47 protein-coding genes and 1 pseudogene (2 of these 48 running past the window's edge) are annotated in these 57,671 nt (G+C 33.9%); all 48 read right to left on the bottom strand.

Annotated elements, in window-relative coordinates:
• A protein-coding gene (locus BW929_RS03495) for a Coenzyme F420 hydrogenase/dehydrogenase, beta subunit C-terminal domain (RefSeq protein WP_076543994.1) crosses the window boundary here: on the bottom strand, positions 1-773 show its 5' portion. Its footprint begins 550 nt before the window's first position; only the first 773 of its 1,323 coding nucleotides appear in the window; its start codon is at positions 771-773; its stop codon lies beyond the left edge, outside the window.
• An 83-nt stretch (positions 774-856) separates the two neighbouring features.
• Positions 857-1,669, bottom strand: coding sequence for a 5'/3'-nucleotidase SurE (gene surE, locus BW929_RS03490; RefSeq protein WP_076543993.1), 813 nt, complete (start codon positions 1,667-1,669; stop codon positions 857-859).
• Between the two features lie 3 nt (positions 1,670-1,672).
• Positions 1,673-3,271: a BCCT family transporter gene (locus tag BW929_RS03485; RefSeq protein ID WP_084566071.1), complete on the bottom strand. Its 1,599-nt coding sequence runs from the start codon at positions 3,269-3,271 to the stop codon at positions 1,673-1,675.
• Between the two features lie 138 nt (positions 3,272-3,409).
• Positions 3,410-4,837, bottom strand: a complete 1,428-nt coding sequence (locus BW929_RS03480) for an FGGY-family carbohydrate kinase (protein WP_076543992.1) — start codon at positions 4,835-4,837, stop codon at positions 3,410-3,412.
• Positions 4,838-4,864: 27 nt separating this feature from the next.
• On the bottom strand, positions 4,865-5,644 hold the full coding sequence (locus BW929_RS03475) for an SDR family oxidoreductase (RefSeq protein ID WP_076543991.1): 780 nt from the start codon (positions 5,642-5,644) through the stop codon (positions 4,865-4,867).
• Between the two features lie 11 nt (positions 5,645-5,655).
• Positions 5,656-6,612 carry an electron transfer flavoprotein subunit alpha/FixB family protein gene (locus tag BW929_RS03470; protein ID WP_076544029.1) on the bottom strand — a complete coding sequence of 319 codons (957 nt, stop codon included), beginning with the start codon at positions 6,610-6,612 and terminating at the stop codon, positions 5,656-5,658.
• 1 nt (position 6,613) lies between these two features.
• A complete protein-coding gene (locus tag BW929_RS03465) occupies positions 6,614-7,408 on the bottom strand; it encodes an electron transfer flavoprotein subunit beta/FixA family protein (RefSeq protein ID WP_076543990.1) in 795 nt (264 codons plus the stop codon).
• Between the two features lie 7 nt (positions 7,409-7,415).
• Positions 7,416-8,714, bottom strand: a complete 1,299-nt coding sequence (locus tag BW929_RS03460) for an MFS transporter (protein WP_076543989.1) — start codon at positions 8,712-8,714, stop codon at positions 7,416-7,418.
• Between the two features lie 255 nt (positions 8,715-8,969).
• The gene (locus BW929_RS03455) at positions 8,970-10,466 is read right to left on the bottom strand and encodes an FAD-binding oxidoreductase (RefSeq protein WP_076543988.1); all 1,497 of its coding nucleotides are present in this window, start codon (positions 10,464-10,466) and stop codon (positions 8,970-8,972) included.
• A gap of 394 nt (positions 10,467-10,860) precedes the next feature.
• Entirely contained in the window at positions 10,861-12,117 is a 1,257-nt protein-coding gene (locus BW929_RS03450) for a Gfo/Idh/MocA family protein (RefSeq protein WP_076543987.1), read from the bottom strand.
• A gap of 302 nt (positions 12,118-12,419) precedes the next feature.
• A complete protein-coding gene (locus BW929_RS03445) occupies positions 12,420-13,409 on the bottom strand; it encodes a type II TA system antitoxin MqsA family protein (protein ID WP_076543986.1) in 990 nt (329 codons plus the stop codon).
• 466 nt (positions 13,410-13,875) lie between these two features.
• Complete coding sequence (gene ebgR, locus BW929_RS03440) at positions 13,876-14,883, bottom strand: transcriptional regulator EbgR (protein ID WP_076543985.1); 1,008 nt, start codon at positions 14,881-14,883, stop codon at positions 13,876-13,878.
• Between the two features lie 84 nt (positions 14,884-14,967).
• Positions 14,968-18,012 (bottom strand): beta-galactosidase, LacZ type, encoded by a 3,045-nt coding sequence (locus tag BW929_RS03435; protein ID WP_159437150.1) that lies wholly within the window; start codon positions 18,010-18,012, stop codon positions 14,968-14,970.
• A 75-nt stretch (positions 18,013-18,087) separates the two neighbouring features.
• Complete coding sequence (locus tag BW929_RS03430) at positions 18,088-19,368, bottom strand: ABC transporter substrate-binding protein (RefSeq protein ID WP_076543983.1); 1,281 nt, start codon at positions 19,366-19,368, stop codon at positions 18,088-18,090.
• Between the two features lie 81 nt (positions 19,369-19,449).
• Positions 19,450-20,268, bottom strand: coding sequence for a carbohydrate ABC transporter permease (locus BW929_RS03425; RefSeq protein WP_076543982.1), 819 nt, complete (start codon positions 20,266-20,268; stop codon positions 19,450-19,452).
• Complete coding sequence (locus BW929_RS03420; RefSeq protein WP_076544028.1) at positions 20,261-21,133, bottom strand: carbohydrate ABC transporter permease; 873 nt, start codon at positions 21,131-21,133, stop codon at positions 20,261-20,263. The genes BW929_RS03425 and BW929_RS03420 overlap by 8 nt, the downstream gene beginning before the upstream one ends.
• Before the next feature lie 70 nt (positions 21,134-21,203).
• The gene (locus tag BW929_RS03415; protein ID WP_076543981.1) at positions 21,204-22,130 is read right to left on the bottom strand and encodes a LysO family transporter; all 927 of its coding nucleotides are present in this window, start codon (positions 22,128-22,130) and stop codon (positions 21,204-21,206) included.
• A gap of 524 nt (positions 22,131-22,654) precedes the next feature.
• Positions 22,655-24,058 carry a glycoside hydrolase family 30 protein gene (locus BW929_RS03410; RefSeq protein WP_076543980.1) on the bottom strand — a complete coding sequence of 468 codons (1,404 nt, stop codon included), beginning with the start codon at positions 24,056-24,058 and terminating at the stop codon, positions 22,655-22,657.
• A gap of 48 nt (positions 24,059-24,106) precedes the next feature.
• Positions 24,107-25,729 (bottom strand): glycoside hydrolase family 5 protein, encoded by a 1,623-nt coding sequence (locus BW929_RS03405; RefSeq protein WP_076543979.1) that lies wholly within the window; start codon positions 25,727-25,729, stop codon positions 24,107-24,109.
• A gap of 20 nt (positions 25,730-25,749) precedes the next feature.
• Positions 25,750-26,592, bottom strand: coding sequence for a carbohydrate ABC transporter permease (locus BW929_RS03400; protein ID WP_076543978.1), 843 nt, complete (start codon positions 26,590-26,592; stop codon positions 25,750-25,752).
• Complete coding sequence (locus BW929_RS03395; RefSeq protein WP_076543977.1) at positions 26,592-27,479, bottom strand: carbohydrate ABC transporter permease; 888 nt, start codon at positions 27,477-27,479, stop codon at positions 26,592-26,594. The genes BW929_RS03400 and BW929_RS03395 overlap by 1 nt, the downstream gene beginning before the upstream one ends.
• 38 nt (positions 27,480-27,517) lie before the next feature.
• Complete coding sequence (locus BW929_RS03390) at positions 27,518-28,774, bottom strand: ABC transporter substrate-binding protein (protein ID WP_076543976.1); 1,257 nt, start codon at positions 28,772-28,774, stop codon at positions 27,518-27,520.
• A 118-nt stretch (positions 28,775-28,892) separates the two neighbouring features.
• On the bottom strand, positions 28,893-29,939 hold the full coding sequence (locus tag BW929_RS03385; protein ID WP_076543975.1) for a response regulator transcription factor: 1,047 nt from the start codon (positions 29,937-29,939) through the stop codon (positions 28,893-28,895).
• Positions 29,940-29,942: 3 nt separating this feature from the next.
• Entirely contained in the window at positions 29,943-31,709 is a 1,767-nt protein-coding gene (locus BW929_RS03380) for a sensor histidine kinase (RefSeq protein WP_076543974.1), read from the bottom strand.
• A gap of 207 nt (positions 31,710-31,916) precedes the next feature.
• The gene (locus BW929_RS03375; RefSeq protein WP_076543973.1) at positions 31,917-32,111 is read right to left on the bottom strand and encodes a hypothetical protein; all 195 of its coding nucleotides are present in this window, start codon (positions 32,109-32,111) and stop codon (positions 31,917-31,919) included.
• A 241-nt stretch (positions 32,112-32,352) separates the two neighbouring features.
• The gene (locus BW929_RS03370; protein WP_076543972.1) at positions 32,353-32,832 is read right to left on the bottom strand and encodes a hypothetical protein; all 480 of its coding nucleotides are present in this window, start codon (positions 32,830-32,832) and stop codon (positions 32,353-32,355) included.
• 106 nt (positions 32,833-32,938) lie between these two features.
• Complete coding sequence (locus BW929_RS03365) at positions 32,939-34,330, bottom strand: SLC13 family permease (RefSeq protein ID WP_076543971.1); 1,392 nt, start codon at positions 34,328-34,330, stop codon at positions 32,939-32,941.
• A gap of 106 nt (positions 34,331-34,436) precedes the next feature.
• A complete protein-coding gene (locus tag BW929_RS03360) occupies positions 34,437-34,856 on the bottom strand; it encodes a hypothetical protein (protein WP_076543970.1) in 420 nt (139 codons plus the stop codon).
• 205 nt (positions 34,857-35,061) lie between these two features.
• Positions 35,062-36,159 carry a DUF6765 family protein gene (locus BW929_RS03355; RefSeq protein WP_076543969.1) on the bottom strand — a complete coding sequence of 366 codons (1,098 nt, stop codon included), beginning with the start codon at positions 36,157-36,159 and terminating at the stop codon, positions 35,062-35,064.
• A gap of 147 nt (positions 36,160-36,306) precedes the next feature.
• The gene (locus tag BW929_RS03350; RefSeq protein WP_076543968.1) at positions 36,307-36,810 is read right to left on the bottom strand and encodes a hypothetical protein; all 504 of its coding nucleotides are present in this window, start codon (positions 36,808-36,810) and stop codon (positions 36,307-36,309) included.
• 117 nt (positions 36,811-36,927) lie between these two features.
• Positions 36,928-37,086: a hypothetical protein gene (locus BW929_RS15215; RefSeq protein ID WP_159437149.1), complete on the bottom strand. Its 159-nt coding sequence runs from the start codon at positions 37,084-37,086 to the stop codon at positions 36,928-36,930.
• An 86-nt stretch (positions 37,087-37,172) separates the two neighbouring features.
• Entirely contained in the window at positions 37,173-37,742 is a 570-nt protein-coding gene (locus BW929_RS03345) for a hypothetical protein (protein ID WP_234978056.1), read from the bottom strand.
• A gap of 63 nt (positions 37,743-37,805) precedes the next feature.
• Positions 37,806-38,582 (bottom strand): hypothetical protein, encoded by a 777-nt coding sequence (locus BW929_RS03340; RefSeq protein WP_076543966.1) that lies wholly within the window; start codon positions 38,580-38,582, stop codon positions 37,806-37,808.
• Positions 38,583-39,124: 542 nt separating this feature from the next.
• The gene (locus tag BW929_RS03335; protein WP_234978055.1) at positions 39,125-39,925 is read right to left on the bottom strand and encodes an aldo/keto reductase; all 801 of its coding nucleotides are present in this window, start codon (positions 39,923-39,925) and stop codon (positions 39,125-39,127) included.
• Positions 39,926-40,148: 223 nt separating this feature from the next.
• Positions 40,149-41,018: a carbon-nitrogen hydrolase family protein gene (locus BW929_RS03330; RefSeq protein ID WP_076543965.1), complete on the bottom strand. Its 870-nt coding sequence runs from the start codon at positions 41,016-41,018 to the stop codon at positions 40,149-40,151.
• A 44-nt stretch (positions 41,019-41,062) separates the two neighbouring features.
• The gene (locus BW929_RS03325; protein ID WP_076543964.1) at positions 41,063-44,164 is read right to left on the bottom strand and encodes an alpha-mannosidase; all 3,102 of its coding nucleotides are present in this window, start codon (positions 44,162-44,164) and stop codon (positions 41,063-41,065) included.
• Between the two features lie 25 nt (positions 44,165-44,189).
• Entirely contained in the window at positions 44,190-45,011 is an 822-nt protein-coding gene (locus BW929_RS15110; protein WP_076543963.1) for a carbohydrate ABC transporter permease, read from the bottom strand.
• The gene (locus tag BW929_RS15105; RefSeq protein ID WP_159437148.1) at positions 45,012-45,875 is read right to left on the bottom strand and encodes a carbohydrate ABC transporter permease; all 864 of its coding nucleotides are present in this window, start codon (positions 45,873-45,875) and stop codon (positions 45,012-45,014) included.
• A gap of 73 nt (positions 45,876-45,948) precedes the next feature.
• Positions 45,949-47,280, bottom strand: a complete 1,332-nt coding sequence (locus BW929_RS03310) for an extracellular solute-binding protein (protein ID WP_076543962.1) — start codon at positions 47,278-47,280, stop codon at positions 45,949-45,951.
• A gap of 169 nt (positions 47,281-47,449) precedes the next feature.
• Entirely contained in the window at positions 47,450-48,556 is a 1,107-nt protein-coding gene (locus BW929_RS03305; RefSeq protein WP_076543961.1) for a GntR family transcriptional regulator, read from the bottom strand.
• Between the two features lie 231 nt (positions 48,557-48,787).
• Positions 48,788-48,886, bottom strand: a pseudogene (locus BW929_RS15600) (SEC-C metal-binding domain-containing protein); the annotation flags it as partial.
• A gap of 229 nt (positions 48,887-49,115) precedes the next feature.
• Entirely contained in the window at positions 49,116-49,595 is a 480-nt protein-coding gene (locus BW929_RS03295) for a hypothetical protein (protein WP_076543960.1), read from the bottom strand.
• 113 nt (positions 49,596-49,708) lie between these two features.
• On the bottom strand, positions 49,709-51,100 hold the full coding sequence (locus BW929_RS03290; protein ID WP_076543959.1) for an SLC13 family permease: 1,392 nt from the start codon (positions 51,098-51,100) through the stop codon (positions 49,709-49,711).
• 114 nt (positions 51,101-51,214) lie between these two features.
• On the bottom strand, positions 51,215-51,796 hold the full coding sequence (gene cysC, locus BW929_RS03285) for an adenylyl-sulfate kinase (RefSeq protein ID WP_076543958.1): 582 nt from the start codon (positions 51,794-51,796) through the stop codon (positions 51,215-51,217).
• Entirely contained in the window at positions 51,790-53,598 is a 1,809-nt protein-coding gene (locus tag BW929_RS03280; protein ID WP_076543957.1) for a GTP-binding protein, read from the bottom strand. Before BW929_RS03280 ends, cysC begins: the two co-directional genes overlap by 7 nt.
• A gap of 9 nt (positions 53,599-53,607) precedes the next feature.
• A complete protein-coding gene (gene cysD, locus BW929_RS03275; protein WP_076543956.1) occupies positions 53,608-54,489 on the bottom strand; it encodes a sulfate adenylyltransferase subunit CysD in 882 nt (293 codons plus the stop codon).
• Positions 54,490-55,143: 654 nt separating this feature from the next.
• Positions 55,144-57,018, bottom strand: a complete 1,875-nt coding sequence (locus tag BW929_RS03265) for a polysaccharide biosynthesis protein (protein ID WP_076543954.1) — start codon at positions 57,016-57,018, stop codon at positions 55,144-55,146.
• Between the two features lie 215 nt (positions 57,019-57,233).
• Positions 57,234-57,671, bottom strand: partial view of a LegC family aminotransferase gene (locus tag BW929_RS03260; protein WP_076543953.1) — the final stretch only. 738 nt of this gene lie beyond the right edge of the window; the window shows 438 of its 1,176 coding nt (coding positions 739-1,176); its start codon lies beyond the right edge, outside the window — the gene reads right to left on this strand; it ends in the stop codon at positions 57,234-57,236.

Genomic DNA, 57,671 nt, shown 5'->3' with positions numbered 1-57,671 from the left:
GAACTATGATCTTCATATTCTATACTTGCCTTGCCGGGCCAACCACTGCCCCTGTATTCAAGCTTTTTTATATTTTTACTCCCTGAGGCAAGCTTATCTAAAATAACTTCTGTCCCGGAATAATCGACTGAATGAGTACACAAAAGTCCAATTGAAAATATTATTTTTTTCCGCAGCCACTTCTCCTGCTGCTGAAGTTTCCTCAGGCCCTGAATATGGCAGGGTAGTCCTACAAATGCAAATTTAGCATCACTTTCAAAATTTCTTAACTCCTTTAAGGCTGATAAGGGATGGGTTGAGCAGTACTTTGAATTTTTTGCAGCTTTGATTTCTTCTGCACTTTGAGCAATAAAAGTTTTACTTTTTCTTTTATCCTCTTCACTCATTTTTGTCACTACTGCTCCCTCAATAATTCCCTCTTCAAGTAAATAAATTAAAATGCTGGTAGCCAGACCGCCTGAAGCAGCTTCATATCTTAATTTTTGATCAGCTGCATAAGCGAGATAATTTGATAAATATCTACCGAGAACCTCATCTTTATTGCCCGAATTATCGGCTGCAAAAAGAGTATCTGCATATCCCTCTAAACTAATTGAAGTTCCAGGACACACATTCAGACATTTATCACATTCTATACATTTAATATTATCAACTTCAGGAAGATAAACATTATTTTTTAATTTAATCTCTACAGCAGCAACAGGACAGGCCACCTCACAGCTGCCACAGCCCAAGCACAAATAATCGAGATTCAGTTCACCAACATTTTTCATCTGTTTCACCTAACTTTTTAGAGTAGCTTAAAAGCCACTAAAATTATTTTATAATTTAAAGTTGAAAGCATGCTCTAAATAATTTAGCGCCCATAATAGTTATCAACCTCTACAGACATCCTTGAGCTCAGTGGAGTTAATGATATAACATTATCAAAATGAACTGCATAGATATCAGTATCTTTTTCTGCATTTTTTATACTGGGATTCAGCTCCCACTTTAAACTCTGGGCATCAGAAAAATTTCGATCTGCTGGTTTAATATAACGAGCATAATTCATATATGCCTGTCTGGTGATCCTTAGCTCAGTTTCTCTTTTTAGATTTTTTGGAAAATTAACATTTAAAATTCTTGTCTTTCCAGGAAAACCTGACTCAATTATATTTTTTACAATCTTAGAGATGTGATATTTTTCTACTTTCCAGTCTAAATCACTAAAATCACTTGATTTCTGTTTATTGAAGGGAAAAGCTCTTGAAAATGCTATTGAAGGTATCCCAAGACTATCAGCTTCAAAAGCGGCTCCAAGAGTCCCACTGCAGGTATAGGAAAGACCCAAATTTTCCCCATAATTAACTCCACTTATACAGTAATCTGGTTTTTCAGCTGCAATTTCTAAAACTGCATGGGCCACAGATTGTGCAGGTGATGCATTAACCGCATAAGCTTTAACTGTTCTGCCGTTAATATTGATATTTTTTGATTCGATCATTCCAACCTTATCTCCTTTAAGAAAAGCTCTCCCCATTCCTGTCTGCTGCTTTTTAGGGGCAGCAATCAAGAGCCTGGCGAATGGGGATACTGCTTCTGCAAGGGCGTTAAGGCCGGGAGAATTTATTCCATCATCATTTGTTATTAGAATTAAGGGTTTATATTTATGATTATTTTTTAACAATAACTAATCATCCTTTTTATTAATTTTGATATCAAATTTTTCGGGCCTTCTCATCATCAATACAAGTGATGCCAGACTAAATAAACCTAAGAAAAGGGCAGGAAATCCTCCCAGATAGGACATCATTTTTATTCCATCTAAACCTAGGGTTGTTATAAATACAAGTGCAATACCACCAATGATAATTCCCCAGATTAATTTAATCGGTAGTGGTGCTTCTTCATCTCCTATCTTAATTCCAGAAGTACTGATACTTGACATCGCATTTGTAGTAGAGTCAGTTGCTGTAATAAATGAAATCATAACAGCCAGGAGATAAATAGCTATTATAACTCCAGAGAGGGGTAACTCTCCTAAAACGGCATAAGCTGCCGCACCTGAACCCTGTTCACTCATTATTCCTAATACATCTACCTTACCTGTCATCTGATAATTAATTGTAGTTCCAGAAAGTATTGTCATCCAGACAGTACTGAATATACTTGGGAAAACAAAATTCATTAATACAACTTCTTTAATTTTATATCCGTAAGCAACTCTGGCTAGAAAAACTGCAGAAACCGGTGCCCAGGCCATCCAGTTAGACCAGTAAAACATCGTCCAGTCTGAGGCCCACTGATCACCAGCTGCTCCTCCTGTAAAAAGTGCTCTACTAAAAATATTGTCTAAGAATATACCGAAAGTTTCTGTTCCAACTCTCAAAAAATAAACAGATGGACCCAATATTAGTAATACAGCAATTATTATATAATAAATATACATATTAACATTTGAAAGAACTCTGATACCCTTCATCAAACCAGTTCCTGAAGAAATAATAAAGGCTATTGTTCCGGCTACTGTGATCACTACCCAGAGTGATTTACTGTTATTGATGTTAAATAAAGCATTCATTCCTCCACCCATATTCATAACAGCTGTTCCAAAAGATGAAGAAATACCTGTTGCAACTGTAAATAAAACAACTGCATCAATTATGTTATTGAACTTTTTCTGTTTTTTCTGCTTAACTAAAGGAGCAATTTGAGAACCCACACTAAATGAACGCTTCATATTATAATAGGCAAAGCCAAAAACTATAGTAGGAACTGTATAAATAGCATAGGGTATAAATGTCCAGTGAAGATACATTGTTTCCATCGCAAATTTTGCTGCATCTACAGACCTTGGTTCAATTCCTAAAGATTCAGGTGGATAGGCAAAATGCCACATCGGCTCTGCTGTACCCCAGAATAAAATTCCAGCAGCTATAGTTGTACAGAGTGTTATTGCAAACCAGGATGGCCGATTAAGTATTGGTTCAGCATCTTCTCCACCCAGTCTTACTTCCCCGAGAGGTGAAAAATAAACAAAAACAATTATAACAACACTTAAACCACCTGTAATACTAAAGAGCCAGCCCATATCAACTACCATAAAATTTTTAGCAACAGATGTAACTTTTAAGAATAGTTTTTCATTTGTAAAGTTTAAAATAATTGTTGATATCAGCAGAATAAATGTGGGATAAAAAACATATGGCCGTATTTTTTGAACTGTCTTTTCCTCTTCTGAGTTTTCTTCAAATTTTTCTTCCTCATTTTTAAATTTAGTATTTTCCAAAATAACCCCCCTTAAAATATGTAAAGAATATAGCAGCAAATAAAAATTTTAAATAATTTAAGCAAAAAAACATCATATAAACTGGCAGAAAAACTTTTTCTGCCAGTTTATATCTATTTCTTAAAACTATTTATATTCTTACTCTTCATTTAATATATTATGTGATTTTTTTAATAGTTGTTCATTATGCTGTGGAATATGCTTGTATACTTTTTCGTTTATTTCCTGATAAAATTCATGAGTTTCCAGATCTGGAGTAAATGTATCCTCATGTCTTACCATCTTTTCTATAGCTTCTTCTCTGCTGTCATAAACATCAAGAGCTAAGGCAGCACAGATAGCAGAACCAAGTCCAGCAGCTCCATTCACTTCATTTCTGTGGGCAGGTACCCCATAGATATCAGAGAAGATCTGCATAAATAAATCTCCTTTTGAGCCACCACCACTTACTACAATTTCATTTAAATCAATATCCAGCTCATCACACATTGCCTGAGAATTATTATACATTGTTAAGGCTATACCCTCAAGTATTGAGCGGAACATATGAGGTCCTTTGTGGGTTCCATTAAATCCGATCATAATTCCACGCTCATGCTGTTTATTTGGTCTAGGCAGCCAGTGGAGTACTGTATATAAGCCATTACTTCCAGCAGGAATATCTTCAGCAAGCATATTTAAATAATTTTCCGGTGAAATATCTCTCTTTTCTGCCTCTTCTATCACATCACTGCCTAATAAATCTTTGATCCAGGTTACAGTTGACATACCTCTTCTAATTCCACTACTTTCATAGAGAAACTCTCCTGGAGTAGCACCTGGATTTGTAAAGTAGTTTTCTGGTTCAGAGTCGTACTCATCTCCCATCATCATTGATGTTATATATGTACCTAAGGATACAAGAACAGTTCCATCATCTGTTATTCCTGCTCCCAATCCTTCAACAGCTTTGTCATTTGAAGTAGAAACAACTGGTATCCCAGCAGGAATCCCGGTCAACTTACTTGCTTCAGCAGTAACTTCTCCTAAGACAGTTGCTGGATCTACCAATTCAAATAACATATCTCTTGGGGTTGTGTATTTTTCTTCATCTTCAAACCATTCTAAATTTTCAGGATCAATAGGCCAGGGCCCCACATAATTTGACCTTGTATCCTTAGTTTCACCAGTTAATCTGTGAGTTAAATAGCCAGTTGTTGTTGTACAGTATCTTACCTCATCATCTTCTGGCTCATATGGTCTGGAAAGTCTGATATCCATCCAGCTTTGAACCGGTGATGCAAGCTCTCCGTTCTCTTTAAGTAGAGCCCGGCAGCATCTAATGGATAATAAGCCAACTCCTATTATATCATCTTTATTTCCTTCAAATTTTTCAAATACTTTATTACAGGTCTCTTTAAGACTGGTCCATAAGTCATCATCTGGATGAAGGGCTTCACCATTATCACCCAGTTGAATTTCTCTTAACTGTTCAGTATGGGACACAATTTTATGACCTAAAGTATCAAAAATAGTTACTTTGGTGCTTTGAGTTCCTTGATCTATCCCCAATATATATTTTGACATTTTAAAATTCCCCTTTTCAATGATATTTTATCGTACTAAATAACCTCCATCAACAGTAAGTACAGTTCCATTTACATAATCTGAAGCAGAACTGGCTAAGAATACGCAGGCTCCCATTAAATCAGCTTTATCTCCCCATCTATTTGCAGGGATATGAGATAAAATAGTTTCATTCTTCTCTTCATCATTTCTGGTTTCTTCTGTCAATTTAGTCTTAAAATAACCAGGAGCAATTGTATTAACCTGAACATTAAACTGAGCTAATTCATCACACATAGCCTTTGTCAGACCAACAATACCATGTTTTGTAGAAGCATATGCTGGTGACCACTGTCCACCCAGGAATGAGAATAGTGAACCGATATTAATAATTTTTCCACTTTCCTGCTCAATCATATATTTAGAAGCTTCATGGATCATTTCAAAAGCGGCTGTTAGATTTACAGAAACCATCTTATCCCATTCTTTTCTGGTATATTTGGTTACATCTCTAACATTAATGGAAATGCCAGCACAGTTTACTACAATATCAATGCTTCCCCACTCATCTACAACAGCATCAACAGCTTTTTTACACTTACCATCTTCTGTAATATCTGCTTTCATAAACTTATACTCACTGCCACAGGATTCGATCATTTCTTTTGTCTCTCCACCATCACCCTGCAGACTAACTGCCATTACATTTGCTCCACCTTTAGCAAGAGCAGTAGCAAAAGCCTGACCAAGTCCGGTGTTTCCACCTGTAACTAAAGCATTCTTACCTTCTAAATTAAACATATCCATATTAAAGTCCATAACATCCATTATTATTCCTCCTAATTTTTTTGCTTTTTATTTTTTTTAATCTTTGCTGATAATTTTTTAACAAACTCCATCGCATCACCTTCAACAACAATATCTGAAAGGCTGCAGATCGGTGCATTTTTATTAACATTTACAGAAATAATATTCTCTATATTTTTTAACCCTGCAACATGTTCTATAGCTCCACTGATTCCCAGAGCTATATATAAATCAGGGCTTACTGTTTTACCTGACTGACCTACCTGAATATTGCGGGATGCTTTACCATTATCTATAATCTTTCGACTGGCAGAAACTTCAGCATTTAAATTATCAGCCAGCAGTTTTATCTCTTCAAAATTTTTGAGAGTTCCTCCTCCACCTGAAACAAGAATCTCACTCTCTCTAATATCATAAGATATTTCATTTTTTCTGCTCTCTAATAATTTAATATTTCCCTTTTGATAATCTACTGGTTTAAAATCAATTATCTTAACATTTTTTTCAAGCGGAGAATCATAGGAAAAAACATTTTGCCTTACACTTAACATAATTGGTTTTCTGGCCTCAGTTACAATCCCGGCCATTATTCTCCCGCTGAAGGCAGGTCTAACTAGCTCTAATTCATCTCCATCTTTTTTAATTTCAGTTACATCTGCAACTAATCCCACATGAAGCCTCATTGCCAGACGAGGTGCCAGCATTCTACCAAAGTGGGTTGCCGGGATAATAATGCTGTCAAAGTTATATTTATTTTCTATCTCTTCCATAATATCAGTGACAGCAAGAGGATCATAATTTTTAAGTTCCTCATTCTGAACCTTAATTATATAATCAAAATGATTTAGCTCCTGCCTGGCAGCTGAATCATTAATTATAACTCCATAACTCTCAAAATCACTTTCAGCATGGATTTGCTCTGCAACCTCTAAAAGCTCTATTGAATTTTTAATATTTTCAGGATCTAGATAAATTAAAGTTTTTTCCATATTAAACAAAGCCTTTCCTTTCTAAAAATGAATATACGAAATCTATGCCCTGATCATCATTTTTGACTACTGTTTTATCTTTTTCTTTAAAGTTTTTATTATAAGTATTGGCAACTCTCGTTAGAGAGCCCTTAAGTCCTATACTATCTTCAGCAAGCCCAAGTTCTTTATTTGAAATAATGTCCAGCTTATCACTAACATCCAGTGACATATTCTCATACTTTATATAGGGAAGCTCATAACCGCTCTCTTTTCTGAGGCTTAAAACTGCCGGAAATAAAATCTCATATTTTAATCTTTTATCTCCACTTTCAACCTCAAAAACTGCTCTGTCTTTAGTAAATGAATCTTGCTCAATACTCATCAGATTAGACATCTGATTTAAATTGAGTATTTCCCCAACCTGGGCAGGAATATGGGAAGTATCTCCATCAAGGCTTTTACTTCCTGTTAAGATACAGTCATATTCCTTATCCTTTAAATAGGCTGCCAGTATTTTTGCAGTGGCATAGGTATCACTGCCGGCAAAAGCAGTATCTGAGATAATAGTCGCCTGATCGACATCTCTTCTTAAGAGATCTTCTACAAAAGGCCTAACAGATTTCGGCCCCATCGTTAAAACTTCTAATTCAAGATCGGGCCTACTATCTTTAAGCTTTAAGGCAAAAGCAACTGCAGCAGCATCATCCGGATTAAGAATTAATTTAACATTATCTCTGATTAGAACATTTTCTTCATAATCATATTTTATATCTTCTACATTGGGAACATATTTAACAAGGCATATTATTTTCATAGTTTAATTAGGCAACCTCTTCCTCAGAATTTTCCATTATTTCGTTCTTATTAACTCTATAATAGATAGTAGCAATTACTACACCAAGAACTCCTAAACCAGCACTTACAATAAAGTAGGCATTATACCCACCATTACTGCCAAAAGTGTTAAAGAGGAAGGAGTTCATCTGTGGTAAAATAATATCCGGGAAATAACCGATTAAGGATATTAAACCAATTGCTGAACCCATAATCACTGGATCTATTTTTGCTTTTCCAAGTAAAGACCAGTATGTTCCACGGATTGCATAGTAGAATACACCAAAGATTATAGCTAAACCATAGAATACATAATTATTTAAGGAAACCGGTAGAGTTGCTAGCAGAATTAAGCAGATTGCTCCCCCTGTAAGTGCTCCACCAATAGTCTTTTCTTTTCCAATCTTATCTGCTAAATAGCCTCCTAAAAATCCACCAACAGGTCTCATCCAGAGTACTATACCCATAACAGTACCTACTGTTACAGCTGTAGCTCCAACATTTGTTTGCAAAAATCCACCAACATAATATGAAGTCCAGAATACGGAATAACCCATAAATACAATTCCACCCTGAAGGTAGATATATTTATTTTTCAGCAGTTCCTTAAGGTCAGATAGTTTTAATTTAGGTGCTTCATATCCTTCATCCTCATTAGCTTCTGAACTTCTTTGTTCTTTAACAAAGAAAAATACTAAAATAGATGAAATAAGTAAAACAAATGAATACATATAAATAACAGATATTAAAGCATCTGCTTTTGCAGCTACATTGGTGGCTTCACCAAGCACCTGGGCAAAAATAAATACTGCCAGACTTCCTAAGGCAGCTTCTACAACCCCTCTACCACCATCAAGTATACCAAAAAATTTACCTTCATCTTTATCTGTGGAAAGCATTTTCACAAGCTTCATATGGGCACTCCAGAAAGTAAATACTGTAAAAAAGCCCCAGATAGCAAAGATTATTTGGACCTGAGGATGATCAGGAACCTGAGCAAACCAGAATCCTCCTAATGATGTACCAAGTAGTGATAAAGCAAGAAGCTTTTTCGCTGAAAATTTATCACTTAATAATCCACTTGGTAAATATCCAAAGATAAAAACCAGACCTAAAAGTGAATAAATATTATTTAACTGTCCATTTGTCATATTAAATACTGTAAGAATTGTCTCCTGGAACTGAGTTCTTAAATATACCAGAGGATAAATAACTCCTGCTGCTATAACAACTAAAGTAAACTGAAAATATCTATTTAAATCTTCTTTTTTTATATTATCAAACATAATTTCCTCCTTATTTAGAAAAAAGATTATTATTTGATTTCCAGAATTATTTTGATTTGATTTTTAATTTATAAGATTCAAAATTTTTAAAAGAAAATTTTATAAATTAAAAACTTAAGACTGGAAAACTATTTAAATCTATTTATTTTTCTGATAGAATAATTTAGGAGGATTCCTTCTTTGAATGCTTAAACTATTGCTGTAGTAAATGCTAAATTCAAAGAAGGAGGCCTCTTTTTTTATTCCTTTAGCTTTTTACTCTTCTTTATTTATATATTTTTTTATTCCATCTTCTTTAGGGAATATTGAGCCATAATTCATAATACCCTTAGGATCAAATACTTCTTTTAGCTTCTCTAACATGTAATAAGCAGAGCCATGTTCTTCTTTTGTCCATTCACTACGATATTTCCCTATTCCATGGTGATGACACATTGAGCCACCATGTTTTAATGTTTCTTCAACAATTATTTTGTGAATTGGGTGATGGTAAACTCTTAATTCATCTTCTGGAGCACAGTTGATCTCATAATTGTAAACAAAGTATAAGTTTGTTCCATTTATATAACTGTGTGAAGAATGTCCACCCAGTAGAGTCAGTTCATGAGCACGTGGGAACTCTTCTTTAACTCTTTCCATAACATTGTTATAGATTACTGGTATTGTTCCCCAGTCAGCAGAAATTTCTGTAGTAAATCCAGCATGTGAATCATTTTCAATCATACCTTCATACTCATCTTCTATATCCTGCTGTGACCAGTTTAAATTATTAAACCAGTCTTCAATTAATTCACTATCAACCTCTTCGATTATACCCTCGTCAAATTTCTCTACCGCTTCTTCTACTGCTTCTCCGGTAGCCTCAACAATATTTTTTGGTCCTTCTGCCATCAATATCAGAACACATTTATCCTTGCTGAAGTGATAGAAATGCTGTTTTGCATCTTCTTCTGAATAAGCTCTGGCAACTGAAGGACGATAACCATTAACCATTACTTCTCTTAAAACTTTGATTCCGGTTTCAATATCTTCAGTTAAATAACCGTAAAATTTATTGTTTTCAGGATAGTGTTTAAATATTTTTACTGTAACCTCAGTTATGTAACAAAGTGTTCCTTCATTACCAATTGCGATATGTCTAATATCAGGTCCACCGGCTCTTCTTGGTACGTTTTTAATTTTAGAAACGTGACCATCAGGGAATACACATTCTAAACCGATAACCATATCTTCAATTCCACCATATAAAGTTGAAAGCTGACCAATACTTCTGGTTGCAACAAGTCCTCCCATTTTAGCTACTGGTTTTGACTGTGGGGAATGACCTGTAGTAAAACCTTTTTCTCTTAGCTCATCTTCCAATTCTTCCAGCGGCACACCTGCCTGTACAGTTGCCTGCATATTATAAGTGTCGATATCAACAATCTTATTAAGATTTTCTGCATCAATTATTACAGTTAAATCTTTCCAGTTTTCTAACCCCCCTTCTGTTGAAGTATCACCACTTCTTGGAATAACATTGATTTCATTCTCATTACAGAATTGTAAAAGACTGCTTACTTCCTCTGATGAATCTGGATAAACAATTGCTACTGGCTGTGGAACATCGAGGACATTACGAGCAAAAGCATATTTTTTGTATCTGTCTACTGATGCTTCATATAAATCCTCATCATTGGTATTCACCTGCTCTTCTGACAACAAATCAACTAAACTCTCAACAACTTCCTGTTCTTTTTGGACTACACTCACTTTTTTTCCACCTCAATTTGATGATTTTTAATTTTTGAATTTGTTTGACTATTTCAATTTAAATTTATTATAATACTCATTTTTTGCAATGTCAAGAGAAAAAGTGGAAAATTTTCTGTTTTTTATGTTTTTTTAATTTATAAATGGAAAGTTTTCCACTTTTAATTGTAATAATATTCCATTGAAGTTTTTTTATTCTATTAATAAAATCTATTTTTATCCATCAAATTATAATTTTACATCTAAATCGATTACTTTATAAGTAATTAAAAAATAAAAAGCCCCTAAGACTTGTAGAAAACCTCAAGCTCTTAGATGCTGATTAAATAGTTACTAATATTTAACTATATCAAACTATATTATTTAGGCGTAAGTTTTCTCAACCAGATTAAACTTATTTTAATTTATCCTGACGCCATTGCTTTAAATTAATAACTTCGTCTTTTTTCCTTGCTTCTTCAGCAGCAAAGGCCATCAAATGACTCTCCAGCGATTCCTCTAAAGAACTGCTCCAGGCATCAATTTCTTTACCTTTAAGCAAAGAAACAAATTGATTCATTAAACCGCTGTCTCCTCCTCCATGGTGACCGGAAGCAGCTTCAATTTCAATCACTGAATTACTTTTGCCAAAAACAGAAAGTTCAATAATTCCTTTTTCAAAATCACCTTTAATTTCTCCTAAAGAACCATAAATTTTAATATCTCGGGTAATATCTTTTGAAAAAGCAGTCAGGGTAAAATTAACTTCTGTGTTATCACTTTGTGTCATATTTACCCGCTGCACATCTGGTACATTATTATCGGATTTCCAGACACATCTTCCATAAGGACCCTCTTTTAAGGCTTTAAATCTACCTTCATATGATAAGTCAGTAGTAATTACTGAAGTTGGCCAGTCAGTATTATCACCTAGGTATATCTTTCGTGCCGAATAAGGACAGTCTGCCTCTATTTCACAGTAAATACATCTATCAGCAGCATTTTCTGGCTGTAACTCTTCTTTAAAAATTTCTAGAGAAGCTGAGGAACTGAGCTTTTTAGTTTTAGTTCCTAAAAGCCAGTGTAAAATATCGAGATCATGACAGCTTTTTGCTAAAATAATTGGAGCAGCTGAATCAGTATTTCTCCAGTTTCCCCGGACATAACTGTGGGCAAAATGATAATAGCCAATATTCTCATTTAAATCAACATATCTTAGCTTTCCAATCATATTTTGTGAAAGAAGTTCTTTTATTTTAGCAAAGAAATTTGTGTACCTTAAAACATGGGCTACTAAAATATCACTATCTGTAGCTTTATACTTATTATAAATTTCAATTAAATCTTCAAGATTGGGAGCAATCGGTTTTTCCAAGAGAATCTTATATCCTCTTTCCATAGCCTTTAAAACTGGTTCTAAATGCATCTTATCTAAAGTTGCAATTATGATGCCATCTGCCAGCTTTTCTTTCTCCAACAAATCTTTCCAGCTTTCAAACTGCAGCTCTTTAGAAATTTTATGTTCTTTTGCAAAAAAAGCCCGCTTATCAGCATTCGGTTCAGCTACTGCAACTGCTTTAATATCTCCTGGATGTTCTAATATGTATTTACCATAAGCTTCTCGACCTCTATTACCAGCTCCAAGAACTGCAACTGTTGAAATTTTGTTCATAATTATACACCTCGTATATTGTATTTTATCATTTTTATTTATTAATAAACTCTAAGCTTTACTGCTCCATAAGTTAAGACCTGAATCAGATATTTTTGAACATAAGAAAATATAATAGCTGTTATTGAATAGGATATAGAACCGCAAGCAGAAACTCCTGGTTACTAAAATACCAAGAGTTATAAATCACCAATCATATTAAATTTATAAATCTTCTATCTCGATAAGTCATATAATAATGAAATTCATGAACCACAATTATCTCCCCCAAATATATTATTTTTAAAAATTGATAATCCTGACTATTTTATTTTAATGAATAATTGTTCACTATAATCATTAATATCTTCAACATTTAACATTTTATATTTATCATTAACATCTCTAAAATAATCTGCTATAAGTTCTTTACTTATAATCTCATCACTTTTTTCCTCTGCTTTTAAATTTTTTCTAGTCAAACGCCATGGTCTTTCAGAATGAGTCATTTTTTCAAGTGTTTTAGCACTATAACAGCCAAAGTTATCAATAATACTATCTAAAAGTTCTTCTTCTGCTTCGGTAAGTTCAATGTTTTTAAATTCCAAGCTTTCATCTTCAATCGGATTATAACCAAAATTTCTATATTTAAAATATATATCTTTATAAACAGGACCGTGAACCCAAGCTTCACAATTATCATTAAATAAAAACTCATCATAGAATGTTTTATAAAATCCCTGGCTATAATAAAGCAACTTCTGCAGTGCTAAAGGAGTTACTTCACCCAGTTCTTTAAGCAGATACTTAATTACACTATCAATTTTCTTTTCTGTTTTTAGCTCATTATGCTGTAGTTTTTTTATAGCTTCCATAAAATCATTATATGCTTTATCTGTAACTTTATCTCTATTTTCTTCTGCAAGCTGTCTCATATAATTATAATCATCTTTAATCTTTTTTAAAGTTTCAGAATAACTTTTTGAAGGAATATCGCCATCCAGATAACGGGTTAAAGTAGTCTCACCCCAACCTAAAAGTAATGATAAAGGTCTTTTACCAGTATTATATTGATCAACTATCTCTTTAATTTCAGAAACTTTAATAATCCCTGCTTCTTTTCTATATGCATCATCTATTTTTTGAAGATTATGATCATGAAGTTTAGAAATAAAAATTTCTTCACCACAATCATTACAATAAGCCCTCTCTGCTGTATATTTAAATTTTAATCCACGAACTTCCTTCTCCTCAAACTGCTCCTCAATTTTATACTCAACGTCCTTTCTGCACTCAGGACAAAAAGTTTTCATTTTCCTCCCCCTTCTTAATTTTACTTAAATAAAAATTCAATTATTTTTCTATACATAGCCAACTTATATCTTTCTTGATCCATAGCAACTTTAATTTTTTTAAAATATTTCAGAATATCTTTACGTTCAAAATCAGTATATCTCTGCGGTTGAAAATCTGAGATAAGATTATGCTTTCTTAAGAATATTTGTTCTATATTAATTATACATCTATAATACACAAAAATAAATATAAATGTATTAATTAATACATTTTATTTTTGAAATTTATCACTTTAAGAATTAATGTTTTTGATGAGCAGGTGATTAGTCGCTGAACTTTTTTAGAAATCTAAAAAGTCAAAAACCTCTCCCATTATCTCTGCTGGAAGAGGTTTTAAAACAAGTACTGTATTCATATTTTTTATAAACTATCTTCACATTCTCAATTAGCTTCAAATATAAAAAAGCTTAATTAAAACACAGATTAATCTAATTTAACACTGCCCCTGATAATCATTTCCGTTGGAATATTAACAGTTATTGGTAGTTGTCTCTTGTTTTCTATCCGCTCAATTAAGGTCCTTACTGCCATCATCCCCATAAATTCAGTGTGGATTTTTACAGTGGTTAAAGGAGGGATACTAAATTTAGAGGTTGGAATATCATTAATACTGATAATCGAAAGATCTTCCGGAACTTTTATCCCCTTTTCATGCAGGGCTCTTAAAACTCCAATTGCCATTGAGTCATTTGCAACTACATATGCCTCTGGCAGATTATCACTGTCGATTGATTCTCTGGCAATATTATAGCCGGAATCAATAGAAAATTCTCCTAAGATCATATATTCTTCCTCATACAAACCCTTTTGAGTCATGTATTCAATAAAAGCCCTTTCGCGCTGATCCTGAAGACCATTTACATTCTCATCCCGACCACCTATAAAGCCGATTTTATTAAAGCCCTGTTCAAGTAAATATTCTAAAATATCATCAATTACCTTTTTTAAATTAACCACAATCGAATCAAATTTATCACTGTTAACCTCGCGATCAACAAAAACAATATGATCAGTTAATTTATTGAACTTATCTATCTCCTCATCTGAAAAACTGCCGATAGCAATTATTCCATCAATATCTATTTCAGAATCATATTCAAAATCCTCATCATTTCTATATATCTTTTCAATATTAATATCTCTATCCTTAGCTTCAAGTTCAATTCCATAAAAGATAGATAAATAATAAGGATCCTCTATTTCAACTGACTGGGTGAATGATGTTATAATAAGCAGGTTCAGTTCTTTATCCTCTTTTTGTCTTTTTGAATATTTTTCTATTAAAGGAACATATTCTAATTCTTCTACAGCCTCGTATATTTTCTTTCTTGTTTCATCTTTAACAGAAATACTCTGATCACCATTTAAAACTCTAGAAACTGTTGAGATTGAAACATTCGCTTTTTTAGCTATATCTTTAATTGTTGCCATCTAATCACTCCCACTACTCAATTTGCTATATATCTATTATAAACTTTATTCTATAGAAATTAAAATATTTTTAAAATATTTTTATTAATATAGTTTATTAAAGGCAATTATGTTGCTTGAATTAACTTTAAAAGAAAAGCTAAAATCAAAATCATCTGCCTTTAATTCTTCAGCTGCACTGGGACCGCAACTTGCACTGCCCAGAGGCTGTTGTTTATAATCTAACTGCAGATATGTCTTATCTCCTCTAATTATTTGGTCCTGATGCTTTGCTCTTTCTAATGATTTAATGGAATAATCGTGAATGCTGAAGTTAAATCTCTTCTCTGAAGTAATAAAAAGTCCCAAACCATTATTATTATAAACGGATAACCACCTGGTATCTGTTCGATTACCATTTTCCTGCGGGAAAATATAAGGAGTATGCATTTTCGCAACTTCACTTTTATAGATACCTATTCTAGCAGCATTCTTGCTGTCATAATAACTCTCACCGGGACCAAGACCATACCACTTAAGATTCTTAAAAGAAGAATCTAATTCTATTTTAAGACCAATTCTTGGTAAGACAGGCCAATCACCTTCAGGTTTACCAGAAAGATTTACCTCTATCTCACCATCAGCATAAATTAAATAATCAAAGTTAACTAAGATGGTTAAAGAATAAACTGGAACTCCGACTTTGATAATTTTTTCTACCACAACTTTATCTTCACTCTTCTCTTTGACCTTAATTGATTTTAATTTTTGAATGCTTTTATCCAAATTTAATTTTTTCCATTTTTCTTCATATGGTTCATCATTGTCAATCGGTGCCCGCCAGATATTAAATTCAGGTTCCTTATTAAATAGTTCTTTATTTTTATAAATTGACTTTTCTAATTCACCATTTAATAATGAAAATTGATAGTAGAATTCATCTCCTTCTATCTTTATTTTATTTTCTCCCTCTAAAACTTCGAGTTTACTGGCAGTTTTATTATTATGATTTCTTTTCTTATTTTTTAATATAAACTGTTCAAAAGCTATTTCATGTCCGGCATCTGCCCATTTTTTGGATTCAGCTAAAAGACAGTTGATTTCCAGTACTATTTCAGAGTCTTTAAATCTTTCTAAGTCATCTAGCTCAATTTGGAGCAGCTTTCTTTGACCAGCTTTAATATCTTTCACTTCAAATTGAGAGCTTTTTTCTATATGACCATCAACTAAAATTTTCCAGAAAAAATTAAGATTATTTAAATCTTTAAAATCATATCTATTAATTAGCCAGATCTCACCCTTAGTTAAATCTTCAGCTTCAAACTTTACAGGCTCTAAAACTTTTTTATATTCCAGGCAGGCAGGAGAAGGTGTTCTGTCTGGAAAAAGAAGCCCATTTAAATTAAAGTTTCTGTCATTGGGATAATCGCCATAATCACCACCATAAGCATAATACTGACGATTATTTTCTTTTTTTAAAAGCCCTTGATCTATCCAGTCCCAAATAAAACCACCTTGAAGTCGCTCATAATTATAGAAGGCATCCCAGTAATCTTGTAAACCTCCAGGACCATTACCCATCGCATGAGCATATTCACATAAAATCAGTGGTTTTTGATAGTCTTTTTCCTCTGCTTTTTTTACAATTTCTTCAACTGAAGAATACATAGGTCCATTAAAATCAACAATCTCCTGTTTTCGATCTGGTTCATAGTGAATCAACCTTGTTTGATCACGATTTCTTAACCACTCAGCCATAACCTTGTGATTACAACCAAAGCCAGATTCATTTCCAAGTGACCAGATAATTATGGATGGATGATTTTTATCTCTTTCGACCATTCTTTTTAATCTATCTAAATAAGCCTCTTCCCAATCAGGGTTATTACTTAATTCACCTGTATTAGTTGTAAACATAAATCCATGTGTCTCGATATCTGCTTCATCGATTACGTAAAGACCATAATAATCACACAGATCATAAAAACGAGGATCATTAGGATAATGCGAAGTTCTTACTGCATTAATATTATGCTTTTTCATAGTTATGATATCTGATTCCATAAGATCAAGTGAGACTGTTCTTCCTGTTTCGGCATCAAAATCATGCCGGTTTACCCCTTTAAACATAATTTTCTTCCCGTTTACAGAGATGTTTCCGTCTTTTAACTCTACTCGTCTAAAACCTAATGAAGAAGATATATATTCTTTTTCTTTATTTAACTCTGAATCAAAAATTATAAGTAGTTTATAAAGAGCTGGAGTTTCAGCAGTCCATTTCACTGGCTTATCTATTATAGTTTTGATTTCAATTTTTTTATCACTTTCAGCAGCAATTTCAAACTTTTCTTCAGCTGATATCCAGACAGTCTTATTCTTCTGATCTAAAAGTTTTACTTTAACAGTGTTTTTGGAAACTAATTTTTTAAATGAATTAAAGAATTTAAGCTTTACTTCCAGTTTCCCATCTTGATAACTATCATCAAGACTGCTAATAACTTCATAGTCAGCTAGATAAATCTTTGGCAGAGAATATAGATATACATTTCTAAAAATTCCGCTCAACCACCACATATCCTGGTCTTCTAAATAACTTCCATCTGACCATTTAATTACTTTAACTGCAAGTTGATTTATTCCTTCTTTTAGATAAGCTGAAATATCAAATTCAGCAGTCATTCTGCTTCCCTGACTGTAACCTACTTTTTCTCCATTGATCCAGAGGTAAAAAGCAGAATCCACTCCCTCAAAAGTAATGATCGTATTTCTATCAATCCATTTGCTGTTAATCTTAAATTCTCTTCTATAATATCCACAGGGATTTTCGTCAGGGACAAAAGGTGGATCTACTGGAAATGGATAAGCTTCATCTGTATAGTGAGGCTTATCATATCCTTCTAACTGCCAGCAGGATGGTACATTAATCTTTTCCCAGCTTTTTTTATCAATTGATTCACTTAAAAAATCATCTGGCCCAACTAAAGGAGATTTTGTAAAATAAAAATTCCACTCCCCATTTAAGAGTTTATACCAGGGAGATAAACCCACCTCAAGATAATTAGTATTATTTTCATCTGCAAATGGTATTATATTAACATGTGAATTTAATTTGTTTTTTTGAATAATATTTTGATTTTCCCAGTCAAACACCATAATCTCTCCTTAAATAATTTTTTTGCAGCACCTAAATTAAATTAGATGCTGCAGTAATATCATCTTGACTTTTTATTCGCTGATTAATTTTTCAACTTCAAGCTGTAGTTCTTTCATTGTTGGTTCAACTTCTTTATTTTCAAGTAAAATTTTAGCTTTTGCACTTGCAAAAAGCGGCCAGATCTCTGAATTATATTGGGTGAATTTAACTTTTGGCATTTTCGGTGAAATTTCAGAGAAAAATTTCCAGATTTTCTGCCCACCAAAGTATGCTACTTCCTGATCAAAATCAGGTTGATCATAACAGGGTTTATAAGAAGGATATAACCCGAATTTATTAAATCCAACCATCAGTGATTCCACATCAGTCATTGCAAATTTGGTAAATGCCTTAGCAAGTTCTGGATTATCAGAATCTTTAGTCAGCATTAGACCAGAGCCACCTCTGGAAGAATACCTATCTCCACCTTCTTTAAACCTTGGTAGTTCCATAACTCTCCACTTGCCGTGTAAATCAGCAGCCTGTTCCTGAAGGGTACCTGCCCACCAGACAGCATAGGGTAAAGTAGCAATCAAGCTATTAGCACTTGCCTGTACTCTTCCTCCCCAACCATCGACATTATAAATAATGCCAGCATTATTCATTTGATCAATCTTTTCCATAACCAACATTGACTCTTTGCTGTCTAAAACTGGTTCAGAATTTTCATTAAAATATACAGTATCAGCTAATTGTCGGGATAACATATTATATGTAGCATCTTCTGCTTTTTTATCAATTCCAATCATCTTAACTTTTCCATCAGTTGAAGCTACAACTTTTTTACCTGCCTCAATAAAATCATCCCAAGTTTCAATATCTTCTGCTTTAATACCGGCTTCTTCAAAAATATCCGCCCGATAATAAAGACCTACAGGACCGGTATCCCAGGGAAAAGCCATTATTTTACCATCAATTGTCGCCTCAGCAATTTTACTTTCTAAAAAATCATCTTTGATTGGCTCAATAACCTGAGTTAAATCTACAAAAGCTTCCGGAAACTTGCTTATAAAAGTTCTATAGTAATTGCCTTCTGAAGATACTACATCAGGTAGACCAACACCAGTTAAAAGACTGACTGCCAGCTTATCATATAAATCACTTACAGTAAGTTCCTGTAATATTATATTAGTTTCAGGGTGTAGTTCTTCAAAATTTTCTGCTGCCGCCTTCAGGGATTTATATGCAACATCCCAACTCCAGACTGTTATTTCTCCACTTAATTTTTCTTGAGCGCTTACACTGACTACTGTACTTAACAACATTAATGTAACTAAAGAAATTATAAATAGTGATTTAATTTTTCTTTTCATTTTAAAATATTTCCTCCCTTATATTTAATGTCTTTTAATTAGGACAAACTTAAATATTTTCCTCCTTTCTCTGTCTTAAATTTAACCCTTAACAGCACCTCCAAGTAATCCTTTTTCAAAGTAATCTTGGAAAAGCAAAAATAAAATTAGAATTGGTAATACCGAGATAAAAGCACCCAGCATAATCTGACCGTAATCCATTTTTGAAACTCCAGGTAAGGTTGATAAGGTTACAGGCAGAGTATACATATTTCTTGTTCTTAAAATTATTAAAGGCCACATGAATTTATTCCACTGCCCCATAAACATATATACAGAAAGCACACTAATCGCTGGTTTAACAGATGGAGCAACTACTTTAAAAAATATTCCAAATTCTCCACAACCATCTATTCTTGCTGATTCAATTACTGAAGTAGGAAATGATATTATATTCTGTCTCATTAAAAATATTCCAAAAATATTCGCTAAAAACGGAAATATAACGGCCTGATAAGAATTAATCCAGCCAAATTTGTTCATCATATTAAATAATGGTACCACCATTGCCTGAAAAGGAAGCATTGCAGTCCCCATGATTATTGCAAACATAATATTCTTGCCTCTAAAATTAAATTTAGCCAGTGCATAGCCTGCCATCGAACACAATAAAACACTAAAAAATGTATAAACTACAGAAATAACAAAGGAGTTGATTATCGCTCTATTTATCATTACATTTTCATTGAGATCGATAAAATTTTCAACTAAATTTCTGCCAAATCCTAACTTAGGAGGTAATTGAAAAATATCTCCAGATTCCATAGTAGCTGAGGTGATCATTACATAAAAGGGAAAAAGTGATAAAACTGCCCCTAAAATTACCAGTAGATAAACAATTGTCTTATTTACTTTACTCATCACCCATTCCCCCTGTAAATTTAAATTGTAAAAATGAAAAAGCTACTATAAACAACACTAATAAATAACTCATTGCTGAGGCATAACCAAATTTTAAATATCTAAATCCATTGTTATAAAGATAATGAACTACTGTAATTGTAGCATTATTTGGTCCTCCACCAGTTAAAATGTAAGATTCATCGAATAATTTAAAGGTACCGATAGTTGAAGTAATTGTGCAAAATAAGATAATTGGCTTCATCATTGGCAGAGTAATTCTAAAAAACTTCTGGATAGGACTTGCTCCATCAATATCACTGGCTTCATATATTTCTTTTGGTATATTCTGCAGTCCGGCCAACATAATTATCATATTATATCCTGTCCAGCGCCAAGTAATGGCTAGTATTACAGATAACTTAGCTGCAATTGGTGAATTGAGCCAGTCAATCTGAGGGATTGAGAAAAAGGATAAAATATAATTAACAAAACCAAAATCAGTATTTAATAATAACTTAAATATCAGTGAATAAGCTACCAGACTTGTTACAGCAGGTAGAAAATATGATATTTTAAAAATCTTTTTATATTTTAAAAACTTATTGTTAAGAAAATTAGCAGTTATTAATGATAGAAAGATCATAAAGGGAACCTGAATAATCAGATAAATTACCGTGTTTACTAATGCCTTTCTAAATACTGGATCATTAATCAATTTAAAATAATTTTTTAAGCCAACAAATTCATAACTTCCCGCATTAAATTTTTGAAAGCTTAAAATAAATGAATATAAAATAGGATAAAGCATAAAAGTTAAAAATAAAATAAAAGTTGGTCCAATAAAATAATATGGTGCTGTCTTAGGTGTAGGTCTTAGTTTGATTAAAATTCTAGAAATTAAACCCCTGTTTTTGCTGTCTTGTAAATTTCCGTTTACCACCAATCTTACCCCCTTATAATTTTATTAAAAATGGCACTAATATTGGAACTAAAGTTGTTAATACCATACCACTTACTAAAGCAGGTATTACCATTTCTTCTCCTGCAACTTTTTTTATCAATGGCAAGGTTACATCCATTGTCGTTGCTCCTCCTGGTGCAATTCCCGCTGAATTTCCAAATTTCTTTACCACAAATGGTAAAATCAAAAATGTCAAGAATTCTCGAAAAATATTTGTTAAAAATGCTATTGAACCAAGTTCTACACTATGTAATTGAGAAAGAATAATTCCCGAAAGACTATACCAGCCAAAACCAGCTCCCACTGCAGCAGATTCATTAAAACTAAATCCAATTACAAAACCAGCAATAACTGTTCCCAAAATACTACCAATAGCAATTAAAATTGGAATAATTATTATATTCCAGCCATATTTAATTAAATTTTTTAACATCTCTTTATTTAGTCCGATATCTATTCCAACTCCAAATAAAAGTAAAATCAAGGCATAACTGCTTATAGTATTAATTAAAGAGATATGAACACTATTCAAAAATAAAAGACCAGTAATCAAACCTGCTATTACTGTAAAAGCAATAATTATTGTATCCTTATAATTTACTTTTTCTCCCCCTTTGTCTCTAGAAGTAAATTGATTAGTATCATAGTTTTTTGATTTTTTCTGGCTGAAAATATAGACTAAAAAAACACTCCCCATAATACTACTTAAAGCAAATAATACTGCTTTAAATCCAATCTGGCTGATCTCTGAGAGCACCTTATCATTTACTCCGATTTTACTGCCCATAGAAAATAATAAAATCAATAAGCCTCCGTTTGTTAAATACTTATTATATTTTATTAGCCTTTTATTAAGCAATGATAAATAGGCTATTAAAAAACCAGAACCCAGGCTAAAAAATATAATCCAGGTCTCCAAATTATCCACCTCCTTATATTCTGAATTTTTATCATATTTAAATTTTACTAATTATTTTACTATTTGTCAAGTAAAAATTTTAATAAATAGTCCTTTTTGTTTATTTTAACTGATTTGAATTCAAAAAAATTAATCTAAAAATAATTAAAAAATGTCACTAAAGCTTGTTTTAACGGGCTTTATTATATAAATGAAATTAAAGTTCTCTTTAGTAAAATTTTTACTAAAATATTTTACTATTCTAATACAAAGACCTCCTTCCGGACTGAAAAATAAAACTTAACCCAGAAGAAGGCCTATTTAATACAAATTATTAATTTTTTTAAAGAACTCGCTTTCATCTTAACTGAAAATTTTAATTAAGAATTTAATAAGACAGGATCAAATGAAATAAGCCCTGCTCGAGATAATTTCTCTAAAGCAGGGTATTTATAATTTATTTAATATATTCTTCTTTATTTTTTCCAGAGTTTTAAAAAGCCAGTAAAGTCGGACAGGAAGATGATAATTTAATGCTCCAAATATTAACTGTAGATTAAGGTCATAATTGACTTAGCTTTTATTTTAATATCTGCAATTCTATTAGTCTCTACATCTTTTAAAGTAAATTCAATTTCCTCATCCTGCTTATTTAACACTACAATAATCTTTTCATCTTCAGGGCTAATAAAAGTTGCTATCTCTAAATCAGCGGTATATTTACTGCTGGCAATTTTCCTTGAGCCCTGAGCTATGTATTTGCTAAAATGCCCAATAAAACAATATGCTGGTTGATATCTTAATTCCTCTGCCTGAGTATCATAAATTATTGGAGCACTACAAAAGTTCTCTGCATGATTGGGGCCTCCCCTTTCATCTAAAAGTAAATTCCAGTCCAGATATACTGAAAGACCACTGTTGAAATTACCAATAATATCATGGGCATAATATTCTCCAAATTCCCAGGGAGAATCTGCCGCTCCTGCTGAATTAGCTCTTACTTTCTCTGCCTTTTTTGCCATAGAAGTATCTCTGCTGCTTAATTCTAAACAGCCTTCAGTAAAGATAAGCTTTTTATCAGGAAAAAATTCTCTGCATAAACTCAAATTTTCAAAGTGATCACCAGAATACCAGTGAAAAGCAAGTCCATAAACCTTTTGATTAGTCTCTGGATCACTCAGTATCTGCCTGGCCCGCTCAAACAACCGCTCCTTATTGTGATCCCAGATTAATATTTTAACATCTTCCAGTCCTGAGCTGACGAGGGCCGGGTACAAATAATCTCTTAAAAATATTTTTTCCTCTTCAGCTGTATAGATACATGACTCCCAATTCTGTACTGCCAGGGGCTCGTTTTGAACTGTCAGCATCTCGATCTCTATACCCTTACTTTTATACTCTTTAATATATTTAACATAGTATTCAGCCCAGAGAGCATAATATTCTTTTTTTAGCTTACCCCCATTTAACATACTATCATTTGTTTTCATCCAGGCCGGCGGGCTCCAGGGAGAGGCGATAATTGTTATTTTCCCCTCTTTATATTCTTTTGCAGCCTGAATAAATGGTATCAAATAATCCTGCTCACAATTTATACTGAAAGAATTGAGATTAAGGTCATCTTCATTTTCACAGTAAGCATAATTGCCAAATGAAAAATCACAGCTATTAATGTGAGTTCTGCCAAATGAATAGTTTAGTCCTGCAGCTGAAAAATATGATCTGAGAAATTCTTTTTGCTGCTCTTCATTCATTGCCGAATAGTTAAAAGCAGCCGCCTGGGTAAATGCTCCTCCAAATCCTTTTATCTTTTGATATCTAATATCGCTGTAGACCATCACCAGCTGCATTTCCTGGTTATTTTCATCTATGCTAAAATTTATATCAGTTAATTCTTCAAACCACTGTTCTTTATCTTTGCTGGATTGAAAAATTTTTATATCTCCCATTACCTCACCTCGACTAAGAAAAATTTTTGACCTTTTAATTTAACTCTTTTAAAGGGATTTAAGCTTAAGCCATTTTAAATCTATTGAACCTGCAGCTGTTTTAACAACTATTTGATGTTTGCCTGGAGAGAGTTTAAATTTTTTGGAAAAAGATAATTCAAGCCATTTTTTACTTGAGAGATTAGTCATAACTTCATTTTCCTGGTCATCAATAATAATTTCAACTGCTGCATTTTTATCTCCATTTACCTTTAAAGATAAAGCAATTTTGCAAAAAGTGTTTTCTAAAGAGTCTTCTAAATTGAAATCATAGGCTGACCACTCATCCTCGTCTAACTGAAGAGCCAGCCAGTCTTCTTTTTTCCAGGCCTCACCTTTTTGGTGTTCAAAATTTGCTTTTTTTCGATCAGAATCAATAAATTTAATCTTAGTCCTGTCTTCAGATCTAAAATCGACCTGACTTGAGTTATATTCTTTTAGATAAAAACTCTTATTTTCACCCTGATAGTTATAAAAAACAGCTGGAATTAAAAGAGCCGGCCTTCTAAAAATCGCCCTGACAACATCCTGGTGGTAGACACAGTTATCAAAAATAATATTATCCAGATACTCCTCTAGGATTTCTGCTGCTGAAGCTTTTTCAGGTTTAGCTCCTCCATTAAGATAATTTATCAACTTAGACCAGCCGTCAGGTTTTTTTATCGAACAGGGGGAGTTGCTGGTGCTCATCTTTTTCCAGGTCCAAAAATTCCAGGATATTTGATGATCCTCAAAAAGCTGAAAAGCACCTGTATACCATTCCTTATTATTTTCTCCTCCCTCACCCATAAAAATAGGAAGCTCTAACTCATCTCTCTTTTTAAGATACTGACTAATACTTTCTGTATCCGGGTTATTCCAGTACTTATGAAACTGGAGCATCAGATTATGATCAATCTTTTCTTTAAAAATAGACCAGTCTGTTGACCAGTGCAGACCTTCTAAAATAATCATATGTTTTTTGTCTATCTTTCTAATAGCTGCAATAATTTCCTGATATAGGGGTAAAAGCCGCTCATTATATTTTGAAAACCAGTTGGGAAGTGGTTCATTTAATAAATCATAACCTGCCACAATCCACTGATCTTTATATCTCTCAGCCAACTTTTCCCAGATATCAATGGTTAAATCTTTATATTTATCTTCCAGAAAAAGCTCCGGCAGATCATTTTCCGAATCGTCGATGTTGGTCCCCGTCTGGCCGCCGGGAGCCCCGTGGAGGTCCAAAATAACATATAATTTATTTTCCCTACACCACTTAATTACCCTGTCGATTAACTTCAGGTGTTCTTCGTGATAGATAGGACCTCTGCTGTCTTTAAGCAGAAAACGGGAATTAATCGGTAGACGAATAGAATTAAAGCCTTCCTCAGCAATCTTTTTAAGATCAGCCTCTCTAATGAAATTATTGTAATAGCTATCCCAGAATTCAGCTGCCTGATCACTGCCCACTAATTCCCGGACCATTTTTTCTATTCTGCGGGGTCTGTCACCATTTTCAGGAAAAAGCCACATATATCCTTCCGGTAAGAGCCAGCTTCCAAAACCGACTCCCCGCAGCAGTATTTCCTCTCCCGCACCATTTATAAGTTTTTGCTTATCTCTTTTTAAAAAACCTTTGACTTTATTCAATAAATTCTCCTCCCATAATTTTAGCCTTTAATTGCTCCATCAGCCACACCTTTGACAATATTTTTTTGTAATAATAGATAGATTATAACAACAGGCAGCATTGCTAAAATCAAGGCTGCAAGTATTGAAGACCAGTCATTGTTGTATCTACCAAAAAGCATATTTGTTGATAAAAGTAGGGTATAATGATCAGAGTCAACTAACATTAAAAGTGGTAGTAAAAAATCATTCCAGATCCACAAAGTGTTAAGGATCATCACAGTTGCTGAAATAGGACGCAGCAGGGGAAAGATCACCTTAAAAAAGAGCTGAAGCTCACCACAGCCATCTATAATTGCTGCCTCTTCTATCTCCCTGGGAATTGATTTTGTAAAACCATGGTACAAAAAGATTGCCATCGGAACTCCGAGCCCAATATAGATTAATCCCAGCCCAACTGTAGAACCCTGAATCCTTAGATTTTTACTGATACTTGTCAGAGTAATCATTATTGAATGAAATGGAATCAGCATGGACATTACAAATAAGCCAAATATTAAGCTGCTCAGCTTTCCCGAATTACGAGATAACTTATAACCGGCCATCGAACCAAATAAGACTATACCGCTGACCCCGATAGAAGTAACAACCAGGGTATTCCAGAGGCTGCGGAGAAAATTTATTTTTTGAAAGGCAGTAATGTAATTTTTAAACTGCAGCTTTGAAGGTAAGGAGATTATACTATTCATAATCTCTCCTTCAGTCTTTACCGAGTTGAGAAAACTCATCAATAAAGGGAATAGGGTGAAGATTAAGTATATAAATAGAACAATATATACTAAAAGTTCGGTAAATTTTATCTGCTTAAAACTCTTTATTTCCATTAGAGCTCAACCTCCCTCTTTTTCATTAATGAGAGCTGCACTACTGTAATCAGGGCCACAATTGTAAATAAGATCATTGCTTTAGCACTGGCATATCCATATCGATTGTTCATGCTGAAGGCCTCTTCAAAAATATTTAAAGCTATCACCTGAGTAGAACGCCCGGGCCCACCACCTGTTAGAGCATATACTGCATCAAATACTTTAAAGGAAGAATTGAGGGTTACAAAGATTCCAACTGTGATCGCCGGTAAAATCATGGGCAGAGTGATATGTCTAAATATCTGAAAATCATTTGCTCCATCAATCCGGGCTGCTTCTTTAAGATTATTTGGTACCCCCTGTAGAGCAGCTATATAAATCAGCATAATATATCCCACTCCACCCCAGAGAGAGACAATTAAGATCGCATAAAATGAAAAATTAGGATTGCCGATCCAGGACTGGTCAAGGAATTTAAAAATAGTGTTGGCGGCTATAAAGGGCAGTACTTCTGTAAAAATAAACATCCAGATAAAACCACCGATAATCATACTAATCATATTCGGCATAAAAAATATTGTTCTTAATAAACCTTTGCTTTTCTGCCTTGATTCAACTAAAACAGCCAGCAATAAGGCAATTGTATTCTGCAGCAAAACCATAAAAAATACAAATTTTAAGGTAAAGAGCAGTGAATTGATAAAATACATATCATCAGTTAATGCTTCCACATAGTTGGACAACCCCACCATTTTATAGGTGGGATTAAGTCCATTCCAGTTTGTCAGGCTGTACCAGAAACCGCCACTGGCAGGGAGCAGAACAAAGGCTGTATAAAAAATAAGGGCCGGCATGACAAAGGCTAACATAATTAATTTTTTTTTCTTGCTTTTAGATAATTTCATTGTTGATCCCCCACTAAAGTGTATCCTATTTATGCTTTCTATTTGCTGATCGAATCTTTCCAGGCTTTATCAAGTGATTTAATAATCTCTTCTTTGCTCACTGTCTCCACATAATAGCTCTGTAAAAGCTTTGCTGTTTCGTCAGTTACACCACCAGGAATAGATAGATCCTGATAGGCCCTGCCTTTAGATGCATATGACATCGCTTCTTCCACCCAGGGGAAACTCTGATAATCATGGACTGTAGAAATAGGATTGAACTTTAATTTTTCAAAAAGCTCTGAGGATTTTTCCTGATCAAGGATGAAGTTTAATAGGTCATAGGCTACCTCTTTCTGTTTGCTGTTTTTAGAGACAGCGAGTGAAGTTGATGTAGATAGGTTGATCATAGTTCCTTCAGGATTATTGCTGACTGGTAAAGGTGCAACTCCAATTTCCATTTCAGGGTTAGCCTCTAAAATTGACCCGGCCATCCAGGGACCCTGAACCCACATTGCAGCTCTACCATTAGCAAAATCTGCTGAACCGGCTGTACTGCCAACTTCAAAGGGTTTTTTAGTTCCGTTTTCCATTATTAAATCTATAATATTAAATACTTCTATTACATCTGCATAAGAAGCCTGATTATTATTCATATCAACCACAAAATCAGGATATTCAGAATTTACAACCCCACCAAGTGAGAGGGCCATCATTAACTGGGGAATCCATGATTCCTTAAAGGAAAGTAAAAAGGGAGTATGATCATTACTTTTTAAAACTTCAATTGTTTCTTTCATTTCAGCTAGAGTCTGGGGTGGAGTTAGATTTAGTTCATTAAATATCTCCTTATTGTATAAATAACCCCAGGCTAAACTCTCAAGTGGTAGGGCAACTACCTTATTATCATATGTTACAGTTCTTTTTACACTCTCATATAGTGTATCTACAAAGGGCTCATCGGATAAATCAGTTAAATATCCGGCCTCATAAAATGTTGGTATATCGGCCATTGCATGCAGGGTGAAGATATCTGGGGCATCATTTGAGGCAAGTCTTGTCTTTAAAATCTGCTCTGCATTCTGAGGATTGGGCATCTCCAGTTTAATTTTGACATCAATATTTTTTTCTCTCATTTCCTGCTCTCTGAATTCTGCAAAATACTCTTCAAAATGATCTCTAAATCTCGGGAAACTCATAAATACCTTTAATTCCACCTCTTCTACCTGATCCTGAGCACTAACTGCGAGACTGAATCCCGGCAGCAGAGCAGTTACCACTGCCAAAACCAGCATTAAAGAAATTAATTTTTTCATTTTTTTATTACCTCCTTTTTATTCTATTTTGATTATATTATAAATATTTTTAATATTCATTTAACAAATTTAACCTACTTTATTGTACTATATTGATATCCAGAAAATACTTCTTTAATTACTCATCACAGATGGAGCCTGGAGTTTTTCCATAATATTTCTTAAAAACCCTGTAAAAATAAGCGAGGTCATTATAACCTGTAACCTGAGCTGTTTCCTTGATCGAAAGCTTGCCCTCTTTTAATAACTGTTTTGCTTTTTCCATTCTCTTGCGAATAATATAGCTGCTGATGTTCTCCCCAGAATAAGATTTAAATTTTCGGCTTAAATGTTCTTTACTCACAAAAAAGTGCTGGGCCAGAGTTTCTAAGGAGATAGGGTCCTGAAAATGGCTGTTTATATGGGCTTTTACTTCTTCGATTTCCAGCTGACCGCTGTTTTTAATTGAATCTTCAACAGTATCAATCCCTTCAGAATATAGATTTGAAAGAATCTCAAATAACTTTATCCAGGCTAAAGCTGTAATTTCTGCAGGAATTATAGCTTCCTCACTGAAAGCTGCTCCTTCTTTTTTTAAAAATTCATCTAAGATCAGCTTAAAATCATTGAAAACTAAAAGAAGCCCTTTTTCCTTTTTTAGTGCTGGAGAGGATTTTTCCATAAAACTCCCCAGCTGCTTGAATGTTCTCAAGATTGAGCCTTTATCAAGGGAGAGTAAATACTCATTTATCCGCTGCCGATAGGCACTGTATTTCTCCTGCTCTTTAGCTTTTGAAAATAACTCTGCCTTTTTTGATAAAATCCGGGCACATTTTTCCAGTGAGCTGTTCAGCTCCTCTCCATTAATTGGCTTTAGTAAATATTCAACAGCCTGAGATCTAATCGCCTGCTGCATATATTCAAAATCATCATAGCCACTCATAACTATTATCTTAATCTCAGGAAATTTTTCTGCTATAGTTTTTAAAAGTTCAGGCCCGTCAAGAGCCGGCATCCGCATATCAGTTATCACAATATCTGGTCTTTCTTTTTTGATAAGCTGAAGTCCATTCTGACCATCAACAGCTTCTCCGACTATATCCAGTTTGTATTTTTCCCACCTGCCAAGTGACTTAATAACTTCTCTGGCCCATGGCTCGTCATCTATAATAATTACTTTTAACATTTTTTAATCTCCCTTCTTTCCCGGCAGTACTAAAACTATCAGTGAACCCCTTGTTTTTTTACTAAAGATTTTGATGCCGTAACTATTGCCAAAATGCAACTTTAAACGATTATTGACATTTTTGAGTCCAATTCCTCCGTCATTAACCTGAGAATCAGAAGATTTATCATCATTTTTTGTCCAGCTGTTCCCCTTAAGTTTTTGGCGGACTTCTTTTAATTTGCTTTTAGTGAAGCCGACTCCATTATCCCTGACTATAATTGCTATTCTGCTTCTTACTTTTTTAACATGTACCTCAAGATTCCAGGCACCTACTTTGGGCTGCAGTCCATATTCAAAGGCATTTTCTACTATCGGCTGCAGGGTAAAACGGGGAATAACTAGATCATCAAAGCTCTCTGCAGCAGAGATATTGGTCTGAATCCGGTCACTGAAGCGCTGTTCCTGAATATAGATGTAATTTTCGGTATGTTTGAGCTCATCGGCTAAAGTAACTAAATTTCCTCTACTTGAAATTGAATACCGCAAGAGATCGGCTATTACACATGTAATCCTGTAGATCTCTGGAATATCTTTCTCCAGAGCCATCCCCCCTATAAACTGCAGGGTGTTGTTCAGAAAGTGAGGATTGATCTGAGCCTGTAAGGCCTTAAGCTGAGCCTTTTTAAGTTCAATTTCTCGGTGGTACTCTTCTTCGATCAGTGTTTTAATTCTTTTCATCAGGGAATTAAAATCCCTCTCCAAAATCCCGATTTCTCCCCCACTCTGGACTGATTTTGCCTCAAAATCTCTTATTTGAGTTTTACTCATCGTGTTGGCAAGTTTTAGAATTGGCCTGCTGATTCTGAGGCTGATTAATACTGAAAAAACTAAAGCAATAATTGTAAAAATAATCCCGATTATAATTCCCGCTTTAATAGTAGGGTAGATACTGTAGGCGACTACCCTGCGGGGCAGAATTTTTACTAGAGATAATTTACCCTCATCTACACCTTGTAACCAGAAATAATAATTTTCTGATTTTAAAAATTCTAAGTTGGCTGAGGCCAGGTCAGCATCTTTTAATACCTTATCCACCTCTGGATTATTGGAATTTTCAGTATTATACAAAATTTCTTGCTGATCATTCATTAAGATAAGGTCTGCCTCTTCACCGTTTTTTAATATCTTATTCAGCTCCAGCCAGACGTCATTGTTAATAAGGGCTGATATTCCGCCCAATAACTCCTGGTCTTCAAAGCGATTAATGCTGTGATAAACTGAGACAGCTTTAGATTGATCAGCTCTCTCAAAATAGATATTTACCGGCCCCTTAAGTAATCTATTCCAGCTCTGATCCTGCTCAATATTTAAATCGGTAATTGTACCTGTTCTCTCATAGTTAACAAAAAAAGCTTTTTTACTCTGATGATTATATAGGGTGAGTTCTTTTAAAATAGTGGAATTAGAATAAAAAATAGGGTTGACTGTCTGGCGGAGATAATCATAGATCTCGTATTGAATTCTTGAATCAGTATTATCAACTTCAGAAATTGAGTCCATTAATTTCTGATTGATGTGAATTGAATAAAAAAGTCCATCAATATCTTCAATCAATTTATTCAAATACTGATCTGCCCATTCCATTCTCGAGTTATTGGCCTTAATAATTTCCTCTTCCACCGAATCACGGGTATTATTAGTTGCAATCCAGGTAACAGTTATGATCGGAATTGTAGTAATACAGATCATAAGAACTAAGAGGCGGAGCCGGATGCTTTTTAATTTCATATTTTTTCAGACCTTTCTTATTATCATTGATAAAAATATATTAACATTATAACAGCAAATCAAAGTAAACAAAAATTTTTTATGGTATTTATCTACCACTAAATATAATCTTAAAACATAAAAAGTCCCCTTACTTTTAGACAAATTATCATTTAATCTGTCTACAATAAGGGGATCATATAAAAAATGGAACTGATTTTAATATTATTATTTAGCTAAAGCATCTAATACCTCTTTATGATTCTCATAAATCTCATTAAAAATTTCTTCCTGACTGTTCTTTTTATTATATTCTTTAATAAACCTTCTTATTTCTACACTTGCATTACTACCAGAATCATGTGTAATTTTTTTAAATTTTTTCCATTCTTCCTCATCAATACGGAATTGTTTTATTTTCATTCTTTTTCTCCTTTTGCACCAATAATGTCCCTACAATGTAGTTATATAATTAATTTGATTTTTGGTCAAGAAAATTATTTACAACAGTTTTTGATTTGTTATTTTATATTAAAATAACAGGTAATTGCAAAGTAAGATTCCCTATTATTGCAGGCTAAAAACTCCTACCTCAACATTTTGTGTATAATGTTGTATTAAAAAATCCCGGCAGCTCATTAAAAACGCCGGGATAATATTTCTTCTATTTATTTTTCCTTTTCCCATCATAAAAAATATCCTTTGGCAGCTCGATTTTTTCCAGCCACTCTTTGATCTCTTCTTCTTTAACCTGGTCTGAAACAAATTCATTATGGGAGAAGTTGATAAATATCCCATCCAGCTCAGTAGATTTGATGTCTTCTTTTAATTTCTTTAAATTATGCTGCTGAATCAGCTTCTTATCAAGTATGAAGCTCTTTTCTGCCGCCATTTTCTTGAGCTCATCCAGATAATTTTTGGCATTATCCTGATAGATATCAACAACAGAATTTTCTAGATCACTTACTACTTTCTTACCTAAAACTCCAACATCAGATATTAAATGCTCAGAAAGTTTGGGTACTCCCTCAAGCATTATGGCTCTTACAAAGAGTTTATCTTCAGGCTTCAGCTTCTTTTTCAGGTGCTTACTTATTTTTTTTAAACCACAATAACTAAATAAAACCAGCATATATTTTTTCATTATTTATCCCCCACAAGTTATATAAAATCTATTTTTTAGATTAATTTTGACTTCTTTAATTTAGAAAATATTATACCTAATCAACTTAATTATTTAAAATAAAAAATTAAATAAATATTTCAAGACCGATCAGTGGCCAGTAGAATCTGGCAACTAAAATATAAATTAGCCAGCCAATTATTTTAAGCACTAAACCCCACTTTAGAGCATCTTTAATCTCAAAATAACCGGAAGAAAAAGCAATTGCATTTGGTGGTGTTCCCATCGGTAGCATAAAGGCAAGTCCTCCTGATAAAGCTACAGATAAGGTCAGCAGTATTGGATTAAGACTATAGGCATCGGCTGCACTAAAAGCAAATGGTAAAATTACTGCAACAGAAGCTATATTACTTACCCCCTCAGTTAAGATTGAGGTAAAGACTGCCAAAAGTATTATAAATAAAAATGGAAGCAAATTAAGCTGAGAAAAGAATCGAGCTGCAATCCAGTCTGTTACTCCTGTTTCAACTAAGGAAGAAGAAACTACTATTGCTCCACCATACATTAAAATTACTCCCCAGTTGACATATTCCTCTACTTCCTTCCAGCTAACTACCTTAAAAGCAACAATCATAACTCCTCCAAGAAGAGCACTGACTGCTATGTGAACTATATTCGATAAGAATAACCAGCTGAAAACTACAGCTCCTAAAATAAGGAGCAGCTTCTTTTCAGCTTTAGTTAAGCTTCCCCTCTTTTCGGCCTTTTCCTTTAACTTTTCCAGAGATTGAGAAGTATCTTTGATATCAATATCTGCAAATCTTGTAATAATAAATGCAAAAACAATAATCAGTAAGAATGGAAGCGGCCAGCTGTATTTAATCCATTCAAAAAAGCCAATGCTGATCCCATAGTGTTTTTCTAAAAGCCCCACTGCTAAAAGATTACGGGCTCCTCCGAGATAGGTTGTAATTCCTCCGATAACTGTTCCCCAGGCCATTGTTAAAAATAGGAGTTTTCCGTAGTTGCTCTCTAAGGGTTTAAGGCCCAGGCTGACTGCAATCTCTAAAACTATTGGAAAGAGCAGGGCTGCTACTGCGTGCTCCGGCATAATTAGAGATAAAGAAGCTGCAGCAAATAAGATTCCATATAAAAGTTTAAGTGGGCTGCTGCCGCTAAAGGAAATTATTTTAAAGGCCAGACGGGAACCGAGTCCTGTCTGATAAAGACCGGAGGCTAAGATTAGAGCTCCTAAAATAAAGAAGATTGCCTTTGAGCCAAAAAGAGAAAAGGTATATTCAATGCTCATTACATTTAAAAGCGGCAGTAAAGCAATCCCTAAAAGTGAAGTCACAGAAAGGGGCAGCACGTGAGTCACCCAGAGGGTTAAAACAAGTACAAATACAGCAAGTGCCCTCTGTCCTGCCAGACTGAGTCCATCAAAGGTAGGAAGCAGCAAAAGAACAATAAATATTAGAATACCTATATATTTAAATATTTCTTTTATATATTTTAGCATTAAAACCATTCCTTTGTTGAAAATAAGAGCGAGAAAACCAGCTGTTTTTTAAAATTATAAAAAGAAAACCTCTCCTTTTCGCTCAGAGGAGAGGCTTTTAAAATTGCTATTTTGCCAATTTGTTCTCTAATTTATATATTTCTTTTTCATTTTCGATTTGCTTGCGGGCATAATAGGACATATCTGATTCAATGTTATTAAGTTGGGCTTCAGTTTTAGTTCTATATTCACTTAAGCCACCAATCTGCTCAAATGTTGCATTAACTCTCCGTTCAATTCGAGCTAATGTTTCATTTGTCTTATTTCTAAAGCTGTTGAATTCACCTCGGAAGTTTGAAAGATTACCTTCTAAACCGTCAACTCGAGAATCTAAAGCTGCAACTTTATTGTCTAACAAACTGACTTTAGTATCTAACTTATCAAATTTAGTATCTAACTTATCAACTTTATTATCTAACTTATCAAATTTAGTATCCAGGTCTTCAATCTTAGAAAGGATCAAATTTAAAGTCTTATCTTCAGCCACCTCATTTTCACTCCCCTTTCTACCTGTTCTCCATAAACTTTTTAAATCTATTTAAATTTATTATCTATTTTTATAATTACTAACTAAATTAATTATATTACTTTCAAAGTCTGATAGCAAGCAAATCCAAATTAAAGATAACTTAATTTAACTATCCTTCTAGAAGAATTTAGCCCATTTAATTTTCTTGAGCGAGGGCTGTTTTTTACCAGTTTGCCAGCTCCAGCCGTTCAAAGACAGGCGGATCAAGAAGCTCAATGATCTCCTCCTGCATCTCCTTTACTGACTCCTGAAATTTAAACCAGTGAGTCTTCTGATAGGTTTCGCTCTTCCAGCTGTAACAGCTTTTTAAGAATTTAAGCCGCTTTGAAAAATAATCCAAAGCCAGGCGCTGCCAGCTTGAATTGCGGTCAATTTTAAAAAAATCGGTATTTATTTTTACCGCCTTATTAAACCAGAGTGAGGGATCATAATCTTTTATCTTTGCTGCTCCATACTCTTTTTTTAAACTTAATTTCCGGCAACAATTAATCCGCCGCTTGCGGCTGTTAACCTTAAATAATTCCGGGCATTCTGATTTTTTCCCGATCACTCTAGCCAGGTCAGCAAGCAATTCTTCTTTTTCAGAGCTGATAGCTGTTTCAGACGCTGCTGGATCCTGGTACTTCTTTAGCTCTTCGAAGATCCTACCGGCTGCTTTTAAAAAAAGATCCTTATTATCCCACAGAAAATTTGACCTGCAGAGTCGCGGGTCCTTCCAGAGAGCATGAAGAATATCTGGACGGTGGCCGGCAGCTGCATGCCCAATTTTATAGACTGATCTCTTAAAAATCGAACTTAGTTTCTGCTGGATTCCCTTCACCAGGTTAAACTCATCATAATAACCGACAAAGTTCTGATGGGCAAAGCTGTCAGCAAAAGAGTGGATGGCCAGCCCTATTTTATATAAATTATCTGACTTAAGTCCAAGTTTAAGCACCTGCCTGGCATTTCTGCTGTCCGGGGTTGTATTTAAAAGATGGAGTTTACCATCCCGACGCCGAGCAGATTCAGCCAGAGGATCACCGGGAATAAAGTGGAAGACCGGATAAATGCGGAATAAATTTTTCTTTGGTCTGGTAATATTTTTAGTCTGGGAGATATAATTGCTGTAAGCATAATTAGAATTCTGATCAATATTATAGACCAAATCATTATCATCGATATACTGGCTGGAATAAGCAATTATCTCTGCCTCTGCTGGCTTAAAGCCTGCCCTGACTGTTATCAGGTAGGTCATGTAATAATGAAATTCAATGTTCAATTTTATCACCCCATTTTAGTCTTAAACCCTATTTCGAGCTCAGTTAAATTTTCCCTGCTTTTTAGTGAAAATTTTCTCAAAATTATTTTAAATAAAAAGAGCAGCTCTTAATCTTCTGAGAACTGCTCTTAAAAATATAGTTGAATACTATTGATGTTTTTCATTTTTCATAACATAAATATCCTTAGAATTTCTGGCCACCTCATTATTAAGATAATTGAAGCCACTTTTTATCTCATTAATATCCCTTTTCAAAGCGGTCTGGCCGAGAGTTAAACGAACAGTTTGATCATAAATCATATCAAGTCGGTCATCCAACTTATCAAATCTATCATCTACTTTATTAAATCTATCGTCTATTTCATTAAATTTTCCATCCATTTTATTAAATCTATCGTCTATCTCATCAAATTTCCCATCCACTTTATCAAATCTATCGTCTATCTCATCAAATTTCCCATCCACTTTATCAAATCTATCGTCTATCTCATCAAATTTCCCATCCACTTTATCAAATCTATCATCTATCGCTTCAAATCTTTCATCCACCCTGTTAAATCTTTGATCTATTTCTTCAAACTTAGCGCTAAACTTATCATCAAGCTGTCCAATACGATTTAGAATTTTATCTAAAGTTCCAGATTCGGGCATCTTTTCTACCCCTCCTCCCTTCGTATTCTCCATATATTAATATTATATCTTAAAATGATTGTAATTAGCAAATAAGATCCATTAATTTTCTTTGCCCAGACAGTACATTTAACTACCTTACAAACTCCTGGGTCTGAGCCTCATCTTAAACTCATATCTATCAGCAAAGTCCTGCAGCATAGGCATTGAACTAAAATCATTTTTTATATCAGGCATCAGCTGCCAGAGTAAATCTTCTGCTTCATTTTTATCAAGTTCAAAGTCATTGATCAGCATTTTTTGGAATCTGCGCTACGCAGAATTCTCCCTATGTTGAATAAAAAATCCCGGTAGCTTAATTTCTAAACCACCGGGACTAGTAATCAAATTATTTGCTTTTTCTCATTATTTTCAGACGCTGAATTCTTAAGCTGATCAATTTTCATTGCTAATTTTCCTTGTTCAAGGCTTAGACGAGCAGTTTGATCGTGAATCTTATTTACTGTATAATTAAGCTCATCAAATTGATCACTGTGTTTTTTTAATGTTTTATTGATATTAAATAATTTAATATCCTGTTCTGCAAGAATATTATCCAACTTATCAAAGCGTTGATCATGTTCATTTAATTTGGCTTCAATATTAATTAATCGTTTACCGTGATCAGCAAGTCTTTTATCAATTTGATCAAAGTGCTTATCATAATCATTGAGTTTTATTTCAATATTATTAATTTGTTTGTCAATCTGATCAAAGCGTTGATCGTGTTCATCAAGCCTTTTATCAATCTGATCAAATCGTTGATCATGATCAGTAAGCTTTTTGTCAATTTTGTCAAAGCGCTTATCAATTTGAGAAAATTTACTATCCAATCTCTTATCCAGCTGGTCAAAACGATTAACAAACTCATCAAAACGGCTGACAAGTGTCTCTAAAATTTTAGCTTCTGGCATCTGATTCACCTGCCCTTCTTCCTAATCTCCATGTGTTTATATTATATAGCATACTGCTCCTGATTAGCAAATAATATTTCTCTTGATTTTTAGGGAAGAGTGTTCATTTTGATAAGCATTTTCTATTTCTTTTTTAGATGGAATATAATAATCTAAATCACTGCGTTCTTCTCTTTCAATGAGAATCTCAGGCGCATCTTCAACAGCCCCCAAAACAAAAAAGGGCCCGGCACTGTAAGCTAAATGCGAAAATTCTCCAAATTCTAAAACTACATCTAAGGGATCAATTCTCCATTCAGGAGTCAGATATCTCTCTAAAGAGTTATATAAAAGATCAGGAGTTAAAACTCCATAATAAACTGCACAACCAACTGCATATTTAATATAACTGTCATTTAAACGAATTTGTTTTTTAATGCTTTTTTTGTTTAAAATAGATTTGATTTTAATTCTCAATTCCTCTGGTATGAGAAAAATAGCAATCTCCTGATGCTTACCTAAAAACACTACTCCCCGGGCTTCAAAATAATCTGCTAGATAAAAAGTGAATTCATTAATCTCAATGTAGGCTGCTGAATATTTTTCGCACTGCATAATTATTTCTTTTAAAAATTCAGTTTGTTCTGACCCTAAATATTGAAGCCAGGATTCTAAATTATCAGCAATTCGTTTAGTCAATTCTTGAATAAGTTCAGCTTTATTAAGCTGACTAATACCGTGGAAATCCCAGAGTTTTCTTATTTCATTCAGTTCATTTTTAGTGAAATTTGATAATAATTGATTATAGCATGCATCCGGTTCAATATTATCTAGTTCTTCAAACCATAAATTTTCTTTCATCAACTGCTCCCCCATTAAATTTTATTATTCTTTATCTATTATACAACTTTAAATCATTAGTGACAAAAAAATCCTGGCAGCTTAATTACCACCAGGAGTTAGCACTATATTTTTAAATTAATTACTGTTTTAACGCTTCTTCTAATTCCTTTAAATCTTTAATCTTAGAAATTCTTTCACTCAATTCTTCTATTTTACTTATTTTTACTTGATCAATTAATTCTTTTTTCTTCTGCCAGCTGGAGCATATAATTATAATCTTTTTTCATCTTTTTAAGTGTCTCGAAATAACTTTTTGAAGGAATATCACCATCCAGATAACGGTTAAGGTAGTTTCACCCCAACCTAAGTAGAGATAATGGCGTTTTACCTGTGTTATACTGATCTACTATTTCTTTAATTTCAGACACTTTAATACCTCCAGTTTTCCCAACTCTATCTATGTACCTATTATACAACTTTGGGTAATAACTAGAAAATGGATTAAATAAATAAGCCTAGCACTTAAAAATATAATATCAATTAAGTACTAGACTTATTATTCACTTCATAATTTCACTTTCACCCAATTTATAATCCACTATCTCCAGCTTGTTTTTAACATCAAGCCCATATTTACAGGCTTTAAATTCAGCCTCCTTCTCCAATAAATCAGCTGCCTTAAGCTCCAGTTTTTTGTATCTCTTTTCTGCCAGTTCTCTGTCGCTAAACCAGAAACGAAGGCGATCTCTTAAAGCATAATCGGCAGGATTTCTAGGCCGGCCATCATACATCTGACGATCAAAATAACCCTCCATTCTAAATAAATCTTTTATATTTTCACCAAATTTATTAGAAACACTGCAGTTATCACACTGACGGCAGATATAATCTCCCAGTTCTTCAGCATTGGTAAATAGCTCTGCTTTTTCTGCTTCAGTCATTGGCTCAAATTCCTCTGCCAGTTTTAAATCCATCTCCAGCATTTCCTGATTATTCATTCCTGTTACCACAGTATCAACAGGCAGAGAAAAAACATAGCGAAAAGCATCCTCTACATTCTGCCATAAAAATCCATCAGCGAGAGGTTTCATACATAGAGTTCCAATATTCTTTTCTTTAAGCAGCGGCAGCAGCTCAGTTTCTAATTTTGGAAAGTTGAATTTATCAAAGTAATTAAAATGGGTCATCATTACTTCAAACTCATCAGTTTTTAAGGCTTTAATTAACACATCAGGCTGACCGTGACCGGTAATTCCAATATGTTTTACCTTCCCCATTGCTTTTGCTTTTTTAGCTGCTTCCAGTGAACCACCTGGTTTTAAAATTGCTTCTAAGTCTGCCTCATCTCCAACTCCGTGCATAAAAATTATATCAAGGTGCTCTGTCAGCAGGAATTTCTACCAGATGGAAACCACCAAATCCAAGCAAACTAATTTCCAGTCCAGTTTTTCCAAGTATTCTTTTTTCCATCAAGAAACATCCCCCCTATTAATAACTTGAGCTTATAGAATTTAATTCAATAAATATCACCATTGTTTTTAATGAATGATTCATTATAATGACTAAAATCGTTCACATAAATTGTTATGTGATTTCCTCAGCAATTTTATACAATTCTTCATAAAAATCCAATCTTATATCTCTTAACACGGGGAAATAAGGGCGAAATTCACCTGTTTTATCATAATCTATAGTACCAATAATCAGATCTTCTTTATCATAATCGGCTTTACAGATAATAGGCTCTCCTGGAACTTTAGACTCTTTATCTCCTGGTCCAATTATAGTGCTCCCACCCCAATATTCTGTTTCCCCTTCTTTTCCACCTAAATTACAATACGCATACCAGATTGCATTTTCCATTGCTCTTGCTTTTACTAAAGGTTCAAATATATCTTTTTCAAATGAAGGAGATCCTGAAATACCAACTAATAAGTCCGCACCCTTCAAAGTTAAGAGTCTTGATATTTCTGGAAAATAAATATCATAGCAGACCATCATCCCAATATTACCTATCTTTGTTTTAAAAATAGGACTCTTTGATCCAGCGCGAAAATATCTTCTATCAGGAAAAGCACCTGGTCCAACTTTATCAGTTGCATGTCCAGGCAATGTATGCTTTCTCCATTTGCCAATATAACCTTCAGGGCCAACTAAAACTGCATCATTATACAATACACCTTCAATACCTTTTTCTGGCATACCCCAAATTATATATATATCATTATTTTTGGCTATATCTTCAAACTCATTTACAGTAGGTCCTGGTATTTCTTCAGCAACTTCAAAAAATGCATCTCCACAATTATATCCTGTTAGAGATAATTCTGGGAAAATAATCAAGTTAACATTTTGATTAGCAGCCTGATCGATATATTTTTTCATTTTTATGAAATTATCTTCCTTATTCAAAGTACTCGGCTCAATCTGTCCCAAAGCAATTTTAACCTTCATGCTTTTAATCTCCTTTATCCATCTACTTTTTAATAATTAAAATACTATCTAAGCTCAACCTTGAAAGTTTTAATTTCATAGGGTTTTATTTTAAATTCAAACTCAAAATCATTATTTTCAACTTCTTCTATATTTTCTTCAACTAGATTGCATTCATGAACAGATTTAATTTTATCATCTAATTTTACTTTCACAGTATCTCTTCTATTTCCATACTCATAAAATCTCAAAATTAATTTATCACTATATTCAGCTTTTTTAACAGTTTCTAGAATTGTACTCTGTTCTTTTACATCTATATATGACTTTTCATTTGGTTCAGTACCATTTTTTCCTTCAACTTTAACATTTTGAATAGGATAATTTAATTCATAAGCTTCTTTTGTAGTCTCAGCTTCAAACCAGCTTCCCCCATGAGGATAAAGACTATAAGTAAATGAGTGATGACCTTGATCAGCTTCCGGATCCGGATAAACACCAGATTTAATTAATGTTAAACGCATTGTTTGATCTTTGATATCATATCCATATTTACAGTCATTTAAAAGGCTGACTCCATAATCTCCTTCTGACAAATCTGCCCACTTGTGTCCAACTACTTCAAATTTAGCATAATCCCAACTTGTATTCCAGTGAGTATTTCTCTCAACGTTACCAAATTGAATTTCATAATTTGCTTTAGTTGTTCTTACATCAATTGGAAAAGCGGTTTTTAAAAGTATCTGTTCTTCTTTCCAATCAACTTCTGTTTTAAAATCAATACGACGCTTATCAGCATAGACAATCATATCCTGTTTAATAATTGAATCCAAAAATCTCCATTCTAAATTGATTAACACCTTATCGTTTTCTTGATTAATTTTCATTTCTGTTAAATCATCAATAATATATTCTTTATCTTGATAATAAATATCTATATCCCAGGCATTAAATCTCATAGGGCGATCTTCAAAAGCCTGCAATAAATTGCCTATTTCATTTTCCGTAATTACTTCCCGCTCATATTCTTTATCGTATAAAGAAACAATTTGACCCTGATCATTCATTTCAATCTTATAAAATTTATTTTCAATTAGTTTAGATTCAACTTTCAATTCATTTACGGCTGCTTTTTCTGAACTTCTATTTACTCTTTTATCCTTCTTTATTACTGGCTCTAATGTATCTTTATCAATCTCAAAAGAATAATATCCATTTGCTGGAATCGATTTGATTTCGTACTCTTTATTATTTAAATCTAGATATACATCTCTTGACCAGGGAAGTGAATTATAAACAACAACTTTTTCGCCATCCCCTTCAATCTGATATGCAATCTCTTCTAAACTTTTATTTAATAAAGTTTCTGTCTTATTAAATAGTTCTTTAAACTCCGCTCTAGAATCTTCGTAAACCTCCTTAATTGAAGATCCAGGTAAAATATCATGAAACTGATTCTTCAATACGACCTCCCAATTATCATTAATCTTATCAGCAGGATAATCTAATTGCTTATTTTTTGAACTGAAATTATTAAATAATTCTACATCATGAAGCATTATTTCGGCTTTACGATTATTTTTTTTGACTTCAGCTTGAGAAGTATATGTACCGCGGTGGTACTCTAAATATAATTCTCCATCCCAAACAGGTAGTTCTTTTTCTTTTTCCATCTTATCTGCTAAATCTTTAAAATAATCTTCAGACTTTCCAAAATTGACTTCAGGCATTCCAGGAACTTCCTGCATTTTTTTACCTGACTCTATCATTTTTCTGGTAGGTCCACCACCACCATCGCCCCAACCATAGGCAAGCAGCAGTTCATCATTTATATCTTTTTGTCTATAATTATCCCAAATACCTCCAGTTGATTCAGGATTTAAAATTCCATTGTAGGTATAAAAAGGTGAATCATTATGAATTTCAGGTGTTGTAATAAAGTGAGTTAAAACTTCTGTACCATCAATACCTCTCCAGGTGAAAGTATCATACTCAGGTCGATTAAATTGACTCCAACTAATTTTTGTAGTCATAAAATATTCCATTCCACTTTTTTTAATAATTTGTGGTAGTGCCCATGAATAACCAAAAACATCAGGTAACCATAAAATATTCCAATCAACATCAAATTCTTCTTTAATGAACTTTTTCCCATGGATAAATTGTCGAACTAGTGATTCACCTGAAGTTACATTACAGTCTGCCTCTACCCACATGCCTCCTGTAACTTCCCATTTGCCTTCTTTTATTTTTTCTTTTATTTTAGCATAAATTTCAGGATAATCTTCTTTTATAAATTTATATAACTGAGGCATTGTTTGTACATAAGTATATTCAGGGTATTCATCCATTAATTTTAATACTGTTGAAAATGTTCGAGAACATTTTTCTCTAGTATGAAGAAGCTGCCATAACCAGGCTACATCAATATGAGAATGCCCAACCGCAGTAATTTTAGGTAAATTATCTTTGCTCTTTAATTCTTGCAGGGCCTCTTTTAAATAACTATTGGCTTTTTCAACACTCTGCAAAAATTTATTAGAATTAACTTTTCTGAAATCTAAGATGTTTATAGACTTATCTAAAACTCTTAATAACTTTTCTCTTAGATCTTCACCTTTTTCCATGGTTTTAATTGATTCAAAAACTATTTTAGCTCTTTGATAATAATCTTCTACGGTCCGATTACGATAGATTAAAGCTGCTACCTTAAAAACATGCTTTTTTTCTTCTAATCCACTAAATGCCTTAATAGATATTTCCAGCTCTGAGCCAGAAGTTAATTCTTTTTTACTTAAATAAACTAAAGAATGACTTCTATCTAATCCCTGCAGTGGTTGACTGTTAAGATAAAGCAATGATTCTGAACCACTTAAATTCCCGAAATGTCCTGCCCCTGGAATAATTTTAAGATAAGTTTTACCTTTTTCTAAATCCCAATCTTTAGGAACTTTAACTTTGGTATTGAACCACTGACAGACATTTTTCCCGCCCCATCTTTCACCAACTTCAAGTTTTTTGCCAGCCATATTTGTAAAATCTGGTAATCCTTTATTATCTAATTTTGCTGGGTAGACTTCAAATTCTTCGATTTCAACACTTTTCTGAGCTAAATTTTCCTTTAAATCTTTTAAATATCTGTCTATCTTTCCTTCTTTCATAAACATATTTAATCACTCCATTTTTTTATTTTTATCCCTTTACTGCTCCAGCAGTTAGAGCTTTTAGGATAAATTTTTGTAATAAAAATACCATTACTATTGCAGGTAATAATGCTATTATACTTGCAGCTGCTAAATAATGGGTGCTTATTTGTTGAAAGTTACCCTGTGTCATTAAGATCCCGACTGAAACTGGATATTGACTGGTTCTATCTAAGAGCAAATAGGGAAGTAAAAATTGGGACCAGGCATTAATTGAAATAAATATAGTAGCACTTGCTAAAGCAGGTAGTGCAACAGGTAGAATTACTTTATGCAATAATTGAAATCTTGATGCTCCATCAATTTTTGCTGCCTCATCTAACTCTTTTGGTATGGCATCAAAACCGCCTTTTAATAAAAAGGTTGCAAATGGTATTTGGATAGCAATATAGACCATTGATAATCCAAAATAATTATTTAGCAATCCTAGATTAGAATAATAACGATAAATTGGAATACCAATAACTATAGGTGAAATCATTTGAAATATGAGAATAACAAATAACAATTTAGCTTTATTTTTAAAATCAAATCTGGAAAAAGAATAAGCAGCGGGTATAGCTACTAAGAGTGTTCCTAAAACGGTATATATAACTAACTTAAAAGAATTCCAGAGATAAGTAGTCATTGTCGTGTTTTTTAAAACATAAAAAAAATTATCAAAAGTTATTTCTTCTGGAATAAAAGTTGGTGGAAAAACAAAAATTTCAGAAGTTGTTTTTAATGATAAAGAAATAATCCATAAAATAGGCAGTAAAAAAAATATCGAAACTAATCCGTACAGTATATAAATTGAAATTTTTTTAACCACTTACTGATCACTCCCCATAAACCATGCATATAGTATTGTAAATGTACCAGAAAGAATTAACATAATTACAGCATATGCCGATCCTCTTCCTAGATTTAAATACCTAAATACCTGTTTGTAAGCTCCAAGTGATAACACTGTTGTGCTATTTCCTGGTCCCCCCTGTGTAAGAGCAAAAATGGAATCATATGTATTAAATGTATAAATAGTAATCAAAATTGTATTTATCATTAACATTGGTTTTAGCTGGGGTAAAGTTATATTCCAAAACTGCTGCCAGGTTGAAGCACCATCTATGGAAGCTGCTTCATATAATTGATCTGGAATTCCTCTTAAAGCGGCATACTGCATAATTCCACTAAAACCAGTTCCACGCCAAACATTAGCTAAAACAACCGAAAACAAAGCCCAGGATGGTGTATACAGAAATGGAATTTGATTTAAACCTAACAATCTAATAAAATAATTTAAGATACCCCACGAACTACTGCTGTACATTATGCTCCAAATGACTCCAGTAATGATACCAGGAACCACCCAGGCAGTAATCATAGATAATTTCACTAAAGAACTACCAAATAGGTCTTTATTTATTAATATTGCCGTAATTAAACCAAGTAATAATTGAAATAAAACTGAAGCAAAAACAAAAACTAATGTAACTTTCATAACCTGCCAAAAACCACTACCTGTAAGAATATGTATGTAATTTTCAAATGTAAAGCCATCTTCTATAGTTCCTATTGTTGCATTGCTAAAACTCAGCCTTATGACATTCAATAAAGGATATAAAAAGAAAATTCCCAAAACTAAAGCTAATGGAATTATCCAAACCCACCATCTTTCCATAATGTTTCTATTCATACTCGCCATCCTTTCCTAACACATACTAATTTAACGAGGGCTTATTTATAAATAAGCCCTCGTATTATTTTTATTATTTATTTGATTCCCATTCATTTAATGCTTCTTCCTGAATCTTATCAACTTCAGCCTCAATATCATCAGTTTGACCAGTTAATAAACGTCCTAAAGCTGTTTGAGTAAGATCAGAAACGGTATTATATAGTGAATTAGCTGGGCGAGCGTTACCATATTCCAAAGATTCTCTTAACTTTTGCATGCGTTCGTTTTCCGAAAAATAAGGGTCAGTTACATATACAGATTCACGAGTAGGTAAATAATTATAAACTTTAGTTCTTTCAGCCATTGCTTCTGTACTACCTACTACTCTCATAATATAATCTGCAGCCAATTCTTGCTTGACTGGATCATTACTTAAAACTGCCCAGGTCCAACCACCATTACTATTTGCTCTTTGGTCGGCTTTCATTTGTGGAAGAGGAACAAAGTCCCATTTTTCATCAGCATCATCAATTATGTCATCAATTTGATTATAAAGCCAACTTCCATTTGCTACCATTGCTACATTACCAGAACGAATTTCAGCTAGTAATGGATCACTACCTGTAATTGAAGAAACCATTACTGGAGCTGCTCCTGTATCAACTAATCTTTTTAAAAAGCCCAGACTGTTAACTAAGGCTTCTTTATTTTTCCCTTCACCTATAACAGGACGACCGTTTCCATCAAACATTTCTCCGCCCTGTGCCCAAAAAGAAGGCCATACATTACCATTAACTGCACCTTCCCAGCTGCCAAGCCAGGCCATGTATCCGTGGACTCCTTTTTCTTCTTTCATCTTTAAGGCCACATCAATTGCTTCATCCCAGGTTCTTGGTGGTTCTTCAATCCAATCTTTTCTATAGTAAAGAAAGCGAGCATCTGTTTCACCCCAGATAGCATGCATTTCCCCATCTCTCACAACTACATCTTTTGTAAAACCATAAAAATCATCAACTGCATCTTCACCTATATATTCATTTAATGATTTAGTATAACCATTATCTATAAATCTACCTACCCAAAAGGAATCAATATGTGCAAAATCTGGTGCATTACCAGATTCAGCCTGAGTCATCAAAGTTGCCATTGTCATAGAAATTTGTCCTGTTGGAGCAACCTGAACATCAATTCTGGCATTAGGATGAGCTTTAGCCCACTCTGCAGCAGCTTTTCTTATATAATCCTTTCTATTATCAGTTGCCGCAAATAATGTATCAGATCTTTGAATGTTTGCTGTTAATACTATCTCAGCATCAGGATTACCAATTCTTTCGGGTGTAACTAATTCATAGTCTTGAGCAAAAGACACAGAAGTCATAGCAAATAATACAATTAAAGCAATTAGTAATGTTTTCTTTTTCATAATTGTTAATCTCCCCTTTATTATTAGTAGAATTTCAAACAATTACCGCTAGAACTTAAGTATAGAATCTCACCTCCTTTGATTAGAATTAACATCAATATGACTTTAGAACAAATTAATTTATATTGCTAAAATTATATTAATTCTGAAAATTTAAAATAAAAAGAGATTAATCTAAGGATTTACATGAATCTCTTATTTCTAGATCACACGATTGATAAATTTGTTGTATTTCTTTTTCTTGATTATTTTCTTCTATATATTCTAAGAGCAAATTAACTGATTTCTGTCCAATTATATCTGAATGTTGATTTACAGTAGTTAATTTTATTTCTAAATGTTTTATTTTATCAGTATAATCAAAACTTACTACTGATAATTCCTCAGGAATTTCAATTTGATATTTCCTGGTCATCTTGATCAAATCTATTACAATAATATCATTAACCGCTATTACTCCTGTGATATTATTCTTTTCTATGTGATTATAAATTTGTTCATTTATTTTATCTCTAGATTGTTGTTCATCATAAGTGAAAACATTATTTGTTTCAATTCCATATTCTCTTAAAGCTCTTTTATAACCAGTAATTCTATCTTCAATAGTACTCGTGTTGGAATAATGACCTTTCAAAAACATTATGTTTTCATGCCCTAATTGAATTAAATATTCTGTTGCTTTATAACTACCGTTTATATTATCTGCCATTACACAGCTGGTATGACAAAACTGAAGCTTTCTATCAACTAAAGCAAATGGGAATCCCTCAGATTTCAGATCATAAATAGCTGTACTATCTTTTTGATCTTCAGCAGGGTTAATAATTAATCCATCAACCATTTGCCTTTTCATAAATTGAATGATTTCAGCTTCTTTCTTATAATCATTAAAATGATCTTTTAAAATAAAGGTATAATCACTTCCATCCAAAGCATTTTCAATACCGTTAAGGATTTCAATATTTACTCCATCAGTATAGGGCATAATAACTCCAATTTGCTTGCTTTTATTTTCTTTATCATCTCTTTCTCCATGTATATCATAGACAAAAGTACCTGTCCCCTGCACTCGATATAAATACCCTTGATGAACTAATTCTTCTATAGCTTTTCTGATAGTATATCTGCTCACTTCCAATTCATTACTTAACTCTCTCTCTGATGGAATTAACTTTCCTTTTTTATACTCTCTATTTTTAATTTTGTTAAGTATAATATCGCAAATCTGTTGATAAATAAATTTAGAGTCATCTCTATTAATTTTGTCTTGAGTCATAATCAGCATCTCCTTTTTCAACCACTGGTCTGCAGTGGTAGGTACCTCTATATACTATATTGCATACCAGTGGTTGAATTCCTTCTTTTTTTTATTTTTTTTTTATTAAATGAGCTAAAAACTCCCAGCACCTAATAAAAGGGACTCGGAGTTCAGATTAAAACTAATATTATATTTGTTCAACTTATGAGCTTATTATCATTATTTTCAGCCGCTTAATCTTTAATCGGGTCAATTTTCCTTACCCAGACAGCATTTCTTATATTTCTTGCCGCTGCCGCAGGGACAGGGATCATTTCTGCCTACTTTTTCACCTTTAACAACTGTCTGTTCACCTACTGAACCATCCCGATTGTTTTTCGGAAGAGGCTGCAGGTGTTTTTTCTCTTCCTCAAACTGCCAGTACTGTCTGATTTCAGTTAGTTCCTTTTTAGTTAAAGTAGCTAAGAAATCTTTTGAATTCTGCTGCTGCATATTTTAGCTCCCCTGTATTTGTTGAAATATTTAATTTACATATCTATTATTCAACTCTATATCATAACTAGTAAAGCAGATTAATTTAATCATTTTTCTTTTCCCCATCATAAAAAATATCCTGTGGCAGTTTAATCTTTTTCAACCATTTTTTAAGCTCATCCTCTTTAACCTGGTTGGAAACAAATTCATTGTGGGAAAAATTAATAAAAATTCCATCCAGATCAGATTCCTTAATTTCTTTTTTAATATTTTCTAAATTCTGTTCCTCAATTAATTTTTTATCAAGTTTAAAACCCCTAGCTGCTGCCATTTCTGCTATCTCATCTAAATAATCTTTAGCATTTTCCTGATAGATATCAACAACAGAGTTCTCCACATCACTAACTACTTTCTCTCCTAAAAAACCAACATCAGAAATTAAATGCTCAAAAAGTTTTGGTGCTTCCTTAACCAATAAAGCTCTGAGCAGAAGCTTGTCATTCGGCTTGATGTTTTTTTCTAGATGCTCATTAATTTTCTTTAAACCACCATAACTGAATAAAACCAGCATATATTTTTTCATTTATCTATCCCTCACAAGTTTAATAACTTAATTTGATTTCTATTTTCTAATTAACTAAATTTATTATTTCAACCTCAGCCATTATATCTTTCAAAAAATATTTTGAAGCTCTCTTAGATAAAAACTTCCAGTCCAATCAACGGCCAGTAGAATCTAGCAACTAAAATATAAATCAGCCAGCCGATTACTTTAAGCACCAATCCCCATTTTAAAGCATCTTTGATCTGATAATAACCAGAAGAAAAGGCAATCGCATTGGGTGGGGTTCCCATTGGCAGTAAAAAGGCAAGCCCTCCAGATAAAGCAACAGACAACGTTAATATAACAGGATTCAAATTGTAAGCTTCAGCCGCACTAAATGCAAGGGGCAGGATTACTGCCACAGAAGCTACATTACTAACTCCCTCAGTTAAAATTGATGTGAAAATAGCAAGTAGAATTATAAACAAAAATGGTGCAAGTTCTAGCTGAGAAAAAAATCTAGCTGCCATCCAGTCCGTCACCCCGGTTTCTACTAAAGAAGAAGCAACTACAACTGCTCCACCATACATTAAAATTACTCCCCAGTTGACATAGGATTCTACTTCCTGCCAGTCTACAACCCTAAGAGCAACAACTAAAACTCCCCCCAGCAAAGCTGTCACAGCAATATTAATTAAATTTGATAAAAATAACCAGCTGAAGACTACTGATCCTAAAATTAGAACCAGCTTTTTTTCTGCTTTAGAAAAACTACCTTTTGCCTCTGACTCTGCCTGCAATTTTTCTAAGGAGCGAGATGTGTCCTCAATATCAATCTTTGCAAATCTGGCAATAATTACTGCAAAAACAATCAAAAGTAGAAATGGAATTGGCCAGCTATATTTTATCCATTCAAAAAAACCAATAGAAATTCTATAATGTTTTTCTAAAAGACCAACTGCTAAGAGATTACGGGCACCACCAAGATAGGTGGTTATTCCACCAATTACTGTTCCCCAGGCCATTGTTAAAAAAAGCAGTTTTCCATAATTACTCTCCAACCTTTTCAAATCAAGACTGACCGCAATCTCGAGAACTATTGGAAAGAGCAGAGCAGCAACAGCATGTTCGGGCATAATTAAAGACAAAAAAGCGGCTGTAAATAAAATACCATATAATAGTTTAAGAGGACTCTTACCACTAAAGGAAATTATATTAAAAGCAAGTCTGGAACCTAGCCCGGTCTGATAAAGACCAGAAGCAAGGATTAAAGCTCCAAGAATAAAAAAGATTGCTTTAGAACCAAAAAGCGAAAAAGTATATTCTATAGTCATCACATTTAATAGAGGCAGTAAGGCAATTCCGAGCAAGGAAGTTACTGATAGCGGAAGAACGTGTGAAACCCAAAAACTTAAAACCAGCACAAAAACTGCCAGCGCCCTTTGCCCTGCTGGATTTAAACCGGTCATTGTCGGCATAACTAAAAGTATTATGAAAAAGATGATACCTGTATATTTAACTATTTCTTTCAAGTATTTAAACATTAAGATCATCCTTCCACACTGAAAAATATATAAAAACCTCTCCCATTTTTCACTCCCAGGAGAGGCTTAAAATCTTCTTTGCCATGTTTAGGTGAGCTATCTAAAAATTTTAATTTATTTTAAAATAAGCTTCAGAACAAGCTCAACCGATTCTTCAAGATTCAATCTTTGAGTATCTAATATCAGTTCCGGATTTTCTGGCTCCTCATAAGGGGCAGAAATACCGGTAAAGTTTTCAATCTCACCTTTTTTAGCCTTTGCGTAAAGTCCTTTGGGATCCCGCTCAGCACAGGTTTCTACATCTGCTTTAACGTAGATCTCTTTAAAATTTTCAGAACCTATAGCCTGGCGGGCAGCTTCTCTCCCCGCTCTATAGGGAGAAATAAAAGAAGCTAAGGTTATCAGCCCTGCATCAGCAAAAAGGGCAGCTACCTCACCGATCCGGCGGATATTTTCTTCCCGATCCTGAGCAGTAAAACCGAGATCCTTATTTAAACCAAAGCGCAGATTATCACCATCGAGGCGGTAAGAAACTTTTCCTCTCTTAAAAAGCTCCTTTTCCACCTCAACAGCAATGGTGGATTTACCCGATCCCGAAAGTCCGGTAAACCAGAGCACCAACCCTTTCTGTCCAAGAAGTTCTTCCCGAGCAGCTTTATTAATTTCACCTGAGTGCCACTTTATATTATCTACCATGGTCTAAAGATAATCCCCCTGTCCTGTAATAACCCTTTAATCTGGGCTGAAACCTGCTCCTCAGAAGTAAATTCCGGAATATGAAGGTCAAACTCTAAATCAGTTGTTACTCTATCTCCCAGCCAGACAGTTTCAATCTGCTGAGGATTTACAGTTGTCTTAATCAGTTCTAAATCAGATTGAGTCAGTTCAACTGCTGTTACAACTAAAATTGCTCCTGCATCTAACATTAAATGAGAAACCTCAGCCAGACGGCGCAGGTGTTCTTCTTTATGACTATTATCACCATTTTTAATATCAGCATCAACACCATAGAGAAGGTTTCCAATCCCTAGGAAGTAGACTACCTTTCCATCATTAAATAACCTTTTTTCTAAAGCTTTGGCCGTCGGTTTTTTCCCAACATCCTCTTCTCCGGTGATTAAAACCAGAGTTGATTTCTGATTATATTTTTCTGCTCTTTCTTCTCGGCTGATTAGAGACTGCTCCCAGTTGTAGTTACGGCGCATTACCTTTTCACGGACCCAGCTCTGTTCATCTTCTAGGGCCTCAGAAATTATTCCACCACCGGCAATCTCAAAATCATCGACAATGACAAAGCGGCTGGTTTCTTCTATCTCTCCTGCCAGGTCAAAGGCCATTGCCTTATCAAGTTTAAAGACTACCTCTGCCACATCGTGGCGTTCAATTTTTTCTTTAGCTTCATCCTGATTTAAATTGGAAGCATCAATTACTCTATTTATCTTTTCCAGACGGGCCTTAACCTTAGCTGTTCCGAGTTTAAGATGATAGACCTTATCTTTAACTAAATCCTGACGGGCCAGCCAGAAAAGGTTGGCTTTAATTCTTGCTGAAACCTTGGGCTCAGCTTCATCAGCTCTGGAGGCAAGTTCACCCCGGGTAATATAGATCTGCTCATCAAGAGTAAAACCGGTTGCCTTCCCTACTTTTACCTTATGCTGTTTGTCTTCTTCAAAACCTTCTATAGACTTAACTGTACTCTTTTTACCAGAAGGATAAAAAACAACCTCATCGCCAATATTCAGCTCACCTGCTGCAACTGTTCCCGCAACTATGCGGCGATCATCTCCACCTTTGGTAAATTTGTAGACATCCTGTACCGGCATTCTATAAGGTTTATTATGCGGTAGAGCAGCATTCTCAAAGCTGTCTAACTGTTCTAAAACAGTCTTTCCTTTAAACCAATCCATATTTTCTGATCGATCAGCTACATTATCTCCCAGCATCCCACTGACAGGAATAAATCTTTCTGCTTCAAGTCCAATTTCAGCTAGAAAGTCTGTATATTCTTCTACAATCTCATTGTATGTATCCTGATCATAGTCAACTAAATCCATCTTATTGACTACTACTGCAATCTGTTTGATACCCAGCATAGAAAGCATATAGCCATGACGGCGGGAATTTTCTTTTACCCCTTCGGAGGCATCTATTACTAAAAGAGCAGCTTCTGCTCTGGCAGCACCGGTTACCATGTTCTTTAAAAATTCAATATGTCCCGGTGCATCTAAAATAATATACTGTCTATAATCTGTTTGAAAAAAGACACGGGCTGAGTCAATGGTAATTCCCTGAGCCTGCTCATCTTTCAGAGCATCCAGTAAAAATGCATATTCAAAGGGCTTGGAATTTTTGCGGCAGGTTTCTTTAACCTGTTCCAATTTACCATCAGGTAGAGAATCAGTATCTGCCAGCATTCTACCAATAATTGTACTTTTACCGTGATCAACATGTCCTGCAATTACTAAATTTAAATCTTGTTCTTCTGTTGTTTTATTCATCTCTACCCCCTACATATATCCGTCTTTACGAAGTTCTTCTAAACCGCCACCATCTTCTTTATCCTGAGCTCTACCATCACGCTCAGCAATATTGGCAAACTTACCTGTCTTCAGCTCCTCTACTACCTCGTCTACTGTAGAGGCGGTAGATTCTACCGGTTCAGTACAGGGAGCACAGCCTAAAGAACGATAGCGTTTACCTTCACCCTGATCAAAATAGAGTGAAACCATCGGGATCTTTTCGCGCTGAATATATTCCCAGACATCAAGTTCAGTCCAGTCTAAAAGGGGATGAATCCTGACATGGGTGCCGGGAGCAAAATCGGTTTTATACTGATCCCAGAACTCTGGCGGCTGATCACCAATATCCCAGTCATTGTTGCGATCCCGAGGAGAGAAATACCTCTCTTTAGAGCGGGAACCTTCCTCATCTGCTCTGGCACCAACAATTACACCTGTATAAGGTTCACGATTGCTGTCCAGTTCGTATTCATCTTTATTATGATTATATCTGTAACGACGCCAGTTACCATTTAAGGTGTTTTTTAGAGCATCTGTTTTTAAACGCCCGCAGCACTCTAAGTGAGTCGCTTTACCATTGGGAAAGGTATCTCCCGCTGCCAGTGTTTCTTCATCCTGACCGTAAATCATATCCAGATTCCACTTTTTAGCCAGCTTATCCCGATGTTCAATCATCTCGGGAATCATATAGCTGGTATCAATATGTACTAATGGAATTGGTACATGACCAAAAAATGCCTTTCTGGCCAGCCAGAGCATTACTGTTGAGTCCTTACCAACTGACCACAGCATGCAGATATTGTTAAATTCGCTGTACGCTTCTCGCAAAATATGAATACTTCTACTTTCTAACTTATCTAAATGATCCAAATTTGACCCTCCTTAAAAAATATATAGCTACCGATTAATCAAATAAATTTTTCGGCACTAAAATAAAGCTTTTTGTCGAATTATAAGGAATCTCAAAGCTTAAGATATTTAATTTCAACTGATTAGATTTTATCAAAAAGCTGCCCTAAAAACAAGGGCCATTTAAAAAGAGCAGTCCTCAAATAAAACTAAGAACTGCTCTTCATATCTAAGTTCAAAATTATCATAATATCACTTTTAATTTTCAGATGCTATTGATGTTTTTTTCATTTTCAGACGTTGTATACTTAACTACTCCAAAATTCTTTAGGCTCTGAGCAATTCCACCGAGAATGACAAAAAGAAAAACTCAAGCTTTTTTCAATTTCATCTATCCTATCTTTTTCCTCTTTCTGATTATTAATAATTAGATTACTTTTATTCTGCAAAAAGTAGATTATTAAATTTTTATAGGTTTTTAGAGTATGTCTTGATAAAAATATTTCATTTTTTAAAAGTCTGTCTTCAGAGTAATTATCTAATTCTTCCAGATAATGATAAAATAAAAATCCCCACCGGACTTTCAACGCTCCAGTGAGGGTTTAACTAATATTTAATTCGACAAAATTATACGCAAATGACAAGTGCACGGTACCTGCATACCTGCACCTAAGCTTAAGATAATTTCTTATCTTTTTTAAAATCAATCTTTTTTACATTATCTCTTCGCGGCTGATAGGTATCTACCAGATCAACTAGAGCCGCCACTATATCTCTGCCGGCTGCTTTTTCTGCAAGTTCTTCAAGACGCTCAAGGTGTTTATTTAAAAACTCCTGATCTACAGCTTCTAAGTTATTGATAAAGATCCGCTCGTGTTCTGTGGCAATATTATCTTCTGTATCACATAAAAGCTCTTCGTAAAGCTTTTCTCCAGGGCGGAGTCCAATTACATCAATATCTATATCATCATAAGGAGTTAAACCTGAGAGTGAGATTAAGTCTTCAGCCAGTTCCATTATCTTAACCGGCTCTCCCATATCAAGGACAAAGACCTCTCCTCCCTTGCCTAGAGCACCTGCCTGAATAACAAGCTGTGAAGCCTCGGGAATAGTCATAAAATAGCGGGTTATATCCTTATGGGTAACTGTCAGCGGACCACCATTTGCAATCTGCTTTTTAAATAGAGGAATTACACTTCCCTGGCTGCCTAAAACATTACCAAAGCGGACTGCCATAAATTTAGTCTTAGACTTCTTATTAATCGTCTGTACAACCATTTCAGCTGCTCTTTTAGAAGCTCCCATCACATTGGTGGGGTTTACTGCTTTATCGGTTGAAATCAGGACAAAACGGTCGATTTCAAACTCTGCTGCAGTTTGAGCTAAATACCTGGTCCCTAAGATATTATTCTTTACAGCCTCTTCCGGACTGGTCTCCATCAAGGGCACATGTTTGTGAGCTGCGGCATGGAAGACTACATCCGGAGAATATTCTCTAAAAACCTTCTCCAGCTTATTTTTATCCCTGACGCTGCCGATAATCGAAACTAAGTCTAAATCCGGATATTTATTTTTTAAATCTCTTTCTAAAAAGTAAGTTGTATTTTCATTTATATCTAAGATAATAATTTTTTTAGGGTTAAACTTGGCTACCTGACGGCAGATCTCTGAACCAATTGAACCTCCACCACCACTGACTAAAATAGTTTTATCTTCAAGATAAGCAGAGATTTCATCAGAAATTAAATCAACCTGATCCCGGCGCAGAAGGTCTTCTACCTTCACTTCTCTGATTTGATTTAGAGAAACATCACCTTTTAAAATCTCATAAACTCCTGGTACTATCTCTACCTTAACATCTTTTTTATTGCTCAATTCATAAAATCTTTTAATTGTCTTACCTTCAGCCGAAGGAACTGCAATTATCACTTCATCTACAGAATATTCCTCAATCAACTGCGGTATTTTTTCACTTTTTCCTAAAACTTTCTTCCCGTGAATCTCTAAGGACTGCTTATTGGGATCATCGTCAACAAGCCCGATAATTCTTTTCCCTATTTCAGGGTGTTTTTGAATCTCTCTGGTGATCATCTCTGCAGCATCACCTGCACCAATGATTAAAACTCTGCTTTTTGACTTTTTATTCTGGTTGCGGTTTAAATAATCTTTTAATAATCTTAAGCCAAAGCGCATTCCACCGAGCAAAAAGATATCTGTCATTAGATTGATTGCTATAATACTGCGGGGGAAACCGACTCTAAAAAAGTAAATATAGATTACAAAAAGAGTATTGATTGCTATAGTAGCTTTAAAGATGGAATAAAGTTCTGACATGCTGGCATACTGCCACATCTTATTATAGAGTGAGGAAAAATAGAGAACAAAAAATGAAATAACTGTTATTGCCAGCAAATATTCAACTCTAAAATATCTCATCCAGCCATCATCAAAGCGGAGGATAAAAGAAGACAGTACTGCCAGGTTGACTAGTATAAGATCAATTACAATTAACCTTGGTTTTTTGTATAATTTCAATAAAAATTCAATCATATTAAACTCAACTCCCGATAAAATCAATTACTCCCTGTGAATAACTATCTATATTATAATCTACTTTATACTTTAATTCAATGAATTCGACAATAATAGTGAAAAGATACAAAAATCTCCTACTGACTTCTGAGAAAAGTAGTAGGAGAATGACTGCTGTAATTGATATTAAATTTTATGAGATTACAATATAATTAGTTTCAATAAAAAGTTTGCTATTGACTGAACTCTTTTAACCACTCAACTACAATTTCAACCTCTTCTTCAGTCAGGTTAGAAGAACAGGGAATATTAATTAAGTGCTCAACATAGTACTGTGCTTTTTCTATCTGGTAGGCCTGGTTCTCAAGATAAGGTTTCTGCTGATGAATCAGTCCCCAGAGTGGTCTAGCCTGAATATTAACATCATTCAATTTCTGTAGCAGCTGATCTCTATCTATACCATATTTATCCTGATCAACCATTACTGAATAAAACCAATGGTTAGACCTTGTTCCTTGATTAAAAGGTAGTAGGGTTAAACCATCGATCTCTGCCAGCGCTTCTTTGTAAAGTTTATAGTTTTTAATTTTAGTAATAATAAAATCTTCCAGCCTGTCTATCTGATCAGTTCCATAGGCTGCCTGAATATTGGTCATCCGATAGTTGTATCC

Origin of the sequence: Halanaerobium kushneri (assembly GCF_900156285.1) — a bacterium.
GTDB lineage: Bacteria > Bacillota > Halanaerobiia > Halanaerobiales > Halanaerobiaceae > Halanaerobium > Halanaerobium kushneri.
The sequence above is the reverse complement of the archived record's forward strand: the minus strand, read 5'-3'. Positions and strand labels throughout refer to the sequence as shown.

Excerpts from the sequence above, each read along its gene's own strand:
- BW929_RS03390 (WP_076543976.1), bottom strand. The coding sequence starts at position 28,774 with ATGAAAAAATTAATTTCTTTAATGCTGGTTTTGGCAGTGGTAACTGCT.
- BW929_RS03305 (WP_076543961.1), bottom strand. The coding sequence starts at position 48,556 with ATGACTCAAGACAAAATTAATAGAGATGACTCTAAATTTATTTATCAA.
- BW929_RS03310 (WP_076543962.1), bottom strand. The coding sequence starts at position 47,280 with ATGAAAAAGAAAACATTACTAATTGCTTTAATTGTATTATTTGCTATG.
- BW929_RS03410 (WP_076543980.1), bottom strand. The coding sequence starts at position 24,058 with ATGGGAGATATAAAAATTTTTCAATCCAGCAAAGATAAAGAACAGTGG.
- BW929_RS03365 (WP_076543971.1), bottom strand. The coding sequence starts at position 34,330 with ATGCTAAAATATATAAAAGAAATATTTAAATATATAGGTATTCTAATA.
- BW929_RS03445 (WP_076543986.1), bottom strand. The coding sequence starts at position 13,409 with ATGAAAACTTTTTGTCCTGAGTGCAGAAAGGACGTTGAGTATAAAATT.
- ebgR (WP_076543985.1), bottom strand. The coding sequence starts at position 14,883 with ATGGCAACAATTAAAGATATAGCTAAAAAAGCGAATGTTTCAATCTCA.
- BW929_RS03345 (WP_234978056.1), bottom strand. The coding sequence starts at position 37,742 with ATGCCAGAAGCTAAAATTTTAGAGACACTTGTCAGCCGTTTTGATGAG.
- BW929_RS03340 (WP_076543966.1), bottom strand. The coding sequence starts at position 38,582 with ATGAAAGAAAATTTATGGTTTGAAGAACTAGATAATATTGAACCGGAT.
- BW929_RS03380 (WP_076543974.1), bottom strand. The coding sequence starts at position 31,709 with ATGAAATTAAAAAGCATCCGGCTCCGCCTCTTAGTTCTTATGATCTGT.
- BW929_RS03430 (WP_076543983.1), bottom strand. The coding sequence starts at position 19,368 with ATGAAAAGAAAAATTAAATCACTATTTATAATTTCTTTAGTTACATTA.
- BW929_RS03290 (WP_076543959.1), bottom strand. The coding sequence starts at position 51,100 with ATGTTTAAATACTTGAAAGAAATAGTTAAATATACAGGTATCATCTTT.
- BW929_RS03450 (WP_076543987.1), bottom strand. The coding sequence starts at position 12,117 with ATGAACAAAATTTCAACAGTTGCAGTTCTTGGAGCTGGTAATAGAGGT.
- BW929_RS15215 (WP_159437149.1), bottom strand. The coding sequence starts at position 37,086 with ATGCTGATCAATGACTTTGAACTTGATAAAAATGAAGCAGAAGATTTA.
- BW929_RS15105 (WP_159437148.1), bottom strand. The coding sequence starts at position 45,875 with ATGAATAGAAACATTATGGAAAGATGGTGGGTTTGGATAATTCCATTA.
- BW929_RS03480 (WP_076543992.1), bottom strand. The coding sequence starts at position 4,837 with ATGTCAAAATATATATTGGGGATAGATCAAGGAACTCAAAGCACCAAA.
- BW929_RS03350 (WP_076543968.1), bottom strand. The coding sequence starts at position 36,810 with ATGCCCGAATCTGGAACTTTAGATAAAATTCTAAATCGTATTGGACAG.
- cysC (WP_076543958.1), bottom strand. The coding sequence starts at position 51,796 with ATGGTAGATAATATAAAGTGGCACTCAGGTGAAATTAATAAAGCTGCT.
- BW929_RS03370 (WP_076543972.1), bottom strand. The coding sequence starts at position 32,832 with ATGAAAAAATATATGCTGGTTTTATTTAGTTATTGTGGTTTAAAAAAA.
- BW929_RS03460 (WP_076543989.1), bottom strand. The coding sequence starts at position 8,714 with ATGTTTGATAATATAAAAAAAGAAGATTTAAATAGATATTTTCAGTTT.
- BW929_RS03335 (WP_234978055.1), bottom strand. The coding sequence starts at position 39,925 with ATGCACGGAGTTGGAGATGAGGCAGACTTAGAAGCAATTTTAAAACCA.
- BW929_RS03265 (WP_076543954.1), bottom strand. The coding sequence starts at position 57,018 with ATGATTGAATTTTTATTGAAATTATACAAAAAACCAAGGTTAATTGTA.
- BW929_RS03325 (WP_076543964.1), bottom strand. The coding sequence starts at position 44,164 with ATGTTTATGAAAGAAGGAAAGATAGACAGATATTTAAAAGATTTAAAG.
- BW929_RS03475 (WP_076543991.1), bottom strand. The coding sequence starts at position 5,644 with ATGGATGTTATGGACTTTAATATGGATATGTTTAATTTAGAAGGTAAG.
- BW929_RS03375 (WP_076543973.1), bottom strand. The coding sequence starts at position 32,111 with ATGAAAATAAAACAATTCCGTATTGATGAGGAAGAATGGAAAAAATTT.
- BW929_RS03425 (WP_076543982.1), bottom strand. The coding sequence starts at position 20,268 with ATGAGTAAAGTAAATAAGACAATTGTTTATCTACTGGTAATTTTAGGG.
- BW929_RS03330 (WP_076543965.1), bottom strand. The coding sequence starts at position 41,018 with ATGAAGGTTAAAATTGCTTTGGGACAGATTGAGCCGAGTACTTTGAAT.
- BW929_RS03385 (WP_076543975.1), bottom strand. The coding sequence starts at position 29,939 with ATGTTAAAAGTAATTATTATAGATGACGAGCCATGGGCCAGAGAAGTT.
- BW929_RS03395 (WP_076543977.1), bottom strand. The coding sequence starts at position 27,479 with ATGAAATTATCTAAAAGCAAGAAAAAAAAATTAATTATGTTAGCCTTT.
- BW929_RS03280 (WP_076543957.1), bottom strand. The coding sequence starts at position 53,598 with ATGAATAAAACAACAGAAGAACAAGATTTAAATTTAGTAATTGCAGGA.
- BW929_RS03465 (WP_076543990.1), bottom strand. The coding sequence starts at position 7,408 with ATGAAAATAATATGCCTTGTTAAATATGTTCCCAATGTAGAAGATATA.
- BW929_RS03470 (WP_076544029.1), bottom strand. The coding sequence starts at position 6,612 with ATGGAAAAAACTTTAATTTATCTAGATCCTGAAAATATTAAAAATTCA.
- BW929_RS03400 (WP_076543978.1), bottom strand. The coding sequence starts at position 26,592 with ATGGAAATAAAGAGTTTTAAGCAGATAAAATTTACCGAACTTTTAGTA.
- BW929_RS03295 (WP_076543960.1), bottom strand. The coding sequence starts at position 49,595 with ATGAAAAAATATATGCTGGTTTTATTCAGTTATGGTGGTTTAAAGAAA.